This is a genomic window from Sphingomonas lycopersici (assembly GCF_026130605.1).
Lineage (GTDB): Bacteria > Pseudomonadota > Alphaproteobacteria > Sphingomonadales > Sphingomonadaceae > Sphingomonas > Sphingomonas lycopersici.
Window position 1 is genome coordinate 1 of record NZ_JANFAU010000009.1, and the last position, 57,671, is coordinate 57,671.

Genomic DNA, 57,671 nt, shown 5'->3' on the forward strand with positions numbered 1-57,671 from the left:
GCTCGATCCGAGCCCACTCCGCATCGCTCAACCAGGTCAGTTGGCTCGCCATCACCGCCTCCGCTTCAAGCAGAAGCTTTGAATCAGCCAAATCACTCAACCGCAAGCTGATTGAGTACGGACCCTAAGGGAAGAGAACGAGCCGCCGCCGCCGAAGGGTGCACAAAAACTAACTTATTTTTCTGCGTCTTTGCTGCTGATCCGCGCTTTCGTGCGTTAGGTTAACGGGAAAGCCAGGGAACGCCCAGGGAGCGCGATGCCAGATCAAGCGGATTCGACCGTTGGCGGGAGGATATTGCTCGACGAGATCGAGCAATTGCGCACCGCGCTCGAAGCCGCGATCGAAGAGAATGATCGGCTCGCCGAGGACCGCGACCGGCTGCTGCGCCGCGTCTCCGCGCTGTCGCGCGACCTGCAGACGGCCCATGCCGCGCGAGCGGAAGCCACCCCCGCCCCGGCCGCGCAGGTCCGCGAGCATCAGAACCAGGCCGAGATGGAATTGCGCTCCGCCTTCGAGGAGCTGCAGGTGCTGACCGAGGAACTGGAGCTGGCCAACAACAGTCTCCACCACACCAATCAGGAACTCGACGCGCGGATCGAGGAACGGACGTGCCAGATCCAGGAGATCAGCGCCGCATTGCGCTCGACCGAAGGGTCGCTGCGCACCGTCGCCGATCTGGTGCCCGACCTCTTGTGGCGCACCGACGCGGCCGGCGAGGCGGATTGGTTCAACCAGCGCTGGTTCGAATATACCGGCGATTATGCGGCCGATCCGCTCGGCAAGGGCTGGATCGAGGCGCTGCATCCGCTCGATCGCGAGTCGGCGCTGGCCTCCTGGGCCCAAGCGATCAAGGCCGGCACGCCCTGCCAGCAGCAGAAGCGTATCCGCGCCGCGGACGGCGATTATCGCTGGTTCCTCATCCGCGCGGAGCCGATGCGCGACGAGCAGGGCACGATCACCGCCTGGTTCGCCGCGGCGACCGACGTCCACGAACATCATATCGGCATGGAGGCTTTGCAGCAGAGCGAGCTGCGGTTCCGCACCCTGGTCGAAGGCATGCCGCAACTCGTGTGGCGCGCGATCGAGGGCGGGAAGTGGACCTGGTCGAGCCCGCAATGGACGCGTTATACCGGGCAGAAGGAAGAAGCGAGCCACGCGACGGGCTGGCTCGACATGTTCCACCCCGACGATCGCGATCATGCGATCGAGGCGTGGTCGCGCGCGCCGGACGCCGGCAGCCTCGAATTCGAAGGGCGGATCTTCCACGCCGCGGAGGGGCGCTATCGCCATTTCCGCACCCTTGCCTCGCCCGTCCACTTGCCCGAAGGCCCGATCCTCGAATGGCTCGGCACGTCGACCGATGTCGACGATCTGCTCCAGCTTCAGGCGCAGCAGGAAATATTGGTCAAGGAGTTGCAGCATCGCACGCGCAACGTGATGGCGGTGGTGCAGGCGGTCGCCGGTCGCACGCTCAAGGAAAGCCAGTCGCTCGAGCAATTTGCCGAACGTTTCGAAGACCGCCTGCAAGCGCTCGCGCGGGTCCAGGGATTGCTGTCGCGGCGCGCGAGCGGGCTGCGCGTCACTTTCGACGCGCTGGTGCGCGAGGAATTGTCGGCGCTGGTGACGCTGGACGCGGACGGCAACGGCCGGCAGGTCACGCTGCGCGGCCCCGCGGGCGTCCCGCTCAAGTCCGCGCTGGTCCAGACGCTGGCGCTGGCGCTGCACGAGCTTGCCACCAATGCGGTCAAGCACGGCGCGCTGTCACAGCCCGACGGACATCTCGATATCTGCTGGGAAATCCGCGAACCCCAGGCCGATGAGCATCGCTTGTTCATCGACTGGCGGGAAAGCGGGATGAAAGGGATGCGCGACAGCGACGTCCTGCCGCAAAGCGGCGGCTATGGCTGCGAACTGATCGAGCGCGCTCTGCCTTATCAGCTTCGCGCGCGCACGACCTTGGGGATCGACGCGGGGGGCGTTCATTGCACGATCGACGTGCAGGTGCCGGTAGGGGACCGCATCGGGGAGAAAATCGATGGCTAGTCAAACGCTGCAAGGTTGCCGCATTCTGATCGTCGAGGATGAATTTCTGCTCGCGGACGATCTCGCGCATGTCCTCGACGATGCCGGCGCGACGGTGCTCGGCCCGGTGCCCAGCGTGCGCGACGCGCTGGAGTTGATCGCGGGCGAGAAGGCGATCGATTTCGCGGTGCTCGACGTCAATCTGCACGGCGGCATGGTGTTTCCGGTCGCGGATGCGCTGGTCGCACGCAGCGTGCCCTTCGTCTTCGCCACCGGCTATGACGAATGGTCGCTCCCCGAACGTTTCTTCACGGTGCCGCGGCTGGAAAAGCCGTTCCGGCCGGAGCGGCTATCGAGCAAGCTCGAACCGCTCATCTCCTGCGGCGCGCAACAACACCATTAAATCGCCCGGAAAAATCCGCACGGCTGCGATCATGCGTTGAGCGCCGATTCTCGCCAGCTTGATGAAGCACCTAGGGGATTCGTGTGACAATTTGATTGCAGCACGATGTCTCCGCGACGGCGGATGATACTATCTTATTGAATAATAACGCCTTATTTCCGCACACCGTTCTTTGCCGCGGCGCCCGTCACTGTCCCTGAACTGTCACATAACGCGCCTATTCGCGGCGCCACGGGAGACGAAATAGCGCCATGACGCACTTGAAAGGGCGGTTTGATGAGACGGGTTCTTCTGCTTGGCGTGTCGGCGGTATCGCTGACATGCGCGACTCACGCTTGGGCTGATCCCGCCGCGGCGCATCGCTGCGTGAAGGGAAGCAAATCGCGCGCCTGCCGCGCCGCGCGGCGCGGGGCCGGCACCGACAGCAGCGTCCGCGAGGAGATCGCGCAACTCCGTGCCGAAATCGCCGACCTCCGCCAGCAGCTCGCCGAACAGACCGCGACCACCACCCGCCTCGCCGCCGCCCCCGCGCCGGCCCCCGCCCCGGTCCAGACGAGCAACGCGGCCGACACCGCCGCGATCGCCACGCTGACCGAGCAGAATGCCGATCTGCAGCGCCGCGTCGCCAAGATGGAGAAGCCCGATCGCCTGCCGTTCAAGGGCATTTCGATCACGCCCGGCGGCTTCCTCGAAATGACCTCGATCTACCGTACCCACAATCAGGGCGCGGACATCGCCTCCACCTTCAACAATATTCCGTTTCCGCAGAGCCACGTCGCCAATACGCACGAATTCCGCATGACCGCGCGGCAGAGCCGCCTGTCGCTGCTGGCAGAGGGCGATGCGTCGAAGCAGACCCACCTCGCCATGTACGGTGAGTTCGATTTCCAGGCTGCCGGTGTCACCGCCAACTCGAACCAGAGCAATTCCTACAGCCCGCGTATCCGCAACCTTTACGGCACGATCGATCAGAAGCTCGGCAGCGGCGACATCACTGCGCATGTCCTGTTCGGGCAGAATTGGTCGCTCGCCACGATGAATTCGAAGGGCATCACCCCGCGCGCCGAGGTGACGCCGCCGGTGATCGAAGCGCAATATGTCCCCGGCTTCACCTTCACGCGCCAGCCGCAGGTGCGCGTCGCGGTGGATTTCGACAAAAAATGGTGGTTCGCGCTCTCGCTTGAAAATCCGCAGACGACCTTCACCGGCACCGTTCCCTCCGGCTTCCCGGATCTCGTCACCACCGTGCCCGCGGGCAGCGGCTTCGGCGGCAACGGCATCGCGGAAAACGCGATTTCGGCCAATCGCTACCCCGACGTGATCGGCAAGGTCGCTTATGAGGGCAAATTCGCCGGGCGCACGCTGCACATCGAAGCCTTTGGCATGGTGCGCGATTTCTACGAGCGGCTGAACGGGACGAACCATGATGTCCGCGGCTGGGGCGCCGGCGGCAGCATCGGCACCCAGATCATCCCGGGCGTGCTGGACGCGCAGTTCAGCGGCATCGTCGGCGACGGGATCGGACGCTATGGCGCCGCCAATCTCGCCGACGTGACCTTCAACCCCGATGGCACGCTGACGCCGCTGCGCGAATATATGCTGCTCGGCGGGCTCACCGCGCATCCGACCAAGATGCTCGACATCTATGTGTTCGGCGGCGAGGAATGGGAAGACGCGCATTGGTCGACCGTCAACGGGGTCAATTACGGCCTCGGCAACCCGAACTTCAACGGCACCGGATGCCTGATCGAGGGTTCGCCGCTGCCGTGCACCGTCCAGACCAGAGCGGTGAAACAGATCACCGCCGGCTTCTGGCAGCGTGCGTTGCAGGGGCCGTGGGGCCGCGTCCAGCTCGGCCTGCAATATAGCCGCACCTGGCGCGAGACGTTCAACGTCAATCAGGGTGGCGCGCCCACCGCGACGCAGAACATGGGGTTCTTCAGCATCCGCTATTACCCGTTCTGATCGCGGGCTGAACTGTCACAAACTTGTCATCGAATGCGCGCAGAGCGGTTTCGGATGAGCGTGGGGGCTTCCAACGCGAATCAGGCCGCTCGCATTCGGCAGCTTATGGAGCAAATATGTTCAAGAAATTCGTGATCGGCGCCGCGGCCGTGGCCGTTGGGGGCGCCGCGATTGCCGCCGACATCTCGGGTGCGGGGGCGACCTTTCCGGCGCCGATCTACGCGCGCTGGGCGGAAATCTACAGCCAGCAGGCCGGCCAGCGCCTCAACTATCAGGCGATCGGCTCGGGCGGCGGGATCAAGCAGATCAAGGCCAAGACGGTCGATTTCGGCGCCAGCGACAAGCCGCTGAAGCCCGCCGAGCTGCAGGCCGCGGGGCTCTATCAGTTCCCGACGGTCGTCGGCGGCGTCGTGCCGGTGGTCAATTTCAACGGGCTGCGCGCCGGCCGCCTGCGCCTCACCGGGCAGGTGCTGGGCGATATCTTCCTCGGCAAGATCCGCCGCTGGAACGATCCGGCGATCACCAAGCTCAACCCCGAGCTGAAGATCCCGGGCGCGGCGATCACCGTCGTCCACCGGTCCGACGGGTCGGGCACCTCGTTCCTCTTCACCTCCTATCTGGCGATGAAGAACGCCGAATGGGCGAAGAAGGTCGGCGCGAGCGACGCGGTGGAATGGCCCACCGGGCTCGGCGGCAAGGGCAATGACGGCGTGACCGCGTTCGTCAAGCAGACCGCGGGCTCGATCGGCTATGTCGAATATGCCTATGCCAAGCAGAACAAGCTGCCTTACGTCTCGGTGCAGAACAAGGCGGGCAAGTTCGTCGCGGCGGATGCCGCCAATTTCGCCGCGGCCGCGGCCGGCGCGCGCTGGGCGAGCGCCCCGGGCAATTATCTGCTGCTGCTCGATCAGCCGGGCGCGCAGGCGTGGCCGATCACCGGCGCGACCTTCATCCTGCTCCAGCGCAACCAGGCCAATGCGGCCAATGGCGCGGCGGTGCTGAAGTTCTTCGACTGGGCCTATAAGAACGGCGATGCCGAGGCGGCGAAGCTCGATTTCGTGCCGCTGCCGGCCGCGGTGAAGGCCGCGATCCGCCGCCAGTGGGCGACCAACGTCACCTCGGGCGGAAAGCCGGTTTACGTCTCGCGCTGACGCCAGCGACCGGACCGAGCGGCGCGCCTCGCCTCGCGAAGCGCGCCGCTTTTCGGCATTCAATGTAACGGGCAAGGAACTGGGGATGCACAATCCCGCGATCGGCGGGCGGGCGCCGCTGGGGGAAGATATCTTCCGCTGGCTGTGCCTTTCCGCCGCGACTCTGCTTCTCGCGATCCTCGCGGGGGTGGTGGTCAGCCTCGCGATCGGCGGCTGGCCCGCCTTCGCCAAATTCGGGTTGGGCTTCCTCACTTCGTCGACGTGGAATCCGGTCAGCGACATTTATGGCGCGGCGGGGCCGATCGTCGGCACGCTCGTCACCTCCTTCCTGTCGCTCGCGATCGCGCTGCCGCTCGCGATCGGGGTCGCGGTGTTCCTCACCGAATTCGCCCCGGCACGGATCGCGCGGCCGATCGCAGTGGCGATCGAGCTGCTCGCGGGCATCCCGTCGATCGTCTACGGCATGTGGGGATTGTTCGTCTTCGCGCCGTGGTTCGCCGAGAACGTCCAGCAGCCGCTGGCCAATTCGGTCACCCCGGGCTCGCTGATGGATACGCTGACCCAGGGCATCCCCAACGGCGCCAATATCTTCACCGCCTCGATCATCCTCGCGATCATGATCCTGCCCTATATGGCGGCGGTGTTCCGCGAATTGCTGCTCACCGTTCCGGCACAGGTGCGCGAGGCGGGATATGGCATCGGCTGCACCTCGTTCGAGGTGACCGCGCGGATCTCGATCCCCTATGTCCGCACCGGGGTGCTCGGGGTGATCATGCTCGGGCTCGGCCGCGCGCTCGGCGAGACGATGGCGGTCACCTTCATCATCGGCAATGCGCACGGCTTCCCCAAGAGCCTGTTCGACTCGGGCTCGACGATCGCCTCGACGATCGCCAACGAATTCGCCGAGGCGAGCAGCGACATGCACAGCGCCGCGCTGATCGCGCTGGGACTGGTGCTGTTCTTTATCACCTTCGGCGTGCTCGCGCTCGCGCGCCTGTTGCTCGCGAGGTCGATGCGATGACCCGGATGACCGCCCGCGCGCGCCGCCGCTCGATCATCAACACGATCTTCGTCACCGCCTGCGGGCTGACCGCGGTGATCGCGCTCGGCGCGCTGGCGCTGATCGGCTGGTCGCTGCTCACCAAGGGGATCGGCGGGATCAACGGCGATCTGTTCACCATGTCGCAACCCGCGCCGGGTTCGCGCGGCGGACTGCTCAACGCAATCACCGGCTCGGTCATTCTGTGCCTGCTGGCGATGATCTTCGCGGTGGTGATCGGGGTGCTCGCCGGGACCTGGCTGTCCGAATATGGCGGGCGGACCAAGCTCGGCCATGCGGTACGCTTTCTCAACGACGTGCTGCTCTCCGCCCCGTCGATCCTGATCGGCCTGTTCGTATACGAATTGCTGGTCCGCAACGTGGTCGGGCATTTCTCGGCGCTTGCAGGCTCGGTTGCGCTGGCGATCCTCGCGGTGCCGATCGTGACGCGCACCACCGAGGATATCCTGCTGCTCCAGCCCGCCGCATTGCGCGAGGCAGGAATGGCGCTGGGCGCGACGCGCGCCTTCGTCGTGCGCAAGATCGTCTGGCGCTCGGCCGCCACGGGCCTGCTCACCGCCGGGCTGCTCGGCTTCGCGCGCATCTCGGGCGAGACCGCGCCTTTGCTGTTCACCTCGCTCGGCAATCAGTTCTTCAGCGTCAAATTGCTCCAGCCGATCGCGAGCCTACCGACCACCATCTTCCAGTTCGCGCTCAGCGCCTATGAAGACTGGCAGCGGCTGGCCTGGGCGGGCGCGCTGCTGATCGCGGCATCGGTTCTGGCCATCAACATCGCGGGACGCGCGATCATCCACGGGAAATCATCATGAGCCTGCTCGATAGCGAGGCGGTCGAAACCTATGAACGGTCGATCACCGCGCCCCCGGCCGACAATCTGGTGCTCGAGGCGCGCAACCTCGATTTCTTCTACGGCAAGAAGCAGACCCTGTTCGGGGTCGACCTGCCGGTCGAGAAGAACAAGATCACCGCGCTGATCGGCCCTTCCGGCTGCGGCAAATCGACGCTGCTGCGCACGCTCAACCGGATCTACGAGCTCTATCCGGGGCAGCAGGCGACCGGCCGCATCATCCTCGACGGGCAGGACGTGCTGGCGGACAAGGCCGGCATCGCCCGATTGCGGGCGCGGGACGGCGATGCGGTGGAAGTAACGCCGAACAAGATGGACCTCGCCACGCTGCGCGCCCGCGTCGGCATGGTGTTCCAGAAGCCGACGCCCTTCCCGATGTCGATCTACGACAATATCGCCTTCGGGGTGCGCCTCTACAAGCGCATCCGCGGCGCGGAGATGGACGAGATCGTCGAGCGCGCGCTGCGCCGCGCCGCTTTGTGGGACGAGGTGAAGGACAAGCTCAAGGAATCGGGTCTCGGCCTGTCCGGCGGCCAGCAGCAGCGGCTGTGCGTCGCGCGCGGCCTGGCGATCGATCCCGAGGTGCTGCTGCTCGACGAGCCGGCCTCGGCGCTCGATCCGATCTCGACCGCCAAGCTCGAAGACACGCTCAACGAGCTGGTCGGCAATGTGACGATCGTGATCGTCACGCACAACCTGCACCAGGCGGCGCGGCTCGCGCAGCATACCGGGTTCATGTTCCTCGGCCGGATGATCGAATTCGGGCCGACCGAGGAATTCTTCTCCGCGCCGAAGCTCAAGCGCACGCGCGATTACGTCACTGGCCGATTTGGGTGAGATAGAAGATGGACGAAAAGACCGGCAACGGCGATCGCCACACGGTCGCGGCGTTCGACGTGGAGATGGGCGGCCTGCGCGCGGCGGTGATCCGCATGGGCGGGCTGGCCGAATTCGCGCTCGCCAACACGCTCGCCGCGCTTGAGAAAGGCGACAATGTGCTCGCCGCCAAGGTCGTCGAGGAGGATAAAGCGATCGATGCGGCCGAAGCCGAGATCGATCAGCTCGTGCTGCAGACGCTGGTGCGGCGTTCGCCCTTCGCCGACGATCTGCGCGAAGTGCTGATGGCGCACCGCGTCTCGGGCTATCTCGAGCGCGTCGGCGATTATGCCAAGGGCGTCGCGCGACGGCTCGAGCAGGTCCACTCGCCCGCCGAACGGCAGGCGGCGAAGATGCTCGGCGAACTCGGCGCGCGCTCCTACGACATGCTGGTCGGCGCGCTCAATGCTTATGCCGCGCGCGACCCGCAAAAGGCCAAGCAGATCTACGAAAGCGACGCGCGGATCGACGAGGAATATCGCCGCGTGTTCCTCGTCCTGCTGACCCAGATGGCCAACGACGCCGCGACGATCCCGGTGATCGGCCAGCTGCTGCTTGCCGCGAAAAGCCTCGAACGGGTCGGCGATCAGGCGACCAATATCGCCGAGATGGTCTATTTCACCTACACCTCGGAGAAGCTGGAATCGCGCCACACCGCGGGGTGAGCGCCAGCGCCGGTCAGCGTTCGCCGGCCGGCGCGGCTTCCTTCGCACGGTAATAGTCGGCCAGCACCCCGAATGCGATCTTGCGCTGGCCGGTTTCGGAAATCAGCCCCTTGCGGTTCCAGCCCTGCTGGAAATCGGGATTCTGCCGCCGCGGCGAGCGGAAATCCTTGAGAATCCACGGCGACATCCCGCGCAACGTCGGCAGGCGATCGGCCATGCGCAGCGTCTGGCGATAATAATCGGCCTGGAATTCCTCGGAGAATTTCTGCGGGCCGGCGAGATCGTGGAACCCCGCCTTGGCGTCCGCGCCGAATTCGGAAAAGACCAGCGGCTTGTTCGCCGGGACATGCCACACGCTGCCCGGCAGATCGGCGAGGCGATCGGGGGTGTACCAGCCGTTATAGGTATTGATCGCCAACACATCGAGCGCATCCGCCAGCGGATCGGCAAGCGTCATGTCGAGCTTGTCCGGCGATCGTTCGACGAGCAGCGCGGCGCTGACCAGCCGGCTGTCGTCCAGCTTGCGCACGTCCGAGACCAATGTGCGCAGGAAGGTATTGCGCGCCTCGGTCACCGGGGTTTCGTTGGCGACGCTCCAGATCGCGATCGCCGCGCGGTTGCGATCGCGCAGGATGTTTTCCGCGAGCATGTTGCGTGCGGTCGCCAAAGTATCGGGGTTGGACCACGCGACCCGCCAATAGACCGGCACCTCGCTCCACACGATCAGCCCGAGCTCGTCGGCGGTCCGCGTCATCACCTCCGAATGCGGATAATGCGCGAGGCGGACGAAATTGCCGTGCAGCCCGTCCTTGATCTCGCCGAGCAACGCGCGCGCGGCGGCCGGGGTGATCGCGCGGGTCGGATCGGTCCCGAGTTCCTCCTCATGGAGCGAAATCCCCCGCAGGAACACCGGCCGCCCGTTGAGCAGGATATCGGCGCCGCGCACCTCGATCGTGCGGAAGCCGATGCGATCGCGCCATTGATCCTCGCCGGCATCGATCGTCACGTCATAGAGCTTGGGATGTTCGGGCGACCAGCGCACCAGCCCGCGCGGCGCGGCGACGGTCGCGCGCCAATTGCCCGTCGCATCGGTCTTGCCGGCGAGGTCCAGCCCCAGCGCGGCGATGCGCAAATGCACCGCGCGGCCCGCCGCCCCGGCCCCGTCGAGATGCGCGTCGACCGCCAGGCGGCCGTCGCGCGTCAGCCGCACCCAGGCATCGTCGACATAGGTATCGGGCGTGGCGATTAGCCGCACCGGGCGGGTGACCCCGCCGTAATTCTCCCAGTCGGTGACGGGAGGCGGCACCGTCGCTTCGGTCGCCTGCGAATCGACCCCGATCGTAATCTGGTTCTCGCCGTCGCGGAGCCATTGGGTCACTTCGAACGCGAAGGGGGTGAAGCCGCCCTCGTGCCGCCCGAGCGGCCGGCCGTTGAGATAGACCCGCGTCGCATAATTGGCCGCGCCGAAGCGCAGGAAGTACCGCCCCTTGCGCTGCGCCGGCGCGGGGAAGGTGCGCTGATACCACATCAGCCCCTGATAATGACGCAATTCGGGCGCCTCGGTGAGCCACGACGACGGCAGCGTCGTCACCGGCGAGCGCGCGAGATCGAATTCGTAGAGCGTCCGGGTGTCGCGCGCCATCTCACGACGCACGTCGACATCCTGATAGCGCAATTGCCCGCGATCGGGGGGCTCGCCGTGGAAGCCAGCGATCCCGGCGCGGAACGGATCGATCGAATAATGCCACGGGCCGGAGAGGTCCATGCCGCCGCGCAAGTCCGCCGCGACGAGCCGCGGGCCGGATGCCGTGGTGGCGAGCGGCAGTGCCGGCGCGTCGGCGGTCTGCGCCAGCACTGGCGCGGCCCCGAATAGCATCATCGCGATCGCGATCCCGATCCGCATCTTCCACTCCCCTTTTTCGCGTCAGCCGCGGGCGAAGGCGATCCCGCGTTCGACCCCGCGCAATTCCGCCAGCCCGCGCATGCGCCCGAGCAGCGAATAGCCCGGGTTGGTCCGCCGGTTGAGATCGTCGAGCATCTGGTGGCCGTGATCGGGGCGCATCGGGATCGAACGCCCCTCGAGCCGCTGCAGCGCATGCACCGCGCCGATGATCGCGACCATATTGGCGTCGCCTTCAAGATGCGCCGCCTCGTGGAACCCGCCCCCCGCCTCGCGCTGCACCGCGCGCAGGTGAAGGAAACCGATCCGGCTTCCCAGCCGCTCGACCATGCCGGGCAGATCATTGTCGGCACGCACCCCGAACGATCCGGCGCAGAAGCACAACCCATTCGAGGCATTGGGCACCTCGGCGAAGAGATGCGCGACATCCGCCTCCGTGCTCACCACGCGCGGCAGCCCGAAGATCGGGAACGGCGGATCGTCGGGATGGACGACCAACCGGATGCCGACCTCATCCGCCACCGGGCAGACCGCCGCGAGAAACGCGACATGGTTCGCGCGCAGCCGATCGGCATCCACCTCGGCATAATCGAGGATCGCGGCGCGGAATTCGTCGATCGTGAAGCTTTCCTCGCTCCCCGGCAGCCCGGCGAGGATCGTCGCGGCCAGCGTTTCGCGCGCGTCCTCGTCCATTGCGTAAAAGCGCCGCGCGGCCGCCTCGAGCGTGGCGGCATCATAGTCCGCCTCGGCGCCCGGCCGGCGCAGGATATGGAGATCATAAGCCGCCAGCACCTCGGGCTCGAAGCGCAGCGCAAGCGCGCCGTCCGGCAGCGGCCATGCGAGATCGGTGCGGGTCCAGTCGAGCAGCGGCATGAAATTATAGGTGACGACGGTGATGCCGCACGCCGCCAGGTGGCGCAGGCTCTGACGATAATGATCGATCAATTCGTCCCAGTCCGGCCCGCGCGTCTTGATCCCTTCGTGCACGGGGAGGCTTTCGACCACCGTCCAGCCGAGCCCCGCCGCGGCGATCATCTGCCGGCGCGCCTCGATCGCCCCGCGCGGCCAGACCGCGCCGTTCGGCACCTCGTGCAGCGCGGTCACCACCTCGGTCGCGCCGCACTGGCGGATATCCCGTAGCGATACGGGATCGTCCGGGCCGAACCAGCGCATCGTCTGCGTCATCAACATGCCAGAAACCACTCCTCCGGCCCGGTCTTCATCCGCTGCCTCTCAGAAATTGAAGCCGAGCCGCAGCCCGCCGTACCGCCGGAAATCGCGCGGCAACACCGCCTGCGTCGCCTGCAACCCCCCGAAATTGCCCGCAGTATTGACCAGCGACGGGAAATATTGCTGGTCGAACAAATTGTTGATGAAGCCGACCAGTTCCCAGCGGCGCTGCTCGTCGCGCACGCCCAGCCCGATATTGACGATATGATAGCCGCGCTGGAAGGTCTCGGGGTCTTCCGCGACATAATAGACGCTGCTCTGATATTGCCAGTTGAGCTGCGCCACCCCGCGCAGATCGTGGCCGAGCGACGGCGAATAATCCGCCCCGACCGAGAATTTCCACTTCGGCGCCTGTATCGCGCGCGCGCCGGTGAGGTCCTGATAGGCCGGGCGTGCCGGGGTCGTCGGGGTTGCGGGCACCGCCGGGACGCAGCCCTGTGCCTGACTCTGGTTCGGCCAGCATTGCGCGACCGGGAACGACGTATATTTCGCGTCGAGATAGGCCAGCGAGCCGGTGAGGGTCAGATCCCCCAGCCGCGCCGAGCTATCCAGTTCGAGCCCCTTGGTATTGAGACGGCCGACATTGGTCAGACGATAGTTGGAGGTGCCGTCCGACAGCGTCTCGATCGTCTGCGCCTGCAGATCCTTGTAGGTCGTATCGAAATAGGTGAGGTTGACCGTCAGGCGCCGGTCGAAGAACTGGGTGCGCGCGCCGATTTCCTTGTCGCGCGACCGCTCCGGCCGGATCGGCCCCGCCGCGGCGCGATTGGCGTTGAAACCGGTGGTCAGATCGTATGTCTGGCCCTTGTAGCCGGTCGAATAGGTGCCGAACAGCATCAGCGTCGGCGTCAGCTCATATTTCAGGCTGACGCGATAGGTGCCGGCGGTATCCTCCGCGCTGCCGCTGTAGAAGGTATGCGCGAGATTGTCGCGGAAGGTATAGGACACCCGCTCGTTCTGGACCCGCCCGCCGCCGGTCAACGTGGCGTGCGGCAGGAATTCCCAATCCGCCTGGACGAACCCGGCGATCTGGCGCGAGCGCGACGTCGCATCCCAATTGGCGAGCGAGAATTGCGGCCCGCGATAGAAGGGCCGCTCGAAATTGACCCCGGCATAATAGACGCCGACCGTATAGCGGAACGGCTTGTCGCCTGGCGACAGCAGCCGCACTTCCTGTGTCAGCAGCCGCGAGCGGAAGGTGCCGATCTGGTTGTTGCTGCCATAAGGCCCCGGTGCCGAGGTATCGTCCTGATCGAGATAATCGTTGAGCCGGAACTTGTCATAGGAGCTGATCGAGACGAGGTTCATCTCGCCCAGCCCGACCTCGGTGCGGACATAGCCACCGTAGCCGTAATATTTGGTGCGCGAATTATAGTTGTTGCTGATGTCCTGATTGGTCTCGCTGATCGTCACGCCCGGGAAATTGGTCGCTTCGTTGAGCCCCGGCTGATTGCGCAGCAAGGCATTGGGGTTCATGCGGACGAACGGGCGGCCGACGGTGGTGTTGCCGTTGAGATAATTGGCCGAAGCGGTGACGGTCACATTGGACGCCAGCTCCCAGCGCAATTTGCCGCGCAGGTTCACCGCCTCGCGGCCGTTCACCCACTGGTTGTTGAAGAGATTGTGGATGTTGCCGTTGAAGTTCGAATAGCTCCCCGAGACGATATAGCCGAGCTGCTCCGAAATCGGCCCGGAGATGCTGAAATTGCCGCCATATTCCTGATCGGTCGTCGCCAGCAGATTGGCGCGGACATGCAATGTGTCGGTCGGCGCGCGGGTGATGATGTTGATGAGGCCGGCCGACGCCGACTTGCCGTAGAGCGTGCTCTGCGGCCCGCGCAGCACCTCGATCCGCTCGACATCGGGCAGATCGGTGAAGGCGCGCGCCTGGAAGGCGAGCGGCACTTCGTCGACCAGCACCGCGACGCTCGGCTCGACCCCGATGCCGAACGCGAAGGTGCCGACGCCGCGCAGCGAGACGTTGGCGTTGACCGGGTGTTCGGCCGGGCGGACGGTGAGCGACGGCGCGACATTGCCGAGATCCTGGAACTGGCGCACCCCGGCCAGTTCGAGCTGGCTCTGCCCGAGCACCGAGACGGCGAGCGGCACGCTCTGCACATTTTCGGCGCGCTTCTGCGCGGTGACGATGATGTCGCCCATCCCCGACGTCTCGGCGGCGGGCGGCGGCGGCGCGGCGGCGGGCTGCGCGGTCTGTTCGGCATTGGCGGCGGTGTCGGCCAGTGCCGGCGATGCGCCCATCACCAGCGCGGCGACGAGCGCGGCGCGGCAGGTCGTATGGTGGAATCCGGCCATTTCATCCTCCCCTCAATAGCGAGTCGCGGGCTCTTCGACCCGATCGTCTGGGGTGGCAGCTAACAAATGGCCTGACCACACGCAAGCCTTGGTCGGCGATATTGTCCTTGCCACCTCGCCGAAGCTTCGCTGCCTGTTGCCCGTGCAGCACACTGCTGCTAGGCTCGCCAACGACTTATGCCGGCACAAAGATTGATCAGGCCAGTTGGGCAACCCGCCGCCGCGTCGGACGCGCCGGACGGCCGCAAACTCTATCAGCAAGTCGCCGCCGCGGTGGCGGAGGCGATCCAGCGTGGCGAATTCGGCCCCGGGCAGCGCATCCCGTCGGAGCGCGAACTGGCGGAGGAATATAAGGTCAGCCGCCCGACGATCCGCGAGGCGATGATCGCGCTCGAGGTGATCGGTGTGGTACGCTCGCGCCACGGCTCCGGCATCTTCGTCGCGGACAATCCGCCGCTCGACACGCCGATGATCGGGCTCGATATCGGCGCCTTCGAGCTGACCGAGGCACGCCGTCTGTTCGAGGCCGAGGCCGCGGCGCTGGCCGCGGTGACGATCACCGATGCCGAGATCGCGACGCTGGAGCGGCTGATCGGCGAGATGGAGCGCGAAAATCAGGCGCATGTCTCGGGTGAACATGCCGATCGCGAATTCCACCTGACGATCGCGCGCGCCACGCGCAATTCGGCGGTCGCCGATGTCGTGCAATCGCTGTGGGATACGCGCTACAAGGCGCCCCTGTGCATGCATATGCTCGAACGCGCGCGCAGCGTGGGGGTGCAGCCGCGGATCGACGAGCATCAGGAAATCCTCGCCGCGCTGCGCGAGCGCAACCCCAAGGCCGCGCGAAAGGCGATGCGCGACCATCTCGGGCGCGTGATCGACGGGCTGCTCCGCGCCACCGAGATCGACGCGCTGGAGCGCGCCCGCGCCGAGGTGGAAGCGAAGCGCACCGATCTGGCGAAGCGCGTCGCGGTCTGATCGGATCGCGCCGCGTCAGTTGATGATTTCGGCGCGCCTGTCCGACTGTAAGGTCGCCAGCCTTTCTCTCCACATCTCAAGCGCTTCGGGCGTCAGTCTGGTCCAATCTTTGACCTCGCCGACAATCTTGAGCGGCGCGCTGCTGCGATAGGATCGAGTGGGATTGCCGGGAAATTTCTTGTCGGTCACGTTCGGGTCGTTCTCGAACGGCCCGGTCGGTTCCACGGCATAAACACGCGGAATCGCGTCGCCTCCGACGAGTTCCGCCGCGATCTCGGCGGCGAGCCCGGCGCCGTCCACGAGCGCGGTGAAGTAGATGTGGTTCATCACCACCTCAGGCCGATAGTTCGACCGATATCCCGGGGTGAGGAAATCACCCACGCGCAAATCCGCGATCGTGCCGTGAAAGAACGGCCCCTCGTCCAGAACGTCGCTCGTCGTCATCACCTTACCCTGAGCCGCTAGACCCGAACCGTCATGCCCCGCCGTCCTTCATGCTCGGCCGGCACCCCGCCCTCGATCACCAGCGCGCGCGCCTCGCCCGGCGGGAGCAACAGCGTGATCGCATCGTCGCCCCAGCTCCCCGGCCCCTCGCGTCGCACCGTCGCCACGATACGCGATGCATCGGCGTCTCCGCTCACCGTCCAGCGATCGCACGGGCCCTCGCCGTCGCCGGCATCCTCGACGAACGAACAGGCGAACGCGCCCTCGCGCGGGGGAAACAGCCACAATCCGCGCCGATACGGCCCCGGGTGCCACCCACCTTGCGCCAGATCGACCGCAATCCCCGATCCGGCACGGGCGAGCAAGGGCGGCGGCCCGTCGAGCGGTGCGTCGAGCGTTGCGGTGCCGCCGCCGGCGAAGCGCGCCCCGCTCCACACATCGACCCACTCCGCCCCCACCGGCACCCGCACCGCGCGCGTCGCAGCACCCGGCTCGATCACCGGCGCGGCGAGCAGATCCGCCCCGAGCAGATGCTCGTCATTCTCCGCCCACGCCGCCGGATCGCCGGGAAAATCCATCCACACCGGCCGCACCATCGGCGCATAATCAGCATGATAGCGGTGCAGCAGATCGTAGAAGAACGGGATCAGCCGCTGGCGCAGCGCCATCAGCCGCCGGATCGCGGGCAGCGCCTCGGGATACATCCACGGCTCGTTGACGGTGCGATCGTCGTTCCAGCTGTGGATGCTGAAGCGCGGCATCAGCACGCCGGCCTGCACCCAGCGCACCAGCAGCTCTGGCGACGGGGCGGGGCCCGAAAACCCGCCGACATCATGCCCGCTGTTCGACACTCCCGACAAGGCCAGCCCGATCGCCATCCGTGCATTGTAGCGCAAGGTCTTCCATTCGGTGCGATTGTCCCCGCTCCACGTCTGCGCATAACGCTGCAGCCCGGCCATCCCCGATCGCGTGACGACATAGGGCCGCAGCGCGGGAAAGGCCTCTGCCTGTGCCCGTCGCGATGCGCGGGTCATCAGCAGCGGCTGAACCGGGCGCATCGCGGCGGCGGGACGCGCCGTGCCGAAGCCGGCGAAGCGCGCGCGCTTATCCCAGATCTCATATTCATTATTGTCGTTCCACGTCGCGACCATGCCGTGATCGAGCAATGCCCCCTTCACCTGCGCGCGCCACCAGTCCGCCGCGCGGGGATCGGTGAAGTCGATATAGCTCCCTGCCTCGTCCCAGAATTGCGCCTCGACCGGGCGCCCTTCCTCATCGCCGACGAACACGCCCTCGGCCGCGGCCTCCGCATAACGCGGGTGGCTCAGCAGCAGCGCCGGCTTGATATTGGGCACCAGCACGATCCCGGCATCGGCATAGCTTTGGACGAAGCCCGAGGGATCAGGGAATTTGTCGTAATTCCAATTGAATACATAGCGCTTCTCACCGATCGAGGTGTAACCGGACGAAAGATGGAACGAGGTGCAGCCGATATCGTGCTCGGCGAGCTTGTCGATGAACCCCGCCATCTGCACCGCGGCATCGGGCGCGTCGGTATAGCTCATCGTCGAGCCCGAATAGCCGAGCGTCCAGCGCGGCATCAGCGCGGGGCGACCGGTCAGCCAGGTGAAGCGCTGCGTCACCGCGAGCGGATCGGGGCCGGCGATCATCCATAGATCGAGGTCCCCGCTATCGGCGACCATATGGCGATAGGCGCCGTGATAATTGTCCAGCTCGCGCCCGAAATCGAAGGTGACGTCGGCAACCGTGTCGTAAAAGGCGCCGTGGCACCGCCCCTCGGCATCGGCCACCAGCAGATAGGGGATCGATTTGTAGAGCGGGTCGCTGTGCTCCGCATCATAGCCCATCGGATCGAGATTGGTCAGACGAAAGCGTCGCCCGGCGCGATCGCAATCGCCGGTGCGATCGCCCAGCCCGTAATAGCGTTCGCCCGGGCGCCGCGCGCAATAATGATGCGCCCGGCCGTCCCACCAGCCGAAATCATAGGCCTGCGTCGGTCGATCGCTGGCCATCACCTGCCACGCCGTGCCGTCATAATGCGCCCAGGTGCAATGCAGCCCGCGAAGCGCGATCGTCACGCGCAACCGCGCGGTCTCCACGACCAGCGTGACGCCGTCGGTCGCCACACCGAAATCGGGGCAGGCGAAGCCCGACACGCTCATGCGATCGCGCCCCGGCTCGGCGATATCCGCCGCGCCGGGGGCGATCGCCCAACTCGGTGGGCTGGTCAGCGTACCGTCGGTGAGCAGCAGCAGCCGCGCGATATCCTCCTCGAGCACGAAGAGATGCGCCACCGCGCCGGTATCGGCGGTGAGGGTCAGCCGGCCGGGCGCACGGTCGACGAGCGCGAACAGCGGCGGATTGGACAGGGTCGCGCGCTTCATCACTTGGGCTCCGCAGGAATGAGATGTTTGAGGCTGAGGATCAGCACCGCGGCGCCGATCAGATCGAACACCGAAAGCGCGGCGAACAGCGGCGCATAACCGATCCGGTCGGCGAGCTGGCCGATCAGCAACGAGAATAAGAGGCCGCCGATCCACCCCGCCTGCCCGATGAAGCCATTGGCCGTGCCGACTTCCTCCGCGGTGAAGACATCGGCCGACAAGGTATTGATCAACACGGAGATCATCTGATGCGCGAAGCCCCCGACGCAGAATAGCGCGATCGCCGTATAGGGGCTGACGGCGAGCCCGATGCACCCCGGCGCGATCATCAGCACCGCGGCGAGCGCGATCCCCGCGACCCGCGACTGGATCAGCCGCACGCCGAAGCGGCGCATCAGGAACGGCGAGAGATAGCCGCCGAGCACCCCGCCGAGATCGGCAGCGAGAAAGGGCAGCCAGGCGAACAGCGCGATCTGCTTCAGGTCCATCCCGCGTTCGTTCGCGAGATAGAGCGGAATCCAGAAGCTGAAGGTCTGCCACGCCGGCTCGGCGAGGAAGCGCGGTATCGCGATCGCGCGAAACTTGGCGGTGCGCAGGATCTCGCCCGCGGTCGCGCGGCGCGGCGGCACCGGCGGGCGGTCGGCCGCGATCAGCGCCTGCTCCGCCGGCGTGATCGCGGGATGCATCGCCGGGCTGCGGTAGAATGCATACCAGGCGGCCGCCCACAGCAGCCCGACCGCGCCGGTGACGATAAAGGCCACCCGCCAGTCCGCCCATAAGGATACCGCGATCACCACCGGCGGCGCGAGCAGCGCGCCGAGCGAGGTGCCGGCGTTGAACCACCCGACCGCGACCGATCGCTCGCGCGCGGGAAACCATTCGGCGATCGCCTTGATCCCGGAGGGCACCGCGGCGGATTCGGCGAGCCCGAGCAGCCCGCGGAACAGCGCGAGCCCGAGCCACCCCGCCGCCAGCGCGTGGAGCATGTTGGCGACCGACCAGGCGACGCCGAACAAAGCGAAGCCGGCGCGCAGCCCGATCCGGTCGACGATCGCCCCGGCGACCGGCTGCATCACGGTATAGGCAAGCTGAAACGCGCCGACGACATAGCTATATTGCTCGGTCGACATGCCGAGCCCGGTCTTGAGCTGCGGCGCGAGCACCCCGAGCGAATTGCGCGCGAGATAATTGGCGATCGTGCCGACACAGATCAGCGCGACGATCCACCAGCGCAGGTGCGGTATCCGCCGCATGACCTCCCCTCTCCCCGCCCCGTCCAAGGCGGTGTCACCACCCGCCTAGCCAATTCGCCGGCATTTGTCGATATTGGTCAGGCCAATTATTCTTCGGTCGCGATAATCCTGGTGCCGGCGGCCGCGCAGGCGGCGGCGAGCGCCGGATCGTCGAGGCGATCGGTGACGAGATGATCGATCTGCGTCAGATCGGCGATGCGCACCGGCGCGGCGCGGCCGAACTTGCTGCGATCGGCGGCCAGCACCACGCTGCGCGCCTGGGCGATGATCGTCTGCGACACGCGCACCTCGTCGATGTCGAAATCGAGCAACGTGCCGTCATGATCGACCGCCGACGCGCCGATCAGCGCGATATCGACGCGGAAGCCGCGGATGAAATCGATCGCCAGCGCGCCGACCACCGCGCGATCGCTGGCGCGCACGCGGCCCCCGGCCACCACCACCTCGATCGTCGGGCGATCGGCGAGGATATCCGCGACGTTGAGATTGTTGGTGACCACCAGCAGGTTGCGATGACCGACCAGCGCGCGCGCGATCGCCTCGGTGGTCGTGCCGATATTGATGAACAGGCTCGCCCCGTTCGGCACCAGCGCCGCCGCCGCGGTGCCGATCCGCGCCTTGGCCTCGGCCGCGACCTGTCGCCGCGCCTCGCGGTCGAGATTGTCGACCCCCGAGGTGACGATTGCGCCGCCGTGCACCCGCGACAGCAAGGCGCGGCGCGCGAGCAGGTTGAGATCGCGCCGGATCGTCTGCGGGGTCACCCCCAATTCGCTCGCCAGCGTGTCGACCGCCACGCTCCCGGTGTGCCGCGCCAGATCGAGGATGCGCTGCTGGCGCCGGGCGACGACTTCGGGGAGTTCGGTCGCCATCACGCCTGCGCGAGATAAGCGCCGAGCCGCGCGGCGGTGCCGGGCGGCACGTGCAGCGCGAGCTTGCTGCGGCGATAGAGGATATCCTCCGCCGTCCGCGCCCATTCGTGCGTGCGCAGATAATCGACCTCGCGCGTCGTCAGCCCGCCGCCGAGATCCTCGCCCAGATCGGCCATGACCCGCGCGGTGCCCAGCAATATCCGGGCCTTGGTGCCGTAAGCCCGCGCCAGCCGCAGCACCAGCGCCGGCGGGAGATCGGGCCACTCGCGCTGCAATTGCGCGACGAAGGCGTCGAGATCGGCGCCGGGCATATCGCCGCCCGGCAGCACCGCGCCCGCGGTCCACGCCGCCCCTGCCTCGGGAAAGAAGCGCGCGAGCTCGCCCAGCGCATGTTCGGCGAGCTTGCGATAGGTGGTGATCTTGCCGCCGAACACGCTCAGCATCGGGGCGCGCGCCTGGCCCGCATCGAGATCGAGCACATAATCGCGCGTCACCGCCGAGGCATTGCCGGCCTTGTCGTCGTAAAGCGGGCGGATTCCGGCATAGCTCCAGACGATATCCGCCTCGCTTGGGGCATTGTTGAAATAGCGCGCGACCGTCTCGAGCAGATAATGCGTTTCCGCCGCGCTGATCGTGGCGTCCGCCGGGGCGCCGTCCCACGGTTCGTCGGTGGTGCCAACCAAAGTGAACGCGCCCTGATAGGGAATCGTGAAGACGATCCGCCGATCGGGATTCTGCAGCATGAAGGCATGCTCGCCGGCATAGAGCCGCGGGACGACGATATGACTGCCCTTCACCAGCCGCACGCTGCGATGCGCCTCGGCATCGGGCACCCGCCCGAGCACGTCCGCCACCCACGGGCCGGCGGCATTGACCAGCACGCGCGCACGCACGGTCTGCTCGCCCGCCGCATCGACGATCGTCGCGACCCAGCCGCCGTCCTCGCGCCGCGCGGCGAGAAGCTTGGTATGAGTACGGATATCGGCGCCGCGATCCGCCGCGTCGCGCGCGTTGAGCACGACCAGCCGACTGTCGTCGACGCGGCAATCCGAATAGACGAAGCCCTTGCCGCGCGTATCGCGCAGCCCCGCGCCATAAGGCGAGCGATCGAGCCGGATCGTCTCCGTCCCCGGCAACTTCTTCCGCCCGCCGAGATGATCGTAGAGAAACAGCCCCAGCCGCACCATCCACGCGGGCCGCGGCGATTGCGTCTGCGGCAGCACGAAGCGCAGCGGCGAGATGATATGCGGCGCCATCCCCCACAGCCGCTCGCGCTCGACCAGCGCCTCATGGACCAGCCGGATCTCACCATATTCGAGATAGCGCAGCCCGCCGTGGATCAGCTTGGTCGAGGCGGAGGAGGTGTGCGCCGCAAGATCGTCCTGCTCGACCAGCAGCACCGAAAGCCCGCGCCCCGTCGCGTCGCGCGCGATCCCGGCACCGTTGATCCCGCCGCCCACCACCAGCAGGTCGACCGTCGCCGTCGTTTCGTCGCTCATCTCGTCCGCGCCATTCATCCGCTTCGTCCTGCGGCGCGTGATAGCATCGCGCGCGCTAAAACGAAAGCGCGTGTGATCGAACGAACATATAATCTGTACTAAACGAACATCGCGCTACGCAGCGCGGCGAAGGCGGCTCGCTGTTTTGCCGCGCGAGCCGCCTGCCTCCGTTCAGCTTTGCGAGTCGTCGCTCGGCGCGGGCGCGTCCGCGTTGGTGTTGGCATCGGAATTGCCGTCGCCGCCGAGCATTTCCTTGACCTTGCCGACGCCCTCGAAACCGGCGACCGCGGCCGCCGCCTTGGCAAGCAGGCCGGCATTGGGGTCGACCGCCTCAAGCGCCTTGTCCGCCGCGAAGGCGCCGGCGGCTTCCTCGATGAAATTGGTGATTTCACCCATCTTTACGCTCCTTACAGACCGGGATCGGTCCGTCGAAGCATCCGCCAACCCTGCGGGGGAGTCGAATGAATCATCGGTCATGACTTCCCCACCGTCCGGCCAGACGGCAGCGGAGTCGCGCGCTACATGATCATCAGGCCCAACTCGCTCAGGAACTGCGCCGCCTGATCGCGCGAGATGATCGCGCCGCGGAACCGGCTGGCATCCTGCAGCCGCACCCCGCCGATATCCGCACCGCGCAGATCGGCGCCCTCGAACCGCGCGTCGTCGAGGATCGTCTCGCGCAGGCTGCAGGCCTCGAACGAGGCCTCGCGAAAATCGCATCTGCTCAGGTTCGCGTGGGAGAAATCGATCCGCCGCAGCTTCGCCTTGCGGAAGAAGTGCGCGTTCATCTTGGCATTGATCAGAAGCGTCTCGTCGAAATGGACGTGGAGCGCCCGCGCGTCCGTGAGGTCGGCGCCGGTGAGCTTGCACCGCTCGATCCGGGCGCCCTCCAGACATGCGCGTTTGAGCGAGGTGTTGTTGAAATCGCACGCGATCAATGTCGCGTCGGTGAAATCCGCGCCGGTGAAATTGGCGAAGGCGCCGCGGCATGATTGCCAGTCGGTGCGTTCGAGCGTCGCGCCGGCGAGATCGGTCTTGCGGAAACTGCAGCGCTCGAACGTCCAGTCGGAAAGATCGAGCCGCGACAGGTCCACCGCTTCGAGATCGCAGTCGACGAGCTTTTGCGGCGTGCCGGCGAGGCGCTCGATCGCGCGCCGGTCGAGTTGCTGTCCGCGAACGGCGCTGTCGGCGAAAAGATCGTCCACCGCGCGGGATTATCCCTTCACCACCGGTCGAAGCGCGTCGGTCTGTTGCCCCAGCAACGGCGCGGGGCGCGCAGGCGATTTGTCCTGCGCCGCGAACCGCACCGGCGAGGCCATCGTGAAATAACCGCCCTCGCTCGGATGCTCTTCGCGCGAAAAGAAGCCGGTGGCGGCAAGGTGCGGGTCCTGCATGATATCGGCGAGATCGCGGACCGCCTGCGCCGGGATTTGCGCGGCATGGCATCGCGCGAGCAGATCGGCGGTCGCGAAACCGGGCGTCAGCCGGGCGACCTCGCGATACATCAGCGCCATATTCTGCACTCTGGCCTTTCGCGTGGCAAAACGCTCGTCCGCGAGGAATGCGGGATTGCCCAGTATCTCAAACGATTTGATCCAGGCATCGTCGTTGTAGAAAACGATGCTGATGAACCCGTCGGCGGTGGGGAACGGCTGCCGGTCGGGATCGAGCTGGCGGGAATAGCCGACCGGGCCATTGGGCGGATCGAAGGTCAGCCCGCCGAGATGCTCGAGCAGCATGAAATGGGTGAAGGCCTCGAACATCGGAATTTCGACCTTCTGCCCCTCGCCGGTGCGGAGCTTGTGGACGATCGCGGCGAGCATCGCATAAGCGCCGTGGAGCCCCGCCACCTTGTCGGCGATCAGCGACGGCAGATAGCGCGCGCGCGGATCGCCGTCGACGCGCGGCAGCAAGGTCGCGGTGCCGGTCGCGGCCTGGATCACGTCGTCATAGGCCTGGAGATCGGCATAGGGCCCATCCTGCCCAAAGCCGACGCAATGCGCATAGATGATCTCGGGATTGAGCGTCCGCACCACGTCATAGTCGAGCCCGAGCCGTTCGACCGCCTTGCCGCGGACGTTGAGCATGAAGACGTCGGCGTCGCGCAGCATCGCCTTCATCGCGGCGAGATCGTCGGGATTCTTGAGATCGAGCGTGACCGATTGCTTGCCGCGGTTGAACGCCATGAACCCCGGGCTCATCCCCGGCGTGACCGCCGCCTTCGCCGACCAGCGAAAGGCGTCGCCCGCGCCGGGCGCCTCGACCTTGATCACCTCGGCGCCGAGATCGGCGAGGATTTGCGTGCAATAAGGCCCGAAGACGACGCTCGTCAGGTCGACGATCCTGATCCCCGCCAGCATCGGCTTGCCGTCAACCGCAATTGTCATGCGCCGCTCCGCTCCTGTTTCGACAAAGGGAGAGGAAACAGGCGGTTCGATCAAGCCTCAATCGTCGTTCGGGTGCGGATCGCGCATCACGCGCCGGGTTTGATCCCCGCGGTCAGCACCCGGATGACATTGCCCCCCATCACCTTGCGGATATCGTCGTCGGAAAAGCCGCGATCGATCAGCGCCTGGGTCACCGCAATCACCTGCGATGCATCGAATTGCGTCGTCACCGCGCCGTCGAAATCCGATCCCAGCCCGACATGATCGATCCCGACCAGATCGCGGACATGCGCGATCGCCTTCGCCACGTCGGCGGGTCTGGTCGAGCAGATCGCGCCGTCCCAATAGCCGATGCCGATCACCCCGCCAGTGCGCGCGACCCCGCGAATCTCCGCGTCGGTGAGGTTGCGGTTGACCTTGCACGTCGCCTGCACCCCGCCGTGGCTCGAGACGAGCGGGCGGCGCGCGATCGCGATCAGCTCGGCGACCGTCTCGTGGCTGGCGTGCGCGACATCGACCAGCATGCCGAGCTTTTCCATCCGCGCGACGACCTGTCGCCCCAAAGGCGTCAGCCCGCCCTTCGCGATCCCGTGCATCGAACCCGAGACATCATTGTCGAAGAAATGCGCCAGCCCCGCCATACGGAAACCCGCGGCATAGAGCCGGTCGAGATTGTCGAGCCGGCCTTCAAGATCCTGCAGCCCCTCGATCGAGAGCATTGCGCCGACCACCGGCCGACCCGCGCGGCGATCGGCGACCAGCTTGTCGAGATCGGCCGCGGTGGTGACGACGCGCATCTGCCCGTCCGACCGCGCGGCGAAGCGCTTGAGCTTCTCGGCATGATAGAGCGAGCGTTCGAGCAGCGAATTCCACGTCCGCACCGGCTGCATATCGGCGATGACGAGCGCGGTGACCTTGTCGGTATCGCCCGAATTGCCGTCGTAATTCTGGTTCCGCGGCGCCTTGGTCACCGAAGAGAAGACCTGCAGCGCATAATGGCCCGCCTGAAGCCGCGGCAGATCGACCTGCCCGCGATCCGAGCGTTTGAGCAGATCGCGTTTCCACAACAGGCTGTCGGCATGCATGTCGGCGACATCGAGCGTCTTGTGCAGCGCTTCGGCATGCGCGCTGACCTTGAGTTCGGTCGGCGCGACCTTGCTGGCCGAATTTTCGACGACACCCGGCGCGAAGGTGAAAAATGCGATCGCGCCGAGCACGAGCACGGCCAATAGGATGATGCCGATCCTGCGCTTCATTGTCGCCTCTCCGATGGTCTTGCCGGTCTTTGCTCGCCGGCCGTCGATATCGATTGGATTCCTCATTCCACAGAAGGAGTCCATATCGACAGCCGCATGGGCCACCCTATCTCAACGTCCGAGCGCTCCGTCAGCTCAGCCGCGGCAGCGGCATGCCACAGAAAGAGACCTGATAAGGCGCGCCGTTGACGACCTTGTCGAACCACAGCCGGGTCACCCCGCCGACGTCCTTCTTCGGCGACCAGAAGCCCCCCGGCCGGCGGACCAGTTCGCCCACGCCTTCGAGGTGGAGCGCCTTGCCGCGCGCCAGCAGCGTGACCCGCTCCGCCGTATTGCCCGTGGTATAGACCCCCGCAAGCGGCTTGAGCGCCGGATCGGCGGCGGGCTGCTCGGGCGCACTGGTCCGCGCGAACCATTGCTCGCCCCACCACAGACCGGTGGCGCGATCGCCCTTCACCTCGAACGTCAGCAAATGCCGGTCGAACAACGGATGATCGGTCGCCAGTTCGTTCTCGCCCGACAGTTCGACGCGCCCCTCGGACCCGCCGGCGACCAGCCGCACCCCGCCCGGCACCGCCTTCAGCTCGAACGAGCGACCCTCGGGGCCGAACCAGCGGCCGAGCAGCGGCGCGGGCTTGTCGACCTTGCGATAGGCGAGCGGATCCGGCGCGGCAGGCAGCAGCTTGCCGTCGCGCACCGCGCGGAGCAATTCGATCGCATAAGCGGTGGTCTTGCGCGGGCGATACGGCCCGACGCGACCGTTGACGCTGGCGAAACAGCCCACCCCGGCGACCGGATCGACGTGGAACGAGGAGGTGAACAATTCCATCCCGCCGGTGTGGTGGAGCACCGGTTTGCCGTCGATCTTCACCTTGGCGAAGCCGCTCGCATAACGCGCGCCGGGGCCGAATTCGTCGAGCTCCATATCGTTCGCGAGCAGCGCCTTGGCGTGCGCATCCGACATGATCGGCGCGCCCGTCCCGCGCCCGAGCGCGAGCACGTAACGCAGATAGCCGAGCATCGCATCGCTCGAAGCGGCGACCGCCCCCGAGGCGAAATCGCCCTCGGCGAGCAGCCCCGAGACCATCGGCGATTGCGTCATCACCGGGCGATCCTCGATCATCGGGACATAGCCGGTGGCATAACGCTTGCGATCGGCGGCGAGCAGATGCGCGGTGGCGTCAGTCATCCCCAGCGGGACGAGCACCCGCTCGCGGATCACCTCCGGATGCGGCCGCCCGGTGATGCGGGTGATGATCAGCCCGAGCAGCAGATAGCCGATGTTGCTGTACGAGGCGTGCGATCCCGGCGCGAAACCGTTCCACAACCGGCCGTCGGGCGAAACCGGAAAGACCGGGGCGTCATGCGCGAAGCCGGCGGCGTGGTTGAGCAATTGCTGGGTCGTGATCGGCGCGTCCGGCAGCGGCACGCCGTCCAGATAATGCGAGATCGGCAGATTGAGGTCGAGCCGGCCTTCGTCGGCCAGCGCGTGGATGCACAGAGCGGAGATCGATTTGCTGATCGACCCGATCTCGAACAGATGATCGGCGCGCACCGGCACCTTGTTTTCGACATCGGCCCAGCCGAGCGCGATCGTCGCGGCGAACCCGTCGGCGTCGACGATGCCGATCGTCATCCCCGGCTGTCCGACCGCGGCGAGTTCGGCGGCGGCATAGTCGCGCAATTTGTCGAGCGCCGCGGCATAATCCCGCCCCTTCGACTTTATCACGAGCGTGGCGGGGGTCGCCGCGCGGGCGATCCCCGGCAGCGCGCTTGCCATCATGCCGGCAACGCCCAGTCCCAGCGCTTCTCGCCTGCTGCTGATCATCGATTCCCTTTCGATATAGGTCACTTGGCTTCCACCCCCGGCGCGGACAGGGGTGGGCATTCAGACAGGATGCTCCGGCTTACGGCGGTTTTCATGACGCGAGCGGCGCGGCTTCCGCCTACGACGTGCTGGCGCCGCAGCGGATTCTTCCGCAAATCTGGCGAGCCGAGACTCCGCGACTCCGCCAAACGGCGCGCGCATCGAACCTTCGCCCGAATTCGGGCACACCCCCTTCCCCTGCGTTCACCCCGACACCTGCTCCCCGTTTCCGCGGTGGATGCGCGGGTCAGAAACTGCCGCTCGATTATCTTATCGGATAATATTCTCTTATTGGAGAAAGGTCAACGCGCCCGCCGCGATCACTTTCTCAACGCGCGGACGAGGTCGCGAGCTTGATGCCAAAGGCGATGAAGACCCCGCCGGTCAGCCGATCGAGCCGCCGGATCGCGCTCGGCCGGCGCAGCAGGCGCCCGAGCGGCATCGCCGCCGCGATGAGCGCCGCGAACCAGATGAGCGTGAGCAGCACGTGGACGCAGGCGAGGAAGAAGGAATAACGCGCGACATCGATATGCGCCGGCACGAACTGGGGCAGGAAGGTTACGTAGAACACCCCGATCTTGGGGTTGAGCAAATTGGTCAGCAGCCCCCGGATGAAGGCGTCCCCGCCGGCGGGCGGGGCAGCCTGCCCCGGATCCAACGCGGTCCGCGGCGCGATCAGCAGCTTCGCGCCGAGCCAGCACAGATAGGCCGCGCCGACGATCTTGACGATCGTATAGGCCAGTTCCGACGCCTTGAGCAGCGCGCCGAGCCCCAGCGACACCGCCCCGCCCCAGATCAGGCACCCGACGGTGATCCCCAGCCCGGCGAGGATCGCCGGGCGGCGGCCGTCGACCGTCGCGGTGCGGAGCACCATCGCGGTATCGACGCCCGGCGTGACCGTCAGGATCGACGCTGCGGCGAGAAACGCGAGAAACAAAGGAAGATCGGCCACGGCCGGCGTGTAGCATGTCCCGACGAGGACGCCCACGCTTTCGCGGCACGGTTATGTCGTTACCGCCGCAGCGTTCGCAATGCCGCGACCAGCCGCTCGACGTCGTCGCTGCTGGTGAAGACCCCCGGCGTCACGCGGACGCAGGCACCGCGCGCGGGGCCGTCGCGTTCGACGGTGAAGATGCCGAAACGATCGAGCAATTGCTTCGCCAGCGCGCGATTGTCGGCCATGCTGGTCATCCCCTTCAGCCGGAACGAGGTGAGCGCCGAGGTCAGCCGCGGGTCGCTCGGCGTCAGCACCTCGATCCCGGGCATTGCCCGCCCCTGTTCGGCCCACAGGTCGCGCAGATGGCGGAGCCGCGCCTCCTTGGCGCGGATGCCGATGCGGTGGTGGAAATCGAGTGCGTCGCCCACTGTCAGCAGCGCGGCGATATCGGTCGTCCCGGTGTGGATGCGCTGCTGGATCGTGTCGCGCGCCCCCGGATCCTCGCCGATGCTCAGGTCGATCGCGTCAAGCCGGTCGCGCTTGATGTAGAACAGCCCGACGCCGAGGGGCGCGCCGATCCATTTCTGGCAGGTGTAGCCGATAAAATCGGCGCCGAGATCGCCGACCTTGAAATCGAGCTGCCCGAAGGCATGCGCCGAATCGACGATGACATCGACCCCGCGCGCCCGTGCCATGGCGACGATCTCGCGCACCGGCACCACCAGCCCGGTGCGGTGGCTGACATGGGTGAGCAGCATCAGCCGCACCCTAGGGTGCGCCTTCAGCGCCGCCTCATAGCTGTCGATGATAGTCTGATAGGTCGCCGGTTCGGGAAGCGCGATCGTCACCACCTCAAGCCCGCGCCGCCGTGCCACCGAGCGGAACCCGGCCTGCATGCTGTCGTAATCGAGATCGGCGTAGAGCAACTGATCGCCCGCACGCAGCCGGTTGTAACCGCCGATCAGTCCGAGCAGCGCCTCGGTCGCGCCGCGGGTGAAGGCGATCTCGTCGGGCGCGGCGCCGATCTCCGCCGCAACGCGATCGCGCAGCGCGATCGCATCCGCCCCGAAACCACGCCGCGAGTAGAAGGATGTCTCGGTGTTCACTCGCGCGAGGTGCCGCTGATAGGCGGCGAAGACCGGGCGCGCCATCGCCCCCCAATTGCCGTTCTCGAGCTGGACGATGCCCTTGGGCAGGTCATATTGCGCGGCGATCGTTCGCCAATAAGCTTCGTCGGTCGGCATCGCCCCACCCGCAAAAGAATCCCCGGCCAGCGCGCGGACCGGTGCGGCGAGCGTAGCCGCCGCGACGCCCGCGCCCAAGAGTTCGCGGCGGGTGGAGCCGTTGGTCATTATCGCCGCCCCTCTCAATAACGCCATTCGAGGCGGAGATAATAATTGCCGCCATTGGTGTCATAGGGCGAGTTGCGCGAATAGACGAGGCCGCGGCTCGCCTGGAACAGCGCCTTGTCGGGATAGGTGTTGAACAGATTTTCCGCGCCGATGCGGACGTTGACCTGCTTCGTCACCTGATAGCCGATCGACGCGTCGAAGAAGGCGATCCCGCCGAACTTCTGGAAGATATCGCCGGTCGCATTGCCGCTCGAATCGGTCCACGAACCATAATAGCGCCCGCGCGCCGTCAACGTGACATCGCCGATGTCATAGGTGATCGTCGCGCTGGCATTGTGCTTGGGCAGCCCCTTTTCGAAGATCGTGCGCTGCATCAGGTTGTTCGCCGCGGTGAGCGAGCCCGAGGTCACCTTGGTATCGGTATAGGAATAGGATGCGATGGCGTTGATCCTGCCGCCGCCGAGCGCGTGATTATAGGACACCACCACATCGACGCCGCGCGTGCGCGTATCGAAATCGTTGGTGAAGAAGTTGATGTTGGTGAAATCATTGGCCCCCGCGACGCCCAGCGCGACGAGTTGCTGGCGGATCGCCGGGGTGACGACGAAGGTCGGCGACAGGCTGAAGCGCTTGGTCACCTTGATCTGATAGAGATCGAGCGACCCGCTCAGCCCGTTCGCGGTGCGCCATACCAGCCCGGCGGTCGCGGTCTTCGATTCCTCCGGCTCGAGCGGCTTGGCGCCGAAGAACGCCGCGACCGGGTTGAGCGGCGAGAGCCGGCCGGTGGTGAAGAGCTGGAGCGTCCTGGTATCGAGCCCCTGGCTGATGCTGGTCGAGTTGAGCTGGCCGGGGCTCGGCGCCTTGAACCCGGTCGAATAGGCGCCGCGGATCGCGATGCCCGGCGCCAGCTCGTAGCGCGTCGAGAACTTGTAATTGAAGGTATTGCCGAACGTATTGTAATTTTCGTCGCGCAGCGCGGCTTCGACCGTCCAGGCGCTGGTCAGCGGCACCTGCACGTCGAGATAGCCGGCATAATCGGTCTGGCTCCACGATCCCGCCTGCGTCGGCCCGAAGCCGGGGAAGCCGTTCGACTGCGCGGCCAGCCCGGCGGCGGCACCCGGCCCGACCATATAGGAGGCCGGATCGCCCGCGACGACCTTATAGGTTTCCACCCGCCGCTCGGCGCCGAACGCGATATTCACCGGTTGCGGCAGCCCGGCAACGTCGAGCCGATAGACCGCATCGGCGTTGAGGTTGAATTCGCGCTGGATCTGATGCCCGAGGTTGAAGTTGAACGGGCTTGCCGGCCCCAGCGAGGCGTTGATCGAATTGTTGAGGATGAACTGCGTGTCGTTGACGCCGTAAGACCCGCTGACATCCCAGGTGAAATTGGACGATCCCTTGCTGCGCAGCCCGGCCACCGCCTGCCCGTCATTGGCGCGGATGCCCTCGCGCGGCGCGAACCCCGCCGGATAGATTTTGCGCAGATCGAAACCGGGGAAGAACGGCGCGCCGGGCTTGCCGAAGATATTGTCGTTCACCCCCGGGGTCGGGTTGCGCCAGTTGATGTCATTGGCGCCGCGCGTGCGGGCATAAGTGCCGAAGGCGTAGAGTTCGAGCGCGTCGCCGATCGGGGTCGCGGCATCGACCGCGAATTTGAGCGCCTTGAATTCCGGGTTGCCCCAATGCTGCACCGGATTGGGCACCGCGATCTGCGGATTGGCGGCCTGGAAGGCGATCGCGTCGGGGCGCTGCGCGGTGCGCGAGGTGGCGTCGGAATCGCTATATTCGCCAGTGACGACGACATGCCCGCCGCCGTTGAGCGCGAAGCCCGCGCGCCCGCCGAGCTGCCATTGCCGGCCGTCGCCGCGATAATATTGCGAGCCCTGGCCGTAGACCGAGAAACCCGGCTTGTCGTCGAGGATGATATTGATCACCCCGGCGATCGCATCCGAGCCATATTGCGCCGACGCGCCGTCGCGCAGCACCTCGACATGGCTGATGTCATAGGACGGGATCTGCGCGAGATCCGCCGCCTGCGCGCCGCCCGCGCCGCCGTTGAGAAAGGCCGAGCGGTGGAAGCGCTTGCCGTTGACCATCACCAGCGTCATGTCCGGCGACAGCCCGTCGAGCGATGCGGGACGGACGAACTGCGGGCCGTCCGACGACGGCAGACGCTTGACGGTGAAGGTCGGGACGAGCTGCGCGAGCTTGGTGTCGAGGCTGCTCGACACGGTCGACTGGATCGTCTTGGCGGAGAAGACATCGACCGGCGACAGCGCGGAAAACTGGGTTTGCGCCTGCGACCGCGTACCCGTCACGATGACGGTATCCGCGCTGTCGGCGGTATCCGCGGCCGGGGCGGCCCCGTCGTCTTCGGGAAGCGCGCGCGTCTCCGCGGCCGCCGGCACCGCCAGCGAAGAAACCAATAGCAACGCATTGAACCGCGCGCAGAACGACGCCTTCATATCCCCGTGTCCCTCCCGGATGGTGAGCGCGGAGCTATGGCGAGGCTCAATGACGGTAAGGCTACGCCTCTGTTAAGGAAAAGAGAAAGCCGGGCCGGCCTTTACGGGAGCGCAACGAAGCGGTGACCGGCGGCCAGTCTCCGCGATATCCTACGCCGCCGCCACCGCCGCCTGCTGCGCGGCGAACCACGGCGTCAGGCGGCGCAGGGCCTCCTCGACGCGATCGGTCGACACCGCGAAGCTGAAGCGCATGAAGCGATGCCCCTCGACCGGATCGAAATCGACCCCCGGCGCGGTGGCGACTCCGGTATCGACCAGCAGCCGCATGCAGAAATCCATGCTGTCGTCGGTCAGATGCCCGATATCGGCATAGATATAGAAAGCCCCGTCGGGCGGCGCGATCCGCCGCAATCCCAGCGCGGGCAGCGCGGCGAGCATCAGCTCGCGGTTGCGCGCATAGGTGCGGATATGCCCTTCCAGCTCGTCGCGCTCGTCGAATGCGATCAGCCCGGCATGCTGCGCCAGCGACGGCGGGGTGAGGAACAGATTGCCCATCCGCGCGCGCGCCGCGTCGATCAGCTCGGGCGGCACCACCAGCCAGCCGAGCCGCCAGCCGGCCATGCTGAAATATTTGGAGAAGCTGTTGACGATCAGCGCGCCGGCGTCGTCGCGCAGCATCGATCGCGCGGGGCCGACATAGCTCAGCCCGTGATAGATTTCGTCCGAGACGATGCGGATGCCGCGCCGGCGGCACACCGCGGCGATCGCCGCCATTTCCTCGGGCGCGACGATCGTCCCGGTCGGGTTGGCGGGGCTGGCGAGGATCAGCCCGTGCGGCGCGGGGTCGAGCCGTTCGATCGCCTCGGCGGTGACCTGGAACCTTTCCGCCTCGCCGCAGGGGATTTCCACCGCTTCGAGATGCAGCGCCTTCACCGTGTTGCGATAGGCGACATAGCCGGGCCGCGCGAACGCCACCCGCTCGCCCGGCGCGAACACGCACGACAGAGCGAGAACGAGCGCGGGCGAGGCCCCGCAGGTCAGGATGATCTGCTCGGGATCGATCGTCAGCCCCTGCGTTTCGGCATAATGCCGCGCGATCCGCGCCTTGAGCGCGCCGCTCTCCCAATAGCCCATCGGATCATGGTCGAGCACATGATGCGCGGCGGCGATCGCGGCGGCGGGTGCGCCCGTGGAGGGCTGGCCGAATTCCATATGGATGATCGAGCGCCCCTCCGCGGTCAGGCGATGCGCCGTACGGCTGATGGCGATGGCGTGGAACGGATCGATGATAGCGGACATGCGAACCACTTAACGCCAGTAACGGCGAATTGCGATCTCAAGCTGGATCGCGGCGATAACCGGAGGGCATGCCCCGCCGGCACAAAAAGCTGTGGAAATCGCCCGCGATTTTCGGCTAAGCGCCGCGCAGCATGATCACGGCACGAGCCCTTCTTACGATCCTTGCGACGGCGCGACTTACCGCCGGCGCTTCGGTCGTGCAGGGTCGGAGCAGCCGCATTCGAATTACGAGCTGCCGGATCAACTGATCCGGCGCGCCGTCCGCGCCGCTGCACCGGCGCATCTTTCATTCGAATGATGAGTGCTTTTCCATGTCCAATGTCATGTCGCGCGCGGCGTCTGCGCGCCGGAATCAGTCTGCCGAAACCAAGGTGCCGCGTGAGCGGATCGTCACTTTGTCGGTCGCCGCCGACCTCTGCCCGCAGGCGCTGCTCCGCGTGCTCGGGCTGATCGCGCAGCACAATATCCTCCCGCTCTCGATCGCGGCGGAGCGGCGCGAGGGGGTGCAGCATTTCGCGGTCGACGTCGACAATCTCCCCGATCACGCGCTGGCGGTGCTGCTCGCCAAGATCGAGGCGATCGTCGCGGTGCAATCGGCGTCGGTGCGTCCCGCCGAGCGGGCGCGCCTGCCCGCCTGAGCGACCGGCGCGCTTTTTTCTCCACCTCTCCTGCCACCCCGGCTCGAGGCCGGGGTGGCGGCGCGCGTTTACGTGCGACGCCCCTCCCGAAACCAGATCCCGCCCTTCGCAATCTAATTTGATCATTGACATGATCGAAAAAGATCGAGATTGAACGATTGTGGAAAGTCGCCGTGTGAGCGATTCCGCCCGCCGGACGACGCGCGGAAAAACAAGAGTTCGAACGATTCAGACGGGGAGGATCTATGAACACCGAAGTTCGACCGCAGCCTAATTCACGTCGGGCGACGCTCGCCGGGCTCTCGACGCTCGCGATCGCGGTGATGCTGGCCGCCGCCGGCACCGCGCAGGCGCAGACCGCCGCCGCGACCGACACGATCGGCGCGCAGCCCGATGCGCAGCCCGCCGAGGATCAGGCCGATGTCGTCGTCACCGGCACGTTGCTGCGCGGGGTCGCCCCCACCGGCACCAATGTGATCGGCATCACGCAGGACACGATCGTCGCGCGCGGCGTCAATTCGTCGAACGATCTTCTCGCCAAGATCCCGCAGGTCGGCAATTTCGGCACGATCCCGGTCGGCCTCGCCAATTTCGGGCTGCCGATCGTGCGCCCCAATATCCGCAACCTCGGCGCATCGGGCGGCAACACCACGCTCGTGCTGCTCAACGGCCAGCGCGGGGTCGGCGCGGGAATCCTGCAGACCACGATCGATCCCTCGATCCTGCCGCCCGACGTGCTCGAGCGTGTCGAGGTGGTGCCCGACGGCGGCTCGGCGGTCTATGGCTCGGATGCGATCGGCGGGGTGATCAACTTCATCACCCGCAAGCGCTTCGACGGCGTGTCGGCCAATATGCGCTACGGCTTCGTCGGCGATTACCGCTCGGTCGACGGTAATCTCACCGTCGGCAAGGATTGGGGCAGCGGCTCGCTCTACCTCTCTTATGCCTATGTCTGGCACAATGAGATCTACAACAAGGACCGCGACTATACCTCGCCCGATCTCCGCGCGAAGGGCGGCAGCGATTTCCGTGTCACCACCTGCGCGCCGGGCAATATCCAGGTCGGCGCGACCAATTACGCGCTCCCGGGGCTCGTCGCCGGCACGGTCAACAAGTGCGATCCGAATGCCTATGCCACACTGTTCCCGCGCGAGCGGCGCAATTCGGTTTTCGGCTCGTTCACCCAGCGGCTCAACGACAGCGTCAGTTTCTCGGCAACCGCTTATTGGTCGCGGCGCGACACGACCGTGAGCGAGGCACCGGGGATGATGTCGGGCACGATCTCGGTGCTCAACCCGTTCTTCCGCTCAATCACCGGCGAATTGCAGCAGAATGCGTCTTTTTCGTTCGCCGACGTCTTCGGCAACAGCCTGAAGAGCCGCCAGCGCTTCGAATCCTACGGCGTCACCCCGGGCTTCTCGTTCAAGCTCAGCGACAAGTGGCAGCTTCGCGCCGAGAGCAATTTCGGCCGCAGCTATAATCAGGTGCGCGAAGGCGCGATCGACACGACGACCGCCACATTGGCGCTCGCCGGGCTAATCCCCGGGATGGCACTCAACCCCTATAACCTCTCCGCCAGCAGCCCCGCCGCGCTCGCCGCGATCCGCAATTACGAAAATTACGGCGATGCGACGCAGGAAATGGCCGATGGCCGGCTGATCCTCGATGGCTCGCTCGCCCAGCTTCCCGGCGGCGACGTGCGCCTCGCGGTCGGCGCGGAATATTATTATGCCGGGCTCGCCTCGCGGATCGCGCAAGGGGCGGTCGGGTCCTATGCCAATGTCAAAACCTCGCGCACCTCGCGCGACGTGCGTTCGGCCTTCGGCGAATTGATGATCCCGCTGATCGGGCCGGAAAACGGCAGCCCCGGCCTGCGCGGACTGCAGCTTTCGGGGTCGATCCGCTACGACGATTACAGCGATCAGGGCGGCACCACCAATCCGAAGGTCGGCATCAATTACAAGCCGATCAGCGACCTGACGATCCGCGGCAATTACGGCACCTCGTTCAACGCGCCGAGCCTCGCGGATACCAGCAGCACGTCGGATTCACGCGCGACCGCGCTCCCGTTCAGCCCGTTCATCGCGCCGGGGGCGAGCCCGCTCAACCAGTTGCGCTCGACCGTCGTGCTGGCGGGGGGCAATCCCAAGCTGCGCCCCGAACGCGCGCATACCTGGTCGGTCGGGTTCGACTGGGCACCGAGCCGGATTCCCGGCCTCGCGCTCAACCTCACTTATTATAATGTGCGGTTCAAGGACGCGATCGGGCTCGTGCCGTTCACCCAGCCGACGTTGTTCACCCAGCCCAATTTCGCCGGCTATTATATCGTCAACCCCACGCTGGCGCAGGCCAAGGCGCTGGTCGGCAACCTCAATGTGGTCGGCGCGCCGAGCATCGACTCGCTCTATGCCGGGGGCAAGAGTCCGTATATCGTGATCGACGCGCGGCGTAACAATCTCGGCGCGGTCAATACCGACGGGCTCGATTTCAACCTGTCCTATGTCCGCAAGACCGGGTTCGGCGCGATCAACGCGAGCGTCGCGGGCACCTATACGCTCAACCGCAAATCGCAGGCGGTGGCCGGCGGCCCGTTCGCCGACGATCTCGAGAACGGCGTCGGCCGCCTCTCCTTCGTCGCCACATTGGGTGGCAAGGCGGGCGGGTTCGTCGGATCGGCCTCGTTCAACTACAGGGGCGGTTATCCGATCCTCCTCGTGCCGCAGCAGACGCGGGTGGACGCCTTCAAGACCGTCGATCTGTTCCTCGGTTACGATCTCGGCGAGCACGGCTTCGTCAAGAATGCGATGCTGACCGTCAACATCGACAATGTGTTCGATCAGGATCCGCCGTGGCTCAACACGTCCGCCGCCTATACCAATGGCACCACGCTGGGTAGGCTCGTAACGTTCGGTATCCGAACCAAATTCTAGGAGGGGGTCATCAAGCCGGTGTCATTTCCGTGGTCGATCCCGACGATCGGCGTGGCGGCCCTGCTCGCCGTCGCCGCAGCCGCAGAGGGGGCCGATCCCGCCCCCTCACGGCTCACGGTTGAATATACCGACGCCGCGCTCGGCATCGACGAACCCGCGCCGCGTCTCGGCTGGCAGCCGAGCGCGCGGCGGCAGATCGCCTATCGCATCCGCGTCGCAGACAGCGCCGAGGCGCTCGAGACCGATCGGCCATTGTGGGACAGCGGCCGGATCGCCTCCGCCGCCAATGCGCAAATCCCCTATGCCGGCACCGCGCTTGCCGCGCGGACGCGTTATTGGTGGCAGGTCAAGACATGGGACATCGACGGCCGCGAAAGCGGCTGGAGCCGACCGGCGTGGTGGGAAATGGGGCTGCTCACCCCCGCCGACTGGTCCGCGCAATGGATCGCCGGCCCCGCGCGCCGCGATCACGACTGGGCCGATCTCCGCTTCACCAGCGACCTGACGCTGACAGGCAATTCGATCGACCTGCTGTTCCGCGCGCGCGCCGCGGGCAAGACCTATGGCGAGGCCTATGTCTGGACGCTCGCCGAGGAAAAGACCGGCGCGGTGCTGATCGCGCGGGTGCGGCATTATCCGGGCGGCTCGAGCTCGGGGGTCAAGCTCACCGAATTGAAGCGCGTACCGCTCACCGGCGTCACCTTGAAGGGCGTCCGCCACCGCATCACGATCACCGCGCGCGGCACGAGCATCGTCACCGCGATCGACGGCAGGCAGGTCGATACGATCACCGATGCCGCGCAGACCCACGGCACGATCGGCTATTCCTCGCGCGACGCCAAGGCCGCGACGATCCACGCCGCCGAGGTGACCGGCACCGGCAGCCCGGCATTCGCGACGCGCTTCGCGGCCAACGACAATCCGTTCGTCGGCGGCACGGTCGAGGCCGACGGGCTGGTCGTCGCGGCCGGGGTGCCGAATATCGATATCGTCCTGCCGATCGAATCCCCCGCCCCGCTGGTCCGCAAGGATTTCACGCTGCCGGCGAAGCCGATCGCCGCGGCGCGGCTCTATGTCGCCGGGGCGGGCTGGCCGCGCGTCCACCTCAACGGCGGCACGATCGGTGCGAGCGCGATGGCGAGCGGGTTCACCGCCTATGACAAGCGCGTCCTCTACCAGACCTATGACGTCACCGATCGCGTCCGCGTCGGACGCAACGTGCTCGGCGCCGAACTGGGGCGTGGCTGGTATGGCCTCACCGATCCCAACGAATGGTATTTCAACGAGGCACCGTGGCACGGCGAGCCCGCGCTCAAGACCCAGCTCGAGGTGACGTTCGCCGACGGCTCGCGCCAGACGATCGCGAGCGATGCGAGCTGGCGAACGATCTCTGGCCCGACGCTCAACGATTCGCTCCACCGCGGCGAGCGCTATGACGCGCGGCTGCTGCCGGCCGGCTGGGACATGCCCGGCTTTGCGGGCAAGGGCTGGGGCGCGGTACAGACCGTATCCGGGCCGAAGGGGGTGCTGCAGGCCGCCAATGTCGAGCCGATCGCCCCGGTCGCGGACATCCGTCCAGTCTCGCTCAAGGAGGTGAAACCCGGCGTCTGGGTCTACGATTTCGGGCGGATCTTCGCTGGCTGGACCGCGCTCGACGTCAGCGGGCCGCGCGGCGCCACCGTCTCGCTCGTCGCGAGCGAGCGTATCGGCGACGACGGGCTTGTCGTCCCCGCCTCGGGGCTGATCGACGCGCAGCTCCAGACCGATCGCTACACGCTCGCCGGCAAGGGACGCGAACATTGGGCGCCGAGCTTCGGCTATCGCGGCTTCCGCTATGTCGAGCTACGCGGCTTCCCCGGCACCCCGACATTGGCGACGCTGACCGGCAAGGTCGCACATTCGGCGGTCGCCGCGGTGGGCAGCTTCACCAGCGCCGATCCGCTGCTCAACCAGATCGATCAGGCGGCGATCGCCACGATCCTCAACAATATGCACGGCTATCAGACCGATACGCCGACCTATGAGAAAAACGGCTGGACCGGCGACGCCCAGGCATCGGCGGGCGCGGCGGCGCGCAGCCTCGATATCTCGCGCGTCTGGACCAAATGGCTCACCGATTTCCCCGATGCGCAGGCGGCGAGCGGCGAGCTCCCCGAGATCGTCCCCGCCACCCCCTTCTACGGCTATGAGGGGACGCCCGGCTGGTCGTTCGTCTGGGGGCCGTCGACCCCGTGGGACGTCGCGGCGATGATCCTGCCGTGGGAATTGTATCAGACGCAGGGCGACACCCGCATCCTCGCGCGGATGCACGAGATGCAGAAGCGGCTGGTCGATTATACCGCCACCGTCTTCAAGGCGCCCGACTATCGCCACAACACCGGGCTCAGCGAATGGAGCGCGCCCGGCCCGCTCGATATCTTCGCCACCAACAATGGCGGGATCGATGCGATCACCGTGGCCTATTTCTTCCACGAGGCGGATCTGCTGGCGAAATCCTCCGCGGTGATCGGCAATACCGCCGATGCGACCCGCTATGCCGCGCTCGCCGCCGATATCCGCCGCGCCTATAATGCGCGTTATTGGGATGCCGCGAACGGCTGGTATCGCACGCTCGACGACAAGGGCGCGGCCAAGGCGCCCACCCAGTCGCAGAATATCCTGCCGCTCGCCTTCGGGATGACGCCCGCTGGGGCGGAGCAGAAGGTCGCCGATACGATCGCGCGCGATGTCGAGGCGCGCGGGCTGCGCGCCGGGGTTTATGGCACGCGCTATCTGCTCGATATCCTCAGCGATTACGGCCACGCCGACCTCGCCTATCGCGTCGCGACGCGCACCGACGAGCCGAGCTGGGGCTATTGGATCAGGAACGGGCATTCGACGATGTTCGAGGCGTGGACGCTCAAGGCGCGCTCACTCGATCATCATTATTTCGGGTCGATCGCGGACTGGATGCGCCAGCGGCTCGCCGGCCTGCGCCCCGGCGCGCCGGGCTATCGCAGCGTCGTGATCCGCCCCGAAATCCCGCGCGGGCTCGCCTCGGCCGCCGCGACGATGGCGACCCCGCAGGGCGAGGCGCGCGCCGCGTGGCAGGTCGACAACGGCCGGCTAAGCCTCACCGCGACGATCCCGCTGAACGCGACCGGCGAGATCTGGGTGCCGGCCGGGTTCGGCGCCGTGGGTTCGGTGCCGGAGGGTGCGACCTTGCTGCGCAAGACCGATGCCGCGACGGTATACGCCACCGGCCCGGGCAGCTTCACCTTCGTCACCGGGGATCATCGATGAAAGCCGTTCTGCCTGCGCTCGCACTGCTGCTCGCCGCCGCCGCGCCGGCCGATCAGGCCCCCGTGGTGCACACCGACGGCGGCGCATTGCGCGGCGCGAGCGCCGACGGCATCGCCAGCTTCAAGGGCATTCCCTATGCCGCGGCGCCGGTCGGCGCGCTGCGCTGGCACGCCCCCGTGCCGGTCGCGGGCTGGACCGGCACGCGCGACGCGACCGGCTATGGCAATGATTGCGTCCAGTCGCGGATGCCGGGCGACGTCGCCAACAGCAATCAGCCGATGAGCGAGGATTGCCTGTTCCTCAACGTCTGGACGCCCCGGCCACGCGCCGGTGCCAGGCTGCCGGTGATGGTCTATATCCACGGCGGCGGCTTCTCGACCGGATCGGGCAGCGCAGCGATCCTCGATGGGACGCGGTTAGCCGCGCGCGGCGTAGTGGTCGTGACGCTCAACTATCGCCTCGGGCGGTTCGGTTTCTTCGCCACCCCCGCGCTCACCCGCGAGGCGGCGGGCGGCGCGACCGGCAATTGGGGGCTGATGGACCAGATCGCCGCGCTCGACTGGGTCAGGCGCAACATCGCGGCGTTCGGCGGCGACGCGGCGAACGTCACCGTCTTCGGCGAATCCGCCGGCGGGGAATCGGTCGGCCGGCTGATGGTCTCGCCCGCCGCCAAGGGGCTGTTCGTTAAGGCGATCGCGGCCTCGGGCGGCGGGCGGGATAGCTGGCCCGATCTCGCCGCGGCCGAGGCGAAGGGCGTCGCCTTCGCGACCAGAGAGAATGTCGCGCCCAACGATCTCATCGCGTTGCGCGCGCTCCCCGCCGACAAGGTGCAGGGCGGCATCAACCTGCTCAACGGCGACGAGGCGCATTATTCCGGCCCGATCACCGACGGGCGCATCGTCACCGGCGATACCGACACCTTGCTCGCCGCGGGTGCGGCGCGCGGCATCAGCGCTATCGTCGGCTCGAACAGCGACGAGCTCGGGTTCATCCCGGCGCCCTTTCGCAAGGCATTCGCCGAAAAGGCCAGCGCGACGCTCGGCCCCGCCGCCGACGCGGTGCGCGCAGCTTATGGCTCGGCGGAGAATTATGAGCGCCACGTTTCGAGCGACCTCACCTTCACCGAACCCGCTTTCTCGCTCGCGACGCGCGCGACGACGGCGGGGGCGCCGACCTGGCTCTATCGCTTCGGCTATGTCGCCGAGGAAAAACGCGCGTCGCTGCCCGGCGCGGTCCATGCCTCCGACGTGCCGTTCCAGTTCGACAATCTCGCCGCGGCCGGCATCAAGCCGACCGCGGCCGATCTGGCGGCGGCGAAGCAGGTCGCCGATTACTGGACGCACTTCGCCAAAACGGGCGATCCCAACGCCAAGGGCCTGCCCGCCTGGCCGCGCTTCGTGCCGGCCGCACCGGTGATGCTGCGGATCGCCGGCGACAAGACCGACACTGCCCCCGCCGATGCGCCGACGATCAAGGCGATCGCCGCCGCGCGTGACGCGGCGAAGAAGAAATGAGGAAGCCAATGATGCGTATCCTTGCCCGCTTGGCCGCGCTTCTCGCGCTGGTCGCTGGCGCCACGACGGCGCAGGCGCAACAGGCGATCCGCCTGTGGCCCAATGGCGCCCCCGGATCGATGGGCGCGATGCAGCCCGAGACCACCGCGACCAAGGCGCCATATGGCCGGATCACCCGCAACGTTTCCGATCCGACGCTGACCGTCTTCGCGCCCGATCCCAAGATCGCCACCGGCACCGCGGTGATCGTCGCGCCGGGCGGCGGCTTCCATATGCTGTCGATCGAGAATGAGGGCGATGGCGTCGCGAAATGGCTCAACAGCCTCGGCATCACCGCCTTCGTGCTGCGCTACCGGCTGGTCCCGACCAATGACAATTTCGGGATGGTGCTGTTCGGCCGGCTGATGAACCGCAAGTCGCTGGTGCAGGCGATCACCCCGCTCCGCCCGCTCGCCACCGCCGACGGCGCGGAAGCGGTGCGCTACGTCCGCGCCAATGCCGCGAAATACGGGGTGAAGCCTGATCGCATCGGGATGATGGGCTTTTCCGCCGGCGGCGCGGTGACGGTGTGGACGGTGATGGCCGCCAAGCCGGCCAGCCGCCCCGATTTCGTCGTGACGATGTACCCCGGGGTGGTGGGCGATGCGTTCAACGTGCCGGCCAAGGCGCCGCCGCTGCTCGCGATGGCCGCCAAGGACGATCCGCTCGTCGGCACCGATCCCGTGCGGGTCGTCGATGCGTGGAAAGCCGCCGGGGCGGAAGCCTCGCTGATCACCTTCGCCAACGGCGGCCACGGCTTCGGCATCGCCAAGAGCGGCAAGGCCTCCGACACCTGGACCGGGCAGGCGCAGGCGTGGTTCGCCGCGAAAGGATTGCTCCGCAAATGAACATGCATGTCGGTACGCTCGGCGCGCTCGCCGCTTTGCTCCTCGCCTCGAGCAGCAACCCCGCCCCCGTCGCGGCAACCCAGCCCGGCACCCCCGCCGGCGGCGCCTGCGCGGCGCTCACCGGGCTAACGCTCGCCGACGGCAAGGTCGTCGCGGCGGAGGAAGTCGCGAAGGGCGCGATGGTCACCACCAAAGAGGGGGTGCCCGGCCTCCCCTCGCAGGTCGCCTTCTGCCGCGTCCGCGCGACGCTCACCCCCACGCCGCGCTCGTCGATCAAGGTCGAGGTGTGGCTGCCGCTCACCGCGGCGTGGAACGGCAAGCTGCTCGGTGCGGGCAATGGCGGCTATGGCGGGAGCATGTTGCTGCCCCAGCTCACGATGCAGGGCGCGCTCGCCAGGGGCTATGCCACCGTCGGCACCGATATGGGGCATGTCGGCACCGCCGATACCGACGCCAAATGGGCGCTCAACGCGCCCGAGAAGATCGTCGACTTCGGGCATCGCGCCAATCACCTCGCCGCCGGCACCGGCCGCGCGGTGATCGCGGCTTATTACGGCAATGCCCCCAGGGCGGCCTATTTCCAGGGCTGTTCCGACGGCGGACGCGAGGCGCTGATGGAGGCGCAGCGTTACCCGGAGGATTATGACGCGATCATCGCCGGCGCCCCCGCCAATGCCTGGACGCGGATGATGGCTGCCTTCATGCGCGACGACCGCGCGGTCTTCGCCCGCCCCGAATCCGCCATCCCCAATGCCAAGCTCAAGCTGCTGCAGGATGCCGCGATCGCGCAATGCGACACGAAGGACGGAGTGAAGGACGACGTGCTCGACGATCCGCGCGGCTGCGGCTTCGATCCGGCGGTGCTCCAGTGCAAGGCGGGCGACGAGGCCACGTGCCTCACCGCGGGTCAGGTGACCGCGGCACGCACGCTCTATCGCGGCGCGCTCGACGCCAAGGGGCGGCCATTCTTCCCCGGCTATATGCCCGGCGCGGAGGCGGTGCCCGGCACCTGGGACGTGTGGCTCACCGGCCCCAAGGCGCAGCACGGCGTGTTCGCCACCGAATTCTACCGCTACATGGTCCATTCGAACCCCGAATGGCAGCCCGGCGCGTTCGACTTCGCGCGCGATTATGCCGCCGGCCGCCGGCTCGCGCCGCTGCTCGACAGCGACAGCCCGGATCTCGGCGCCTTCCTCAAGCGCGGAGGCAAGCTGATCCTCTATCACGGCTGGAACGACGCCGCGATTCCGCCCGAGAATACGATCGCCTATTTCGAGGCGGTGACGAAGCGCCTGCCCGCCGAGGCCAGCAAATCGGTGCGGCTGTTCATGGCGCCGGGGATGTCGCATTGCCTCGCCGGCCCCGGCCCCAATGTGTTCGACGCGCTCGGCACGCTCGACACATGGCGTCAGGGCGGCCCGGCGCCCGAGACGATGATCGCGACCAAGTTCGACAACGATCTGTTCGGCTATCTCGGCTTCCCGGCCAAGCCGCTCCGCACCCGCCCGCTCTGCGCCTGGCCCAAGGTCGCGCGCTGGACCGGCAAGGGTTCGACCGACGACGCGGCCAATTTCACCTGCGTCGCGCCGGGGATGAAATCGTGACGCTCACCCTCAGCCACGTCCACGGCACCCAGGCCCCGCCGCTGATCGAGCATACGATCGGCGAGGCGCTGGCGCAGGCCGCGGCGCGCTGGGGCGAGCGCGAGGCTCTGGTCTCGGTCGAACAGGGCATCCGCTGGACGTTCGCGGAACTGCTCGATCGCGCCGATGCGTTTGCCGCCGGGCTGCTCGCGCTCGGGCTCGAACCGGGCGAGCGGATCGGGATCTGGGCGCATAATTGCGTCGAATGGACCGTCACCCAATTCGCCGCGGCGCGCGCCGGGCTGGTGCTGGTGACGATCAACCCCGCCTATCGCACCAGCGAGGCGGCGTTCACGATGGCCAAGGCCGGGCTTGCCGCTTTGGTGTTCACCGATCGCTTCAAGACCAGCGATTATGCCGCGATGGTCGCCGAGATCGGGCCCGACCTCCCTGCGCTGCGCCGGATCGTCTGCATCGGCACCGCGACGCATCCCGGCTGGATCGCGTTCGATGACGTTGCGGGCCACGCCGACGACGCCGCGCGCCAGCGGCTCGCCGCGATCGGCCCGACGCTCGATGCAGGCGACGCGATCAACATCCAGTTCACCAGCGGCACCACCGGCCACCCCAAGGGCGCGACGCTCAGCCACCGCAACATCCTCAACAACGGCTTCTTCGTCGGCCTCGCCCAGCGGCTCCAGCCCGGCGACCGGCTCTGCATCCCGGTCCCGCTCTATCATTGCTTCGGGATGGTGATGGGCAATCTCGCCTGCCTCACCCACGGCGCGACGATGGTCTATCCCGCCGCCGGTTTCGACGCGGGCTCGGTGCTCGCGACGATCGAGCGCGAGCGCTGCACCGCGCTTTACGGCGTACCGACGATGTTCATCGCGCTGCTCGGCCACGCAAAGCTCGACCGGACCGACCTGTCGTCGCTGCGCACCGGAGTGATGGCCGGCGCGGTCTGCCCCGAGCCGCTGATGCGCGGGGTGATCGAACGGCTCCACATGCCCGAGATCACGATCGCTTATGGCATGACCGAAACCAGCCCGGTGAGCTTCCAGACCGCGGTCGACGATCCGTTCGATCGCCGCGTCGGCTCGATCGGACGGGTCCAGCCGCATCTCGAATGCAAGGTGGTCGGCGAGGATGGCGCGACGCTTCCGGTCGGCACCCCGGGCGAGCTGTGCACCCGCGGTTATTCGGTCATGCTCGGCTATTGGGACGAACCCGAAAAGACCGCCGCGGTGATCGATGCCGCGGGCTGGATGCATTCGGGCGATCTCGCGGTGATCGACGCGGCGGGATATGGCACCGTCGTCGGCCGGCTGAAGGATATGGTGATCCGCGGCGGCGAGAATATCTATCCGCGCGAGATCGAGGAATTCCTCTACAGCCACCCCGCGGTCGAGGACGTCGCGGTGATCGGCGTGCCCGACGAGCGGATGGGCGAGGAATTATGCGCCTGGATCCGTCTGCGCGCCGACAGTGCCGGCGACGAGGAAGAAATTCGGGCTTTCTGTCGCGGCCGGATCGCGCATTATAAGGTGCCACGCTACGTCCGTTTCGTTGATAGTTTTCCCACCACCGTGACCGGCAAGGTCCAGAAATATCTGATCCGCGAGGCGATGATCGCTGAGCTGGCTTTCGCAACCACCAACCAAGGATGACCAAGATGAAGCCGTTTCTGATCGCCGCGCTGCTATTGCCCGGCACCGCTTTCGCCCAGGCCGCGCCGGCGCCGGCCCCTGCCGCCAGCCCGACCGCCGCGGCGGCGAAGCTCACGCTCGACACGCCGATCCAAGACATCGTGGCGGATGCGCAGGGCAAGGCCGTGATCGACAAGCATCTGCCGGGGCTGATCGGCCTGCCGCAATATGAGATGTTCAAGGGGCTCAGCCTCAAGCAGCTCCAGCCCTATTCGGACGGCAAGCTGACCGACGAAATCCTCGCCAAGACCGCGGCCGACCTCGCCTCGATCAAATAATGACGAGACCGCTTATTGTTGCCAGCGCCGCGGTTGCGGCGCTGGTTGCGGGCACGCCGGCGCTCGCCCAGACCCAGAGCGACAGCATGACCTATCGCCAAAAGGCTGCCCCGATCGAGCCGCGCGTCGACGATCTGATGCGGCGGCTGACGCCGGAGGAAAAGGCATCGCTGCTCGCCGGTGCCAGCTCGATGACGCTGCAATCGATCCCGCGGCTCGGCATTCCCGCGATCAAGGTGACCGACGGCCCGACCGGGGTACGCTCGCCCGAGGGGCATCCCGCCACCGTCTTCCCGGTCGGTGTCGCGATCGCCGCGACGTGGAACCCCGAACTGGCCAGGACGGTGGGCGCCGCGATCGCCGAGGAAACGCAGGGCTATGGCGCCGCGGTGCTGCTCGCGCCGACGGTGAACATCGTCCGCACCCCGCGCTGGGGACGCAATTTCGAGACCTATTCGGAGGATCCGCTCCTCGCCGGCAAGCTCGCGCTCGGTTATGTCGCCGGGGTGCAGGGCAAGAATATCGGCGTCTCGCTCAAGCATTTCGCGGTCAACAATCAGGAGACCAACCGCTTCGTCGTCGATTCGGTGATCGATGAGCGCGCATTGCGCGAAATCTATCTCCCCGCCTTCGAAATGGTGGTGAAACAGGCCGATCCCTGGTCGGTGATGGCCTCGTACAACAAGATCAACGGCATTTATGCGGCCGAGAATCGCTGGCTGCTGACCGATCTGCTCAAGAAGGAATGGGGCTATAACGGCTTCGTCGTGTCCGATTGGGGCGCGACCCATTCAACCGCCGCCGCGGTCAACGCCGGGCTCGATCTCGAAATGCCCGGTCCGCCGAAATGGTTCGGCGAGAAGCTCGTCGCTGCGGTCCGCGCTGGCGAGGTAAGCGCGGCGCAGCTCGATGACAATGCGCGCCGTATCGTGCGGCTGATCGTGCGCAGCGGCGCACTCGACGGCACGCAGCCCAAGGGCGAGATCGGCGGCGTCCGCCACCGCGCCGTCGCGCGCGCCGCCGCCGAAGAAGCGATCGTGCTGCTCAAGAATGCCGGGATGCTCCCGCTCAAGCCCGGCATCAAGACGCTCGCGGTGATCGGTCCCAACGCCGATATCGCGCGGATTCAGGGCGGCGGCAGCTCCGCGGTGACGCCGTTCGACAAGCTGGCGACCCCGCTCGAGGCGATCCGCGCCGCGCTGCCCGGCGTCGCGGTGGTCTACGAAAAGGGCGTCGACAATGAGGAATTGCCCCCCACCGCCGCGCCCGCGCTGTTCAGCCCCGCGGCCGACAGCAGCGAAACCGGGCTCCAGGCGAGCTATTTCGCCAGCAAGGATTTCAGCGGCGCGCCGATGAAGAGCGAGCGCGTCACCGATTTCACCAAGCGGATCAGCGCCAATATCGCGAGCGCCACCGCGACCGGCTATGCCGCGATGCGCTGGTCGGGCGTGCTGCGCGCGCCCGCGACCGGGACCTATGAGTTCAGCGTGCGCGGAACGGGAAGCGGCGTGCTGACGCTCGACGGCAAGACAATCCTCGACAAGGCGACCGCGTCGATCCCCGACAATCGCGACGTGATCGGCTTTCCGGTGCCCAACCGCATCGTCAGCGTCACGCTGGAGGCGGGCAAGCTTTATCCGATCCAGCTCGATTACGTGACCGGGCAGACGCCTTATGAGGCGCTCAAATTCGGGATGCGGGTGCCGCGCCCCGATTTCGACGCGGCGGTCGCCGCGGCGAAGCGCGCCGATGCCGCGATCGTCATCGCCGGCTCGGCGTCGCTGACCGAAGGCGAGGGCTATGATCGCGCGACGATCGATCTGCCCGGCGAGCAGAACAAATTGATCGCGGCGGTGGCCGCGGCCAATCCCGCGACGACGGTGGTGATCAATGCCGGCGCGGCGATGACGATGCCCTGGGCGGACCAGGTCTCCGGGATCGTCGGCTTGTGGCTCCCCGGCCAGGAGGGCGCGGCGGCGCTCGCCGATATCCTGACCGGCAAGGTCAATCCGTCAGGCAAGCTGCCGGTCACCTTCCCCAAGCGCAGCACCGACGATCCCGCGCTGCTGACCGATATCAAGACCAGATATGCCGAGGGGCTGCTGGTCGGCTATCGCGGTTATGAGGCGCGCGCGGTGACCCCCCTGTTCGCCTTCGGCCACGGGCTGTCCTACACCAGTTTCGGCTATGACGCGCTCGTCGCGCCCGCGACGGTCGCGCCCGGCGCCCCGGTCAACGCGCGGCTGTCGGTCCGCAACACCGGCAAGCGCGCGGGCAAGGAGGTCGTCCAGCTCTATGTCGCGCGCGCCGATCGCACCCCCGATGAGCCGATCAAGCAACTCGCAGGCTTCGCCAAAGTGGCGCTGAAACCCGGCGAGAGCCGCACGGTGACGCTCGCGCTCGATCCGCGCGCCTTCGGCTTCTGGGACAGCGCAACGCATCATTGGGTGGCGCGCGCGGGCCGCTATCAACTGCTCGTCGGCGGCGCGTCGGACGATATCCGGTTGACGCGCGACATCGGGGTCACGGCGACCGCGCCGATCGACTGAACCGGCCGCCCAATTCAGGAACATTGTAATAACTCAATCTTCAATCTGTCGCATGACTGCAACGAATCCGTCACGGGACTGAATTAGCGCCCCGCTAGCCGTTTCAGGCCAAGGGGGCGTTTTTCATGAAGTTCGCGCATCACACGCGCCAGCACCTGCTGGTCGCGACCGCCATCGCTTACGCATTGACCACCGCCGCGGCCTATGCCGAGCCGGTCGATGCGAGCGCCCCCGCCGCGGCGACCGAAACGCCGGACAGCGGGAACAACGGGATCGCCGAGGGTTCCGACGTCATCGTCACCGGGACCAAGGCGAACGAGATCGCGCCGGTCACCGCCTCGCTCCAGACGACGCAGCCGCAATCGATCGTCTCGCGCTCGTTCATCGAGGATTCGCTCCCCGCCACCGCCGATTTCAACCAGATCGCGCTGATCGCGCCGAGCGTTTCGAATTACGGCAGCGCCAACGGCACCGGCCTGTCCGAATCCAAGGCGCAGATCCGCGGCTTCCAGGACGGCGAATATAACGTTACCTATGATGGCGTGCCGTTCGGCGACACCAACGATCCGACGCACCATTCGAATACTTTCTTCCCGTCGAACACGGTCGAGACGTTGATCGTCGATCGCGGCCCCGGCAACGCCGCGACGCTTGGCCAGGCGACGTTCGGCGGGAACATGAACCTGTTCAGCCGCGCGACGCGCGACACCGCCGGCTTCGAGGGCAAGGCGGCCTATGGCACGTTCAACACCTATCTGCTCCGCGCGGTGGCGCAGACCGGCGCGATCGACAAGCTCGGCGGCACCGAGGCGGTGTTCAGCACACAATGGGTGAAATCGGACGGGGCGCGCACCTACAGCCCGTTCCGTTCGTGGAACGTCTTCGGCAAGGTGACGGTCCCGCTCGGCGCGCATGCGCGGCTGACCTTCCTCGGCACCTATAACGTCAATCGCTTCAACCAGCCCGACAAGGACGGCGCGACGCTCGACCAGATCAGGCAATACGGCAAATATTACAGCCTCAACAACGATCCGACGAGCCAGGGCTATTTCGGCTATAACCACACCCGCAAGACCACCGATTTCGAGATCATCAAGTTCGAGGCCGATCTTGGCGCGAAATCGAGCTTCGAGAACCGCGCTTATACCTACAGCTACGACAATGAGACGCTGAGCGGCAGCGACGTCACCGCTTACGGCCATCTCGACAAGAACGGCCAGCAGATCGCCGAGGTGAATACGGTGACGCTAACCCTCGGCGCCAAGGCGGTCGCCGGTGTCCCCGGCTATACCAAGACCAACAAATACCGGATGTACGGCGATATCGCCAAGGTCCATCTCGACTTCGGGTTCGGCACGTTGACCACCGGCGCGTGGATCGAATGGTCCGACACCTATCGCCAGCAGCGCGACGTCGATCTGGTGACGATGCTGCCCAATTATGTCGAGAAGAAGGTGGCCAACCCGGCCACCAAGGTGGCGACGCCGCAGAACATCAAGTTCGATCAGAACAGCAATACCAACCACACCGAAGAGTTCGTCGAACTCGAACTGCGCCCGATCCCGGGGCTGAAGATCACCCCGGGGTTCAAACATGTCGATTTCAACCGTCGCATCGACGCCGCCTATAACCAGACGACGCGCTACGCCCAACGGGTGAGCAAAAACTACAGCGCCGATCTGCCGTTCGCGACGATCAACTATGCGGCGACCCCGACGCTTTCGGTCTATGCGCAATTTGCCAAGGGCTTCCTCGCCCCCTCGCTCGGCGTGCTCTATGTCGACACGCCCGGACGCTCGACGGTGGCACCGGAAAAGTCGACCAATTATCAGGCGGGCGTGGTCTATCACGGCCAGCGACTGAGCATCGACGCCGACGTCTACAAGATCGACTTTTCCAACAAATTCGCCTCGCTGACCTCACCCGACCCCGGCGCCGGCACGATCTGGGTCAACCAGGGATCGGTGCAGTACAAGGGCATCGAAGGCCAGATCACTTATGCCTTCCCCGGGGGGCTCGCGGTGTTCGCCAACGGGTCGCGCAACTATGCCAAGACCGACAACCCCGGCTTCATGGCGCTGCAGGTCGCCAACGCCCCCGAATGGACCGCGGCCGGCGGTATCCTGTTCAAGCACGGCCCGATGGTCTTCTCGCTGATCGACAAATGGACCGGCCGGCAGTGGTTCACCGATCCCAGCCAGATCGTCACCGGCGATACCAAGTCGTTCAACGCCTATGACGCCTATCGCAGCAACGGCTATAACAGCGCGATCCTGTCTGCGCGTTATGAACTCGGCCCGGTGCGGTTCGGGGTCGAGGTCAACAATCTGTTCGACTCGAAGCGCGTCACCAATATCAACACCGGCAAGACAGCGGCGGCCGACCAATATTTCTACCAGGTCGGCCGCACCGTGACCGGCGACATCACGGTGAAGTTCTGACGCCGGCGCCGTTGCCCGCGAATATGCGGGCAACGGCGGTCACGCCGCGAGATAATTGCCGACGCCGATCACCACGGTGGAAAGCAGCAGCGCGCCGATCCCCAGCCACACCAGCCACCGCGTTCCCGCGCGGACCCCGGCCCATTCGCGCAGCGCGAAGCCCCACAGCGTCGAGAACAGGATGATGCTCGCCATGTGCAGCGTCCAGGAGGAGAAACCGTATTTCCCCATCTGGCTCTCGCCCATCGTGTAGAAGAAGAACTGGAAATACCACAACGTCCCGCCCAGCGCGGCGAGCAGATAATTGCGCAGCAACGGCGGCTTTTCCGCCGTGCCGCGCCCCACGAATTGCCCCGCCGACCGGTTGCGCAGGATCAGCCAGCCGCACCAGATGAAATTGGTGGTGAAGCCGCCGAGCAGCACCACGCACAGCACCGGCAACCCCTGCCACAAGGAATCGGTCCCGGCGGCGATGCTCAGCGTGCGGATCGGCTGGCCGGCATCGAGCCCCCAGGCGAAACAGCCCGACATGATCCCGGAAAAGACCGCGATCGCCAGCCCCTTGGGCAGGTTGAACTCGGCGACGCTCTGGCTGGCGGCGGCGCCGGCCATGTCGCGCTCCTTGCGCCGCCCGGCCAATGCCACCACGACGATGCCGGCCAAAGTGATCGCGATGCCGACGAAGGTCATCTGCCCGCTCGCGGTTTCGGCGAGCGCGCCGAGCGTCCCGCGGAAGATCGGCGGCCCCATCGTCCCGATCATCGTCGTCAGCCCCAGCGCCACCGCCATGCCGAGCGACAGCCCGAGATAGCGCATCGTTAGCCCGAAGGTCAGCCCGCCGAACCCCCACATCGCGCCCCAGAACCAGCACCAGAACCAGGTCGACCCCGGGGTGCGGGCGAGCACGCCGAAGAGATCGTGAGTCTGGATCGAGGCGAACAGCCAGGGCGCGATCAGCCAGGAAAATACCCCGCCGACCAGCCAGAATATCTCCCAGGACCAGATGCGGATGCGACGATAGGGAACATAGAAGCTGGCCGACGAAAGCCCGCCAAGCCAATGAAACAGAACGCCAATCAGCGGGTTTCCGCCCATTCCTCCCCCCCTTTTGCTATAATATGCTTATCGATCTCGGCGATGCGGGTAACCCCGGTCAGCCCCATTGCGACGCGCATCTCCGCCGCGAGCAGATCGAGCACATGCGCCACCCCGGCCCCGCCCGCGCCGCCGAGCGCCCAGGCCCAAGCGCGCCCGAGCAGCACGCCCTTTGCCCCCAGTGCGAGCATCCGCACCACATCGAGCCCCGAGCGGATGCCGCCGTCGGCGAGCAAGGTCAGCCGGTCCCCCACCGCATCGGCGATCGCGGGGAGCGCGCGCGCGCTCGACGCCACGCCGTCAAGCTGGCGCCCGCCGTGGTTGGAGACGATCACCCCCTCCACGCCGCGCGCCGCCGCCTCGCGCGCGTCCTCCGGGTCGAGGATGCCCTTGAGCACGATCGGCCCTTTCCAATACTGGCGCACGAAATCGAGATCGTCCCAGCATGTGCGCGGATCGAAATTGTCGCGCATCCAGGCGAAGAAGTCGTTGAGCCCGGTCTTGCCGGCGAGCACCGGCACGACATTGCCGAGATGATGCGGCCGCCCCCACAATCCGACATCCCACGCCCAGCGCGGATGCATCAGCGCCTGCCCGAAGCGGCGGAGCGATCCCGCCAGCCCCGGCGCCCCTGCCAGCCCCGAGCGATAGTCGCGATAGCGCGTCCCGGGCACCGGCATGTCGACGGTGAAGATCAGCACCGGGCACGCCGCCGCCTGAGCCTGCTGCATCAGATCGATCATGAAGCCGCGGTCGCGGATCATGTAGAGCTGGAACCAGATCGGCGCGCGCGCCCCCGCCGTCACTTCGGCCAGCGGGCAGGCCGAGACGGTCGACAGCGTGAACGGCACCCCCGCCGCCTCCGCCGCGCGCGCTGCCTGCACCTCGCCGCGGCGCGCGTTGAGCCCCGCGAGTCCGACCGGCCCGAGCGCGACCGGCATCGCCAGCCGCTGCCCGAACAAGTTGGTCGACAGATCGATATCGGCGATGTCGCGCAGCACCCGCTGGCGCAGCGCCACCGCTTCGAGATCGGCGATGTTCCGCCCGAGCGTCACCTCGGCATAGGAACCCCCGTCGATATAGTCGAACAGGAAGCGCGGCAGCCGACGGCGCGCGAGTTCGCGATAATCGGTGATCGATGCGGCCTTCATGATGCCTCGCTATTCCTGCGCCATTGTGAGCGCGCGCCAGCGTGCGGCGTAAGCGGTGAGATCGCAATCGAGCGGCTGCACCGGAACGAGCGCGGCGGGCGGCGCCAGCGCCGGATCGATCAGCCGCAGCGCGCCATAAGAGACGTCATTATGCTGGTTGGAGACGAACACGCGCAGATCGGGTCGCAACGTCGCGAGCGTCCGGACGAACGCCTGCGCCTCGCCGAACCGCCCCTCAACCAGCACCCGATCGCGCGCGCCGATCAGATCGAGCGCGGCATCGGCGACCAGCGCCGCATAAAGGCAGACCGCTGCGCGCAACTCGATCGATCCGGCCGGCCGGTTGATCCAGCGCGAGGTGCCGTCGGGGAACGGCCCCACCCCCGGCGTCAGCGTCGGCAGCACGATCGCCCCCGCCGCGACGACACCGGGCAGCGCGGCGATGATCGCCGGCTGATCGGGGTTGATATCGACACGGCGCGCGTCGATCCCGGTCAGCAATTCGATCTCGCGCCCGCCCATGAAGCGCGCCGAGGGAATCGGGGTGCCGTGAACGTCGATATTGACCAGGCAGTCGCGCGCCTCGGGCAATGCCGCCGGATCGACGCTTGCGCCCTTTCCCGGCGTCCGCATCGCGACGAACCACGTCCCGGTCGAGAGGATCGTCGCCTCACGTCCGGCGATATCGGCGAAGCCGCGCGCGGCGAGCAGCGCCGCGTTGGAATCGTGCAATCCGCAATACACCGCGGTGTCGGCGGGCAGGCCGGTGTCGCCGGCCCATGTCGCGCCGATCGTGCCGATCGCCTCACCGGCGTGGCGCAGCGGCGCGAGGCGATCCGCCCAGCCGCGCCGCACCGCCAGTGCCGACGGCCGGCCCGACGCCGGGCACCATAGATCGCTGTGACAGCCGAGGCTCGTCACTTCCGACGCAGCGACCCCGGAGAAACGCCACGCCCAATATTGCGGCCAAAGCAGGATCGTCGCGTCGCCGCTCAGCAGCGCGGGATCGAGCGCGTCGAGGAAATGGAGCTGGCGCCCGAGGTTGAGCCCGTCGGCCAGCGCGGGTGAGCCGGTCTGCGCAAACGGATCGCGCTGGGCGTGATAGGTCGCGGCGCACTCGGCCGGGATCGGCTGCTCATAATCGAGCGGCGGCGCAGCGAGCTTTCCGTCGCGCACGATCGCCGCGGCGGCGCCGTGGCCGACCGGGATGATCCGCGCCACGCGCCCCAGCCCGGCGAATTCGCGCAGCACACCGCGCGCCCATTGCTCGATCCCCGCCGCGTCGAGCACCCGCGCGCGCACGCCGCCGATCGTCGCTTCGATACGTTCATTGGGCCGGGTCCGGCGCGCGAGCATCGCCCCGGATTCGTCCCACAGGCTGAGCTTCGACAAGGTTTTACCCAGATCGAGCACCACGCTCAGCCCACCCCTCAATATATCCTCCCGTTCTCGTGATGATTGATATTTAGCGAAGTTGATTGCATATGGCTAGACACTTTGATAGAGCGGCCCGCGCCGAACAGCGCGGCTGGGGAGAGTGATTCCGGATGCTTGAACACGAGACAAGGGAGCGCCACGCGGCGTCCGCCATTCCGTTCGCCGTGCCGCGCAACCGCTGGTCCGACGCGGAAGCGGCGGGCAAATCGCCCGAGGAATTGCTGCTCTATCGCTCGAACCTGCTCGGCGCGGACCTGACCGTGACCAATTTCGGCGGCGGCAACACCTCGGCGAAGATCGAGATGGCCGATCCGCTCACCGATGCGCCGGCGACGGTGCTGTGGGTCAAGGGATCGGGCGGCGACATCGGCTCGATGAGGCTCGACGGCTTCGCCACGCTCTATCTCGACAAATTGCTCGGGCTCGAATCGCGCTATCGCGGGGTTGACTTCGAGGATGAGATGGTCGGCTATCTGCCGCATTGCACCTTCAACCTCAACGCGCGCGCGGCCTCGATCGATACCCCGCTCCACGCCTATCTCCCCTATCCCCACGTCGATCATGTCCACCCGGACGCGATCATCGCGCTCGCCGCGTCCAGCGCGGGCAAGGCCGCGACCGACGCGATCTGGGGCGGCGCGATCGGCTGGCTGCCGTGGAAGCGCCCCGGCTTCGAGCTCGGGCTCCAGCTTCGTCAACTCGTCACCGAACAGCCCGGCCTGCGCGGCGCGATGCTCGAAGGGCACGGCATCATCTGCTGGGGCGATACCGCCAAGGCGTGCTACGACAATACGGTCGCGCTGATCGCCGACGCCGCCCATTACCTCAACGAGCGCCTCGCGCTCGGCCCCGCCTTCGGCGGCGAACGCGTCGCCCCCCGCCCCGCCGCCGAGCGCGCCGCTACCGCCGCGCGGCTGATGCCCAGGCTTCGCGCGCTGATGCCGGGCGAGCGCGGCAAGATCGGTCATTTCTCCGACGATCCCGAAACCCTCGAATTTGCCGGCAGCCGCGATTTCGCGCGGCTCGCGGCGATCGGCACCTCGTGCCCCGATCATTTCCTGCGCACCAAGATCGCGCCGCTCGCGCTCGATCCCGCGCGGCTCGACGACGAGGCCTATCTCGCACAGGCGCTGGAGGATTATCGCCAGCTCTACGCGGCTTATTACCAGCGCTGCGCGGAGCCGGGCGATCCGGCGATGCGCGATCCCAATCCGGTGGTCGTGCTGGTGCCCGGCGTCGGCCGCATCACCTTCGCCGCGGACAAGACCACCGCGCGTCTCGCCGGCGAATTCTACGGCAATGCAATCAACGTGATGCGCGGCGCCGAGGCGATCGGCGATTATGTCGGCCTGCCCGAGAAAGAAGCCTATCGCATCGAATATTGGGCGCTCGAGGAAGCCAAGTTGCGCCGCATGCCCAAGCCGAGGCCGCTGGTCGGCCGCATCGCCCTGGTCAGCGGCGGCGGCGGCGGGATCGGCGCGGCGACGGTGCGGCGGCTGCTGGCCGACGGCGCCTGCGTGATGCTGGTCGACCGCGACGCCGAGGCTGCCGAGCGCGTCCGCGCCGAAATGGCGCAGGCGTTCGGCAAGGATGTGGTGCGCGCCGAAACCTGCGACGTCACCGACGAGCGGCAGGTCGCCGCCGCGTTCGACGCATGCACCCGCGAATTCGGCGGGCTCGACATCCTCGTCGCCAATGCCGGCATCGCCTCCTCCGCGTCGATCGAGGAAACCAGCGTCGAATTGTGGCGGCGCAATTACGACGTGCTGACCGAGGGCTATTTCCTCAGCGCGCGCGCCGCTTTCCCGCTGATGCGCGCGGTCGGCGGCGGCTCGATCGTGTTCATCGGGTCGAAGAATGCGCTCGCCGCGGCGGTCAACGCCTCCGCCTACGCCTCGGCCAAGGCGGCGTCGCTCCACCTCGCGCGCTGCCTCGCGCTGGAAGGCGCGCCGCACGGTATCCGCGTCAACACGGTCAATCCCGATGCGGTGATCAAGGGCTCGCGGATCTGGGACGGCGACTGGCGCAAGGAACGCGCCGGCGCGCACGGCATCGATCCCGGCTCCGAGCTCGAGGAACATTATCGCAATCGCTCAATGCTCAAGCGCGACGTGCTGCCCGAAGATGTCGCGGAAGCGGTGTATTTCTTTGTTTCCGAAGCATCTTCCAAATCGACCGGAAACATCGTCAATGTCGACGCCGGAAACGCCCAGGCATTCACCCGATAAGCAGCGAGAGAGACGGGCAATGGCGAAGGAACTGCCGCTTTCGGCCGATCAGATCGAAAGCCACAATGCCGCGCGCCTCGATGCGCTGCACGACGATTACGACAGCCTGGGCCGCGCGCTCGCCCGCCGCGGCGTGGATATCGATGCGGTCAAGGCGCGTGTCGCAGGCTTTTCGGTCGCGATCCCGAGCTGGGGCGCGGGGCGCGGCGGCACGCGCTTCGCCAAATTCCCGATCCCCGGCGAGCCGACGACGATCCACGAAAAGCTCGCCGATTGCGCGGTGGTCCACCAGCTTTCGACCGTCACCCCACGCGTCAGCCCGCATTTCCCCTGGGATTGCGTGAGCGACTATGCGGCGCTGCGCGAGGAGGCCGCGACGCTCGGACTCGGCTTCGACGCGATCAATTCGAACACCTTTCAGGATCAGCCCGGCCAGAAATTGAGCTATCGCGACGGCAGCCTCTCGGCGGGCGACGCCGGGGTGCGCGCGCAGGCGGTC

The 57,671-nt window shown here is 66.8% G+C and carries 41 protein-coding genes (1 of these 41 running past the window's edge); 21 read left to right on the forward strand and 20 right to left on the reverse strand.

Annotated elements, in window-relative coordinates; genetic code table 11:
* Positions 1 to 256 precede the first annotated feature (256 nt).
* From NED98_RS16450 to phoU, 8 genes are all read left to right on the forward strand, one after another.
* The gene (locus tag NED98_RS16450) at positions 257 to 2,044 is read left to right on the forward strand and encodes a sensor histidine kinase (RefSeq protein ID WP_265313694.1); all 1,788 of its coding nucleotides are present in this window, start codon (positions 257 to 259) and stop codon (positions 2,042 to 2,044) included.
* On the forward strand, positions 2,037 to 2,426 hold the full coding sequence (locus NED98_RS16455; RefSeq protein ID WP_265313695.1) for a response regulator: 390 nt from the start codon (positions 2,037 to 2,039) through the stop codon (positions 2,424 to 2,426). Before NED98_RS16450 ends, NED98_RS16455 begins: the two co-directional genes overlap by 8 nt.
* Before the next feature lie 276 nt (positions 2,427 to 2,702).
* Positions 2,703 to 4,391, forward strand: a complete 1,689-nt coding sequence (locus NED98_RS16460) for a hypothetical protein (RefSeq protein WP_265313696.1) — start codon at positions 2,703 to 2,705, stop codon at positions 4,389 to 4,391.
* 116 nt (positions 4,392 to 4,507) lie between these two features.
* Positions 4,508 to 5,542 (forward strand): phosphate ABC transporter substrate-binding protein PstS, encoded by a 1,035-nt coding sequence (gene pstS / locus NED98_RS16465; protein ID WP_179515452.1) that lies wholly within the window; start codon positions 4,508 to 4,510, stop codon positions 5,540 to 5,542.
* Between the two features lie 85 nt (positions 5,543 to 5,627).
* Positions 5,628 to 6,563 carry a phosphate ABC transporter permease subunit PstC gene (gene pstC / locus NED98_RS16470; RefSeq protein ID WP_179515453.1) on the forward strand — a complete coding sequence of 312 codons (936 nt, stop codon included), beginning with the start codon at positions 5,628 to 5,630 and terminating at the stop codon, positions 6,561 to 6,563.
* Positions 6,560 to 7,411, forward strand: a complete 852-nt coding sequence (pstA, locus tag NED98_RS16475; RefSeq protein ID WP_265313697.1) for a phosphate ABC transporter permease PstA — start codon at positions 6,560 to 6,562, stop codon at positions 7,409 to 7,411. The genes pstC and pstA overlap by 4 nt, the downstream gene beginning before the upstream one ends.
* Positions 7,408 to 8,286 carry a phosphate ABC transporter ATP-binding protein gene (locus tag NED98_RS16480; RefSeq protein ID WP_179515454.1) on the forward strand — a complete coding sequence of 293 codons (879 nt, stop codon included), beginning with the start codon at positions 7,408 to 7,410 and terminating at the stop codon, positions 8,284 to 8,286. Before pstA ends, NED98_RS16480 begins: the two co-directional genes overlap by 4 nt.
* A gap of 8 nt (positions 8,287 to 8,294) precedes the next feature.
* Positions 8,295 to 8,990 carry a phosphate signaling complex protein PhoU gene (gene phoU, locus NED98_RS16485; RefSeq protein ID WP_179515455.1) on the forward strand — a complete coding sequence of 232 codons (696 nt, stop codon included), beginning with the start codon at positions 8,295 to 8,297 and terminating at the stop codon, positions 8,988 to 8,990.
* 13 nt (positions 8,991 to 9,003) lie between these two features.
* On the opposite strand, the gene NED98_RS16490 is transcribed toward phoU, so the two are convergent.
* Genes NED98_RS16490 through NED98_RS16500 form a run of 3 tightly spaced genes read right to left on the reverse strand, consistent with a single transcriptional unit; the run spans position 9,004 to position 14,433 of the window.
* Entirely contained in the window at positions 9,004 to 10,893 is a 1,890-nt protein-coding gene (locus NED98_RS16490; protein ID WP_265313698.1) for a glycoside hydrolase family 2 protein, read from the reverse strand.
* A 21-nt stretch (positions 10,894 to 10,914) separates the two neighbouring features.
* Entirely contained in the window at positions 10,915 to 12,081 is a 1,167-nt protein-coding gene (gene uxuA / locus NED98_RS16495; RefSeq protein WP_265313699.1) for a mannonate dehydratase, read from the reverse strand.
* Between the two features lie 42 nt (positions 12,082 to 12,123).
* Positions 12,124 to 14,433, reverse strand: coding sequence for a TonB-dependent receptor (locus NED98_RS16500; RefSeq protein ID WP_265313700.1), 2,310 nt, complete (start codon positions 14,431 to 14,433; stop codon positions 12,124 to 12,126).
* Positions 14,434 to 14,625: 192 nt separating this feature from the next.
* On the opposite strand from NED98_RS16500, the gene NED98_RS16505 reads away from it, so the two are divergent.
* Positions 14,626 to 15,414, forward strand: coding sequence for a FadR/GntR family transcriptional regulator (locus tag NED98_RS16505; RefSeq protein WP_265313701.1), 789 nt, complete (start codon positions 14,626 to 14,628; stop codon positions 15,412 to 15,414).
* Positions 15,415 to 15,429: 15 nt separating this feature from the next.
* Here the strand turns inward: NED98_RS16505 and arr are convergent, their stop codons facing one another.
* From arr to NED98_RS16575, 14 genes are all read right to left on the reverse strand, one after another.
* Positions 15,430 to 15,858, reverse strand: coding sequence for an NAD(+)--rifampin ADP-ribosyltransferase (arr, locus tag NED98_RS16510; protein WP_265313702.1), 429 nt, complete (start codon positions 15,856 to 15,858; stop codon positions 15,430 to 15,432).
* A gap of 17 nt (positions 15,859 to 15,875) precedes the next feature.
* The gene (locus NED98_RS16515; RefSeq protein ID WP_265313703.1) at positions 15,876 to 18,263 is read right to left on the reverse strand and encodes a glycoside hydrolase family 31 protein; all 2,388 of its coding nucleotides are present in this window, start codon (positions 18,261 to 18,263) and stop codon (positions 15,876 to 15,878) included.
* Complete coding sequence (locus NED98_RS16520) at positions 18,263 to 19,516, reverse strand: MFS transporter (protein WP_265313704.1); 1,254 nt, start codon at positions 19,514 to 19,516, stop codon at positions 18,263 to 18,265. The genes NED98_RS16515 and NED98_RS16520 overlap by 1 nt, the downstream gene beginning before the upstream one ends.
* Positions 19,517 to 19,602: 86 nt before the next feature.
* On the reverse strand, positions 19,603 to 20,385 hold the full coding sequence (locus NED98_RS16525; protein ID WP_265313705.1) for a DeoR/GlpR family DNA-binding transcription regulator: 783 nt from the start codon (positions 20,383 to 20,385) through the stop codon (positions 19,603 to 19,605).
* Positions 20,385 to 21,884 (reverse strand): glycerol-3-phosphate dehydrogenase, encoded by a 1,500-nt coding sequence (locus NED98_RS16530; RefSeq protein ID WP_265313706.1) that lies wholly within the window; start codon positions 21,882 to 21,884, stop codon positions 20,385 to 20,387. The genes NED98_RS16525 and NED98_RS16530 overlap by 1 nt, the downstream gene beginning before the upstream one ends.
* Positions 21,885 to 22,055: 171 nt before the next feature.
* Positions 22,056 to 22,280 (reverse strand): hypothetical protein, encoded by a 225-nt coding sequence (locus tag NED98_RS16535; protein WP_265313707.1) that lies wholly within the window; start codon positions 22,278 to 22,280, stop codon positions 22,056 to 22,058.
* Between the two features lie 122 nt (positions 22,281 to 22,402).
* Positions 22,403 to 23,089: a pentapeptide repeat-containing protein gene (locus NED98_RS16540; protein WP_265313708.1), complete on the reverse strand. Its 687-nt coding sequence runs from the start codon at positions 23,087 to 23,089 to the stop codon at positions 22,403 to 22,405.
* 9 nt (positions 23,090 to 23,098) lie between these two features.
* A complete protein-coding gene (locus NED98_RS16545) occupies positions 23,099 to 24,271 on the reverse strand; it encodes a CaiB/BaiF CoA transferase family protein (protein WP_265313709.1) in 1,173 nt (390 codons plus the stop codon).
* 86 nt (positions 24,272 to 24,357) lie between these two features.
* A complete protein-coding gene (locus NED98_RS16550) occupies positions 24,358 to 25,527 on the reverse strand; it encodes a dipeptidase (protein ID WP_265313710.1) in 1,170 nt (389 codons plus the stop codon).
* Between the two features lie 130 nt (positions 25,528 to 25,657).
* Positions 25,658 to 27,355 (reverse strand): serine hydrolase domain-containing protein, encoded by a 1,698-nt coding sequence (locus tag NED98_RS16555; RefSeq protein WP_265313711.1) that lies wholly within the window; start codon positions 27,353 to 27,355, stop codon positions 25,658 to 25,660.
* Positions 27,356 to 27,722: 367 nt separating this feature from the next.
* Positions 27,723 to 28,346 carry a LysE family translocator gene (locus NED98_RS16560; protein WP_265313712.1) on the reverse strand — a complete coding sequence of 208 codons (624 nt, stop codon included), beginning with the start codon at positions 28,344 to 28,346 and terminating at the stop codon, positions 27,723 to 27,725.
* A 59-nt stretch (positions 28,347 to 28,405) separates the two neighbouring features.
* A complete protein-coding gene (locus NED98_RS16565; RefSeq protein WP_265313713.1) occupies positions 28,406 to 29,683 on the reverse strand; it encodes an aminotransferase class V-fold PLP-dependent enzyme in 1,278 nt (425 codons plus the stop codon).
* A gap of 14 nt (positions 29,684 to 29,697) precedes the next feature.
* Complete coding sequence (locus NED98_RS16570) at positions 29,698 to 32,151, reverse strand: TonB-dependent receptor plug domain-containing protein (RefSeq protein WP_265313714.1); 2,454 nt, start codon at positions 32,149 to 32,151, stop codon at positions 29,698 to 29,700.
* A gap of 150 nt (positions 32,152 to 32,301) precedes the next feature.
* On the reverse strand, positions 32,302 to 33,450 hold the full coding sequence (locus tag NED98_RS16575) for a pyridoxal phosphate-dependent aminotransferase (protein ID WP_265313715.1): 1,149 nt from the start codon (positions 33,448 to 33,450) through the stop codon (positions 32,302 to 32,304).
* A gap of 311 nt (positions 33,451 to 33,761) precedes the next feature.
* On the opposite strand from NED98_RS16575, the gene NED98_RS16580 reads away from it, so the two are divergent.
* From NED98_RS16580 to NED98_RS16625, 10 genes are all read left to right on the forward strand, one after another.
* The gene (locus tag NED98_RS16580) at positions 33,762 to 34,088 is read left to right on the forward strand and encodes an ACT-like domain-containing protein (RefSeq protein WP_265313716.1); all 327 of its coding nucleotides are present in this window, start codon (positions 33,762 to 33,764) and stop codon (positions 34,086 to 34,088) included.
* 245 nt (positions 34,089 to 34,333) lie between these two features.
* Positions 34,334 to 37,018 carry a TonB-dependent receptor domain-containing protein gene (locus NED98_RS16585; RefSeq protein WP_265313717.1) on the forward strand — a complete coding sequence of 895 codons (2,685 nt, stop codon included), beginning with the start codon at positions 34,334 to 34,336 and terminating at the stop codon, positions 37,016 to 37,018.
* Positions 37,019 to 37,036: 18 nt separating this feature from the next.
* The gene (locus tag NED98_RS16590; RefSeq protein WP_265313718.1) at positions 37,037 to 40,300 is read left to right on the forward strand and encodes a family 78 glycoside hydrolase catalytic domain; all 3,264 of its coding nucleotides are present in this window, start codon (positions 37,037 to 37,039) and stop codon (positions 40,298 to 40,300) included.
* Entirely contained in the window at positions 40,297 to 41,814 is a 1,518-nt protein-coding gene (locus NED98_RS16595; protein ID WP_265313719.1) for a carboxylesterase/lipase family protein, read from the forward strand. Before NED98_RS16590 ends, NED98_RS16595 begins: the two co-directional genes overlap by 4 nt.
* An 11-nt stretch (positions 41,815 to 41,825) precedes the next feature.
* Positions 41,826 to 42,701: an alpha/beta hydrolase gene (locus NED98_RS16600; protein WP_265313720.1), complete on the forward strand. Its 876-nt coding sequence runs from the start codon at positions 41,826 to 41,828 to the stop codon at positions 42,699 to 42,701.
* Positions 42,698 to 44,305, forward strand: coding sequence for a tannase/feruloyl esterase family alpha/beta hydrolase (locus tag NED98_RS16605; protein WP_265313721.1), 1,608 nt, complete (start codon positions 42,698 to 42,700; stop codon positions 44,303 to 44,305). Before NED98_RS16600 ends, NED98_RS16605 begins: the two co-directional genes overlap by 4 nt.
* Positions 44,302 to 45,954 (forward strand): AMP-binding protein, encoded by a 1,653-nt coding sequence (locus NED98_RS16610; RefSeq protein WP_265313722.1) that lies wholly within the window; start codon positions 44,302 to 44,304, stop codon positions 45,952 to 45,954. Before NED98_RS16605 ends, NED98_RS16610 begins: the two co-directional genes overlap by 4 nt.
* A 5-nt stretch (positions 45,955 to 45,959) precedes the next feature.
* A complete protein-coding gene (locus NED98_RS16615) occupies positions 45,960 to 46,271 on the forward strand; it encodes a hypothetical protein (RefSeq protein ID WP_265313723.1) in 312 nt (103 codons plus the stop codon).
* Entirely contained in the window at positions 46,271 to 48,820 is a 2,550-nt protein-coding gene (locus NED98_RS16620; protein ID WP_265313724.1) for a beta-glucosidase, read from the forward strand. Before NED98_RS16615 ends, NED98_RS16620 begins: the two co-directional genes overlap by 1 nt.
* A gap of 125 nt (positions 48,821 to 48,945) precedes the next feature.
* Positions 48,946 to 51,261, forward strand: coding sequence for a TonB-dependent receptor (locus tag NED98_RS16625; protein WP_265313725.1), 2,316 nt, complete (start codon positions 48,946 to 48,948; stop codon positions 51,259 to 51,261).
* A 39-nt stretch (positions 51,262 to 51,300) separates the two neighbouring features.
* Here the strand turns inward: NED98_RS16625 and rhaT are convergent, their stop codons facing one another.
* From rhaT to NED98_RS16640, 3 genes are read right to left on the reverse strand one after another with little or no spacing between them, the layout of a single operon-like run.
* Positions 51,301 to 52,356 (reverse strand): L-rhamnose/proton symporter RhaT, encoded by a 1,056-nt coding sequence (gene rhaT / locus NED98_RS16630; protein WP_265313726.1) that lies wholly within the window; start codon positions 52,354 to 52,356, stop codon positions 51,301 to 51,303.
* A complete protein-coding gene (gene lldD, locus NED98_RS16635; protein ID WP_265313727.1) occupies positions 52,338 to 53,507 on the reverse strand; it encodes an FMN-dependent L-lactate dehydrogenase LldD in 1,170 nt (389 codons plus the stop codon). Before lldD ends, rhaT begins: the two co-directional genes overlap by 19 nt.
* Positions 53,508 to 53,516: 9 nt before the next feature.
* Positions 53,517 to 54,941, reverse strand: a complete 1,425-nt coding sequence (locus NED98_RS16640) for an FGGY-family carbohydrate kinase (RefSeq protein ID WP_265313728.1) — start codon at positions 54,939 to 54,941, stop codon at positions 53,517 to 53,519.
* 113 nt (positions 54,942 to 55,054) lie between these two features.
* Here NED98_RS16640 and NED98_RS16645 point away from each other — a divergent pair, with 113 nt between their 5' ends.
* Together NED98_RS16645 and rhaI are read left to right on the forward strand one after the other, a co-directional pair.
* On the forward strand, positions 55,055 to 57,172 hold the full coding sequence (locus NED98_RS16645; RefSeq protein WP_265313729.1) for a bifunctional rhamnulose-1-phosphate aldolase/short-chain dehydrogenase: 2,118 nt from the start codon (positions 55,055 to 55,057) through the stop codon (positions 57,170 to 57,172).
* Between the two features lie 19 nt (positions 57,173 to 57,191).
* On the forward strand, positions 57,192 to 57,671 hold the 5' portion of the coding sequence (rhaI, locus tag NED98_RS16650; RefSeq protein ID WP_265313730.1) for an L-rhamnose catabolism isomerase. It continues 816 nt past the right edge of the window; only the first 480 of its 1,296 coding nucleotides appear in the window; the start codon lies at positions 57,192 to 57,194; the stop codon falls past the right edge of the window.

What these genes read in the sequence shown, in the direction of transcription:
- NED98_RS16450 (WP_265313694.1), top strand. Translation starts at nt 257, where the DNA reads ATGCCAGATCAAGCGGATTCGACCGTTGGCGGGAGGATATTGCTCGAC.
- NED98_RS16570 (WP_265313714.1), bottom strand. Translation starts at nt 32,151, where the DNA reads ATGAAGGCGTCGTTCTGCGCGCGGTTCAATGCGTTGCTATTGGTTTCT.
- NED98_RS16575 (WP_265313715.1), bottom strand. Translation starts at nt 33,450, where the DNA reads ATGTCCGCTATCATCGATCCGTTCCACGCCATCGCCATCAGCCGTACG.
- NED98_RS16535 (WP_265313707.1), bottom strand. Translation starts at nt 22,280, where the DNA reads ATGGGTGAAATCACCAATTTCATCGAGGAAGCCGCCGGCGCCTTCGCG.
- pstC (WP_179515453.1), top strand. Translation starts at nt 5,628, where the DNA reads ATGCACAATCCCGCGATCGGCGGGCGGGCGCCGCTGGGGGAAGATATC.
- NED98_RS16585 (WP_265313717.1), top strand. Translation starts at nt 34,334, where the DNA reads ATGAACACCGAAGTTCGACCGCAGCCTAATTCACGTCGGGCGACGCTC.
- NED98_RS16525 (WP_265313705.1), bottom strand. Translation starts at nt 20,385, where the DNA reads ATGGCGACCGAACTCCCCGAAGTCGTCGCCCGGCGCCAGCAGCGCATC.
- NED98_RS16490 (WP_265313698.1), bottom strand. Translation starts at nt 10,893, where the DNA reads ATGCGGATCGGGATCGCGATCGCGATGATGCTATTCGGGGCCGCGCCA.
- uxuA (WP_265313699.1), bottom strand. Translation starts at nt 12,081, where the DNA reads ATGTTGATGACGCAGACGATGCGCTGGTTCGGCCCGGACGATCCCGTA.
- NED98_RS16600 (WP_265313720.1), top strand. Translation starts at nt 41,826, where the DNA reads ATGCGTATCCTTGCCCGCTTGGCCGCGCTTCTCGCGCTGGTCGCTGGC.
- lldD (WP_265313727.1), bottom strand. Translation starts at nt 53,507, where the DNA reads ATGAAGGCCGCATCGATCACCGATTATCGCGAACTCGCGCGCCGTCGG.
- NED98_RS16515 (WP_265313703.1), bottom strand. Translation starts at nt 18,263, where the DNA reads ATGAAGCGCGCGACCCTGTCCAATCCGCCGCTGTTCGCGCTCGTCGAC.
- NED98_RS16605 (WP_265313721.1), top strand. Translation starts at nt 42,698, where the DNA reads ATGAACATGCATGTCGGTACGCTCGGCGCGCTCGCCGCTTTGCTCCTC.
- NED98_RS16595 (WP_265313719.1), top strand. Translation starts at nt 40,297, where the DNA reads ATGAAAGCCGTTCTGCCTGCGCTCGCACTGCTGCTCGCCGCCGCCGCG.
- phoU (WP_179515455.1), top strand. Translation starts at nt 8,295, where the DNA reads ATGGACGAAAAGACCGGCAACGGCGATCGCCACACGGTCGCGGCGTTC.
- pstA (WP_265313697.1), top strand. Translation starts at nt 6,560, where the DNA reads ATGACCCGGATGACCGCCCGCGCGCGCCGCCGCTCGATCATCAACACG.
- NED98_RS16620 (WP_265313724.1), top strand. Translation starts at nt 46,271, where the DNA reads ATGACGAGACCGCTTATTGTTGCCAGCGCCGCGGTTGCGGCGCTGGTT.
- arr (WP_265313702.1), bottom strand. Translation starts at nt 15,858, where the DNA reads ATGACGACGAGCGACGTTCTGGACGAGGGGCCGTTCTTTCACGGCACG.
- NED98_RS16500 (WP_265313700.1), bottom strand. Translation starts at nt 14,433, where the DNA reads ATGGCCGGATTCCACCATACGACCTGCCGCGCCGCGCTCGTCGCCGCG.
- NED98_RS16460 (WP_265313696.1), top strand. Translation starts at nt 2,703, where the DNA reads ATGAGACGGGTTCTTCTGCTTGGCGTGTCGGCGGTATCGCTGACATGC.
- NED98_RS16645 (WP_265313729.1), top strand. Translation starts at nt 55,055, where the DNA reads ATGCTTGAACACGAGACAAGGGAGCGCCACGCGGCGTCCGCCATTCCG.
- NED98_RS16545 (WP_265313709.1), bottom strand. Translation starts at nt 24,271, where the DNA reads ATGACAATTGCGGTTGACGGCAAGCCGATGCTGGCGGGGATCAGGATC.
- rhaT (WP_265313726.1), bottom strand. Translation starts at nt 52,356, where the DNA reads ATGGGCGGAAACCCGCTGATTGGCGTTCTGTTTCATTGGCTTGGCGGG.
- NED98_RS16480 (WP_179515454.1), top strand. Translation starts at nt 7,408, where the DNA reads ATGAGCCTGCTCGATAGCGAGGCGGTCGAAACCTATGAACGGTCGATC.
- NED98_RS16530 (WP_265313706.1), bottom strand. Translation starts at nt 21,884, where the DNA reads ATGAGCGACGAAACGACGGCGACGGTCGACCTGCTGGTGGTGGGCGGC.
- NED98_RS16455 (WP_265313695.1), top strand. Translation starts at nt 2,037, where the DNA reads ATGGCTAGTCAAACGCTGCAAGGTTGCCGCATTCTGATCGTCGAGGAT.
- NED98_RS16565 (WP_265313713.1), bottom strand. Translation starts at nt 29,683, where the DNA reads ATGACCAACGGCTCCACCCGCCGCGAACTCTTGGGCGCGGGCGTCGCG.
- pstS (WP_179515452.1), top strand. Translation starts at nt 4,508, where the DNA reads ATGTTCAAGAAATTCGTGATCGGCGCCGCGGCCGTGGCCGTTGGGGGC.
- NED98_RS16625 (WP_265313725.1), top strand. Translation starts at nt 48,946, where the DNA reads ATGAAGTTCGCGCATCACACGCGCCAGCACCTGCTGGTCGCGACCGCC.
- NED98_RS16615 (WP_265313723.1), top strand. Translation starts at nt 45,960, where the DNA reads ATGAAGCCGTTTCTGATCGCCGCGCTGCTATTGCCCGGCACCGCTTTC.
- NED98_RS16550 (WP_265313710.1), bottom strand. Translation starts at nt 25,527, where the DNA reads ATGAAGCGCAGGATCGGCATCATCCTATTGGCCGTGCTCGTGCTCGGC.
- NED98_RS16555 (WP_265313711.1), bottom strand. Translation starts at nt 27,355, where the DNA reads ATGATCAGCAGCAGGCGAGAAGCGCTGGGACTGGGCGTTGCCGGCATG.
- NED98_RS16520 (WP_265313704.1), bottom strand. Translation starts at nt 19,516, where the DNA reads ATGCGGCGGATACCGCACCTGCGCTGGTGGATCGTCGCGCTGATCTGT.
- NED98_RS16580 (WP_265313716.1), top strand. Translation starts at nt 33,762, where the DNA reads ATGTCCAATGTCATGTCGCGCGCGGCGTCTGCGCGCCGGAATCAGTCT.